We start from the raw sequence: 56487 nt of genomic DNA, 5'->3' as shown, positions 1-56487 counted from the left end.
GATGCAATGCGGTCATGCGTATCGAAACGAAAGCATAAACACAGCCTGACATTCGGGCCTGCTGGCGTGCGCGCGTAACCTCTCATCCCTGAGACGATTCAAGCCCCGGTAGCGACCCACGTACCGGGGCTTTTTATTGACCAATCCATCTGTTTAGGAGAAGGAAATCCCATGTTTCAAGGTTCGATAGTTGCCCTGATCACCCCATTTCGACAGGGCCAGCTGGACGAGGCCGCGCTGGCTCGTCTGGTGGAGTGGCACATAGAGCAGGGGACCCATGGCATAGTGCCGGTCGGTACCACGGGGGAGAGCCCGACCCTGACCCACGACGAGCACTGCCGGGTGGTGGAGCTGGTGGTCAAGCAGGTGGCGGGGCGCATTCCGGTGATTGCCGGGGCTGGCTCCAACAACCCGGTCGAAGCCATCGAATACACCCGTTTCGCCGAGCAGATGGGGGCGGATGCCACCCTGCATGTGGCCGGTTATTACAACCGCCCGAATCAGGAAGGCTTGTTCCACCACTTCAAGGCGGTCCATGACGCCACCACAAAACCCATCATCGTCTACAACATTCCGCCCCGCGCCATCGTCGATGTGCAGCCGGCGACCCTGGCCCGCCTCGCCGAGTTGCCGCGCATCGCCGGCGTGAAGGATGCCACCGGCGATCTGGCCCGCCCCTGGGTTGAACGTCAGCTGATCAAGAAGCCCTTTGCCTGGCTCTCCGGGGAAGATGCCACCGCCGTTGCCTACAACATCGGCGGTGGCCAGGGCTGCATCTCGGTGACGGCCAACGTGGCCCCCAAGCTGGTGGCCGAGGTCCAGAACCTGACCCTGGCAGGCGAGTGGCAGGCCGCCCGCGAGCTGCAGGACAAGCTGATCCCGCTGCATCAGGCCATGTTCGCCGAGCCGAGCCCGGCGGGCGCCAAGTATGCAGTCTCCCTGCTTGGTCTGTGCAGTGAGGAGTGCCGTCTGCCGGTGATGCCGCTGTCTGACGCTACCCGCGAGCGGATCCGCCAAGCCATGCAGGCCTTGAATCTGTTGTAAAAACTGGGCTCTGGATCTCGCTTTTGATTGCCAGGTCAATTAATGGCCAGGCTTTGCCGATATACTCGCTTGGATACAACCAAGGATGATTTGGCATGCAAGAATGGGATCCGGAGCACTTCACCAGTTTTGAACATCTCTGTGAAGTGACGTTGGCGGCGGTCAGAGAAAAGACCGAGGCCGAGCAGATCTATCTGTGGCTGCGGGCGCCAACGCCCCAGCTCTACCACTACAGGCCTGAGCAGGGCTTGCTCTGTCTGAGCGCCGACATGCTCACCTCCCTCGACCTGCCTCTCCTCTTCATTGAACGTTCCCTCGATCTCGGCCAGTTGCTGGTGGAGCCGATCGCGCCGACCCGTGCCATCTGGGAGAGCGTCGAGCCGGAGAGCCCACGCCTGCGTGCAAGCTTCCCGCTCAAGCGCCACAAGGGGTTGGAGGCCGTGGTCTATCTGGAAACCCGGCGCCGCCTCGATCGCTTGCCAAGGCGTCAGCAACAGAGCATCCAGTTGCTGATGCACTACCTCGCCGCCGAGCTGGAGAGCCGGCGGCTCGCCGGTCAGGTCGATCTGGAGCGGGATCAACGGATCAATACCCAGGCCGATCTCGTCCGCAGCCAGGCCCTGCAGGACTCCTTCCTCAGCATGCTGCAGGCATTGCACCAGGTAGGAGTCAAGCTGTCGCGCTGTGACGGTGAGGATCGCCTGCTGCACGATGCGGTGGTGCTGGCGCGTCAGGAGTTGCAGTTCGATCGCATCGCCATCTTCCTGACGGACAGTCAACTCAAGACCATGCACGGTACCTGGGGTACCAACGAGGCGGGTGAGCTCATCGACGAGCGCCATTTCATCAGTCCCATTCCTGATCATCCCACGGTGCAGGAGGCGCTGCGACGCAAGGATTATGTGCTGGTGCTGGAAGATACCCCGCTCTATTACGAGAAGCAGGTGGTGGGGCGCGGCTGGAATGCCATGGTGTCGCTCTGGGACGGGGGCACCCCCATCGGCTGGATCGCCGCCGACAACCTGCTCTGGCGTCGTCCGCTCAAGGCGTATCAGAGCGAGATCTTCAAGCAATATGCCGCCGTGCTCTCCCAGTTGCTGATCCGCCAGCGCACCCAGGCGGCGCTCGAGCGTTTCAACCGTGACCTGGAGCTGCGGGTGCAGGAGCGGACCCGGCAGCTGGCAGACACCAACCGGGCGCTGGAGGAGGCCAACCGGCGTCTCTCCCTGCTGTCGCTGGAGGATCCCCTGACCGGGATCGCCAACCGCCGTCAGTGGGACATCACCATGGAGCGGGAGTGGGAGCGGGCGCGCCGTCATCAGGGGGTATTGGCAGTACTGATGATAGACGTGGACGAGTTCAAGTCCTACAACGATCACTTCGGCCACGGCAAGGGGGATCAGTGTCTGCAACGGGTTGCGGCCCTGCTGCAGGACACCGAGCGGCGGCGTACCAATCTGGTGGCCCGTTATGGCGGTGAGGAGTTCGTAATCCTGCTGTGCGCCCCGCAACCCGGGGAGGCAGAGCGGCTGGCGGAGCAGATCCACCACGGGCTGGAAGCCCTGCAGATCCCCCATCCGGCCTCCCGGGTGGCGGCGGCGCTTACCGTCAGCATCGGCTTCAGTTACCTCATCCCCTCCTCGGGCAAGGGGTGGCAGACCCTGACCGAGCAGGCGGATCAGGCGCTCTATCACGCCAAGTCACAGGGCCGGGCCTGTACCCTGGCCTATCGCTGACGTCGGACTCACCCTCTCTCCTTCCTCACCGCGCCAGGGGGCCAACGCTCTGGTGCATCTCTTTTCCTCGGCATAAATGTGGTGGCAAGCGTTTCTCGCCCTCTGACGCATGGCGATGGGGTCGGGGTCTGGCTAGAATGGGGGCCCATTTTTCACAGACAGATCCTGCACCATGACCCTATCCGGATTTCAAGGCCTGGTTTTCGACCTCGACGGCACCCTGGTGGACTCCATGCCTTTGCACCTGGCCGCCTGGGAACATACCGCCCGCGAGTTTGGCTTTCAGTTCGATGCCGACTGGTTTTATGAACTGGGTGGCATGCCCAGCCGCAAGATAGCCTTGCTGGTGGCCGAGGTGCAGCAGATCGCGCTGGACCCGCTGGTGGTGACGCGCTGCAAGACGGAGCACTATGTGGCCAACTTGCACAAGGCGACCCCCTTCCCGGCCATGCTGGATCTGGTCAGGCGCTATCACGGTCTCATTCCCATGGGGATAGGCACGGGCTCACCCCGCATCAATGCCGAAGCCGTGCTGCGCAATACCGGACTGGATAGCTACTTCCCCGTGGTGGTGACCGCCGACGATGTCGAACTGCACAAACCCCACCCGGATACTTTCCTGCTGGTGGCACAGCGACTCGGGGTCGAGCCTGACGGCTGTCTGGTGTTCGAGGACACGGGCATAGGGGCGCAGGCCGGTGAGGCCGCGGGCATGCAGGTGTGCATGGTCAAGGAAGGGAAGCCGGTCGGATTGACCTACTGAGCAAATGGGCTGGCCGTCGAGGCCGCCAGGGGGAGAAAACCCACTCTCATACGGGACAGGCATGACATGAGAGTGGGGATGCGCGTCGTCACTAATTGACGCAGCGGCAAGCTCAGAGTCAGGAGGAGGCGAGCATCACTGCTCGCTGCTACCGCCCTGGTTGTCGTCATAACGGCTAGGGCCGCCGTGGGGACGCGGAGCCATGGAGACCCGTGGCTTGCGGGCGCGCTGGATGCTGACCTGGGGGCGGCCGGAGTGCATGGCGATAGTGGAGATCTTGGCCTTGTAGACCAGTTGCTGATTGCCATGGGCATCGGTCAACAGCACGCTGTACTGGTCGAAGCCGCTGATGGTCCCCTCCAGCTTGATGCCGCTCACCAGGAAGATGGCGACCTGACTGCGGTTCTTGCGCAACCAGTTGAGGGCAGAATCCTGCCCGTTCCCAAGGGAGAATGCCTGCTCGATGGTGGAGTAGCTTGGGGATTCAGTTGTCATAAATTATTGTCCCGCGGAAAAAAAGTGGCGTTTGATTGTGCTAAATGGTCACAGGCTTGTCAAAGTCATTCTCACCTCGCCGCCAAAGCTGCGATGAACGGGGGCTGATGTGCGGAGTCTTGAGCAAATCTGCAGATAAACAACCCCTTTTTACCTCGATATCGAGCATGAGGGTGTCAACGGTGGCTTGTTTGCGGTCGCGTCTTGGGCCGGTCTATCTCGCCCCCCTTAAGGCTCTGTACATGAACAGGGCTGGTGGTTAGCGGCGGTGGCTGCAATAATTGGCGCCTCTGGCCGTTCGCGGCCTCATGCTGGGGTCCTATCTTGCATCCGGTTTCACACCAACACCCGATTACCTATACCCATGACGCGACCGCGTGCGAAGAGTGTGACTTGCTGGTGCCGGCCACCGCGCTGGCCGTGGGGGAGACGAGCAGTTGTCCCCGTTGCGGTCACACCCTGAGTGCGCACCTGCCGCAGCAGGAACGCAGGCCCATCGCCTACGGCTTTGCGGCGCTCATCATGTTCGTGCTCTCCAACGCCTTCACCTTCATGTCGTTCTCGGCCAAGGGGGTGGGGCAGGAGATGACCTTCCTGCAGTGCATCACCACCCTGGTGGATCAGGGCTATCTGTTTCTGGGGGCCGTGCTGAGCCTGACCCTGATCGGTCTGCCACTGGTCTATATCGGTTCCATCATGCTGGTGCTGTGGCGGCTCGACAAGGATCTGCACAGCAATGCCCTGCGCTCACTCGGCCGATTGCTGTGCAGGATCAAACCCTGGTTGATGGTGGATGTCTTCCTCATCGGGGTGCTCATCTCTCTGGTCAAGCTGATGGGCATGGCCGACATCAAGATGGGGCTGTCGTTCTGGGCCTTCGTGGGCTACACGGTGCTGCTGATCAAGATGATCTCGTCCCTGGACCGGATGTGGCTGTGGCAACGTTTGTTCGGCCAGACCGAGGCGAGAGAGCTGGATCCCGAGGCCAGCGCCCTGGAGTACGGGCTGGTGGGGTGCCACATCTGCGGCGCGCTCAATGACGGCGATGCCCATAGCTGCTCCCGCTGCGGCGATCGTCTGCACCAGCGCAAGCCGGGCGGTCTGAGCCGTACCTGGGCACTGCTCATCACCTCGGTGATCCTCTATATTCCTGCCAACCTCTATCCCATCATGGACACCGTCTTTCTGGGGGACGACAGCCCCTCGACCATCATGGGGGGGGTGGTGTTGCTCTGGGCCATGGGCTCCTACCCCATCGCCGCCGTCATCTTCTTTGCCAGCGTGGTGGTGCCCCTGGTGAAGATCCTGGCGCTGCTGTGGCTCTGCTACATGGTGCAGCGTGGCCGGGTCGGCTCTCCCCTTGGCAAGCTCAAGCTCTATCGCATGACCGAATTTGTGGGACGCTGGTCGATGATCGACGTCTTCGTGGTGGCCATCTTGGCCGGCCTCATCCGTCTCGATAATCTGATGACCATCTACCCGGGCCCTGCGGCCGTTGCTTTTGCCGGGGTCGTTTTGATCACTATGGTGGCCGCCATGAGTTTCGATTCCCGCCTGATCTGGGATTTACAACAAGGAGAGCGCGAACGTGAGTGAGCGTAAGACGAGGTGGAAACCGGGCTCTGACTTTATGAGCTCGGCCGCCGCTATCTGGATGGTGCCGCTGCTGGCGCTGTTCATCGGAGCCTGGATGCTGTTTCAGCACTGGTATTCACAAGGCCCCAGTTTCACCCTGACGGTTGCCACCGCGGAGGGCATAGTGGCGGGCAAGACGGTGATCCGCTCCCGCGAGGTGGAAGTGGGTCGCATCGAGGCGGTGGAGCTCAGCGATGACTACAGCCATGCGGTGCTCAAGGCCCGTCTGACCAATGCCGCCGCCGGCATGCTCAAGAAGGACAGCCAGTTCTGGGTAGTCAAACCCAGGGTCGGGCGGGAAGGGGTGTCGGGTCTGGGCACCCTGCTCTCCGGTGCCTACATCGAACTCGCCCCTGGCAAGAAGGGCAAGGCGCGCGACGAATACGCCATGCTGGACAAGCCGCCGCTCGCCTCGGTGGACGCCAAGGGGCTGCGGCTCTCCCTCAGCAGCCGCGATGCGCGTGCCCTGGGGATCGGCTCCCCCATCAGCTATCAGGGCTTCACCATAGGCCAGATAGAGGAGGCCAAGTTCCTGCCCGAGAAGAGCGAGATGCAGTACCAGCTCTTCATCAATGCCCCTTACGACATCCTGGTGAGCAGCAACTCCCGCTTCTGGCTGACCCCGGGCTTCGAGGTCTCCATGAGCAGCGAGGGGATGAAGGTGAAGATGGATTCGCTCGAGAGCCTGCTGGATGGCGGCATCACCATGGGGCTGCCACCGGGCTGGACACCCGGTGAGCCGGTCAAGCAGATGGACAGCTTCACCCTGTTCCAGGACGAGGCGAGCGTGCTGGCCGGTAGCCTGGATCAGTTCATCGACTACGTCTTCCTGTTCGAGGACAACGTGGGTGGCCTGCACCCCGGGGCGGCGGTGCAGTATCGCGGCATCCGGGTCGGCACCGTCATCTCTGCCCCCTACCTCATCGACGACAAGGGGGTGCAGATCTTCAAGAGCCGGCAGATCCCCGTGCTGGCCCGCATCGAGGTACAGCGCCTCTCCCATCGCTACGCCAATGCGGAGCGGGAGCAGTGGCGGGCCCTGTTCAGCAAGCAGTTCAAGGAGGGATTGAGGGCCAGCCTCAAGACGTCCAGTCTGCTGACCGGCGGCAAGGTGGTGGATCTCAACTTCTATCCGGATGCCCCCGCCTATGAGCCCATCAAGCTGGCAGGCTATCAGGTGTTCCCGACAGTGCAGGCCGGGCTGGATCAGATAGAGCGCAAGGTGAACCTCATCCTCGACAAGTTCGTCGACATGGACATGGCCACCACGCTGACGCAGGTGAATAGCACCCTGGCGACCCTGGACAAGACGCTCAAGCACATCAAGGCCGTGAGTGCCAATCTGGAGCAGTTCACCGGTCAGCGTTCGACCCAACAGTTGCCCGAGTCCCTCAACCAGAGTCTCAAGCAGTTGCAGGAGACATTGCAGACCTATGATGCCGGTTCCCAGACCAACCAGGAGTTGCGTCAGTCGGTGCAGTCTCTCAATCAGCTGATGGGGGAGCTGCAACCCTTGATCCATTCACTGAACGAGCAGCCCAGTTCGCTGATCTTCGACCGCTCCCGTCCCCAGGATCCTGAGCCCAAGCGAGGAAAATGATGAAAAAACGGATGATGACCCTGGCCTTGCTGGGTTTGCTGACGGGGTGCAGTGCCGCCCCGACGGCACTGCACTACTACTCGCTGGATGCGGAGATCCCGCAGTCGAACAGCGTTACGGCACAGCCCCGGCATCAGCTGGTGCTGCGTCCCGTCGCCCTGTCTGGCCAGCTGGATCGGATGAGCCTGGTCTATCAGCTGGAAGGCAAGGAGCTGCACTTTGCCGAGTATCATCGTTGGGCGGGCTCGCTGGATGCGCAGTTGAACCAGCTCACCCTGAATGGCCTCTCCAGCAGGTTGCCGGGTTGGGTGGTGCGCCAGGACGGGGCCCGTAAGGGGCCAGTGCTGACCATCTCGGTCGAGCGCTTCCAGGGACGGCACGATGGTCGCGCCCTGCTCAGCGGCCGCTGGCGCTTGCTGACGGAGGAAGGGGTGGTGCTGCGGGACGTGCCCTTCCAGCAGGAGCGGGTCTTGCCGGCCGATGGCTATGGCGTCCTGGTCGACGAGCTGGGGCAGGGCTGGCAGCTACTGCTCGATCAGATTGCGGCGGATGTGCGCACGCGCAGCTGAACGGAACAATGAAAAACGGGAGGCCAATGCCTCCCGTTTTGTTATCTGACACAGGGATTATTGCTGAACTTCCGAGACCCCCTGCACCTTGACCTCTACCCGGCGATCCGGGGCCAGGCAGACGATCAGCTCGCGCTTGGACTTGCTGGTGCAGCTGTCGCCGGTGACGGGAGAATTCTTGCCCTGACCCTCCACGTTTACCTTGCCGGCAGGCAAGCCCTTGCCGATCAGGTAGTCGGCCACGGTCTGGGCCCGCTGCTCGGAGAGCTTCTGGTTATAGGCGTCGGAGCCGATGCGATCGGTGTAGCCGATGACGGTGGCCGAGCCATCCTTGGGTCTGGCTTCTTCAATCTGGCTATAGAGGGTATCCAGTGCCTGGCCGGCTTCCGGCTTGAGGGTGGCCTTGTTGAAGTCAAACAGCACATCCGAGCTCAGAGTGAACTGCTTGTCGACCATCACTGGCTCGGGGGCCGGTGCCGGGGCGGCAACCGGCATGGCCGGTGGAACCTGGCCGAAGCGATAGACGGCGGCCAGGGAGAGCAGGCCGTTGTCCATGCGCAAACCCGTGTCTTCACGGCTGCCGTACGGGGTGCTGTACTGGTACTCGAGGCGGGCGGCCCAATCCAGATTGAAGGCGTACTCGGCCCCCAACGCACCGACGAATACGGCGCGGCTGTCGCTGTCCAGCTCATCGCTGCTGGTCCAGCCGTAGCCGCCACCGAGGCGACCGTAGAGATCCAGATTGTCCGCTACCGGGAAGCCGAGCTTCAGGGTCAGCTGGGCCAGTTGGGCTTCGACAGAGTCATTGAAGGCAGCGGCATTGCGGGTACCGTTGTACTTGAGCTTGCCAAGGTAGTCGTAACCGAGCTCGATCCCCAGATTCTGATTGATCTGGTAACCGGCGAAGGCTCCGGCTCCGACCTCGTCGTCATCTTTGTCCGTGGTAGTGATGGCGTTGCTTTCGTCGACGCCATAGAAGTTGGACCAACCCAGTTTGGCACCGCCATACCAGGTGTTGTCTTGTCCGGCTGCCTGAGCGTTGGCTGCAAGCAAGCCTGAAACCAGCAAGGTAATCAGTGTTTTGTTCATAGAAGCCTCTGCAATCTTGTGTGTGGGGAGCGCGAATCCATGTCGCCTCACCTCATGGGTTGGGCCTGCATTCAGCCACAACATGTTTAAACGTAGCCCGTTTTTTTTGAACCACAAGCAACTGATATAAAACATATTGTGATAACAATGCCCATCATAGGGGAGTTATCCGGGCGAGAGGCCAGTATGACTCCAATTTGTGACGGGGGTCATATGAGTTGGCTGTTTACTGTCCAGCCAGGCAAGCACAAAAAAGGCCGACATAGTGTCGGCCTCTGCATCCTTACTGGGGGATGAACTCGTACTCCCGTTCGATGAAGGTGGCGGCGCGCTCGCTCAGAGCGGCGTGTACGGCCGTGGTCGGGTGGACCTGATCCCAGAACATCTTGCCTTCACAGTCGAGCTCGCTGGCGCCGCGGCTAGCCAGCGGGCTGGCAACGGCTTGGGCCAGCAAGGGGTTGCCTGCGATGGCGAGGCGTTCCTGCGCATTGAAGGGGGCAAACCGACTGTCGGCGGTGGCGCTGCGGGACGAGAAGGGCTTCCACACATAGCCCCCGCCGTAGCAGGCGTTCTCTGTATCGCTCAGGCCGAAGTTCTGCGGCTCCCGCAGCATTTCGGCGAACTGCTTGTCGATCTCGAACAGTTTCACCATGCCGGTGGGGGCCAGCTCGCGGGCCAGGTTCAGCAACAGCTCATTGTGATAGCGGGAAACATGGCTTGCCGCCTCCACCACCTTCTGGCTGCGGGCCGACGGGTTCTGGCCCAGATCCGGCAGGTTAAACAGCAGGATCTGTTTTGCCCCATGGAGCACCATACGGTTGGCAGAGTCACTGATGACGTCGCGTACCCGTTTGGCGTCCAACTCGGTATTCCAGCCATAGGCCAGATAGTCGTTGGCACCGACCCAGAGGATCACCAGATCGTCCGCCTTGAAGCCGTCCTTCTCAAGGAACTGGGTGATCTCATAGTCCAGGTTGTTGATGACCTGGTACTTGGGGTTCCAGGAGATCTTGTTGTAGGCCACCGCGGTGGCTCCCCCTTCCGCTTCGTTGACTATTTTCAGCCCCGGGAACGGTTGGGTCAGCTGTTCCAGCCAGACGGGGCCGTTGGAGAAGCGGCCCTGGTAGTAGGGCGGGCTGGAGGGGAGATAACCGCGCATCTTGTCGTACATCTTGCCGGTGTCGGAGAGGCTGTCGCCAAACATCACGATGCGGGAGAAGGCGGGACGACTCTCGGCTGCCTGAACGGTCAGCGTCAAGAGTCCCAGTAAACACGGAAGCCATTTGTTCATCTTGTTGTTCTCATGGAGTGGATGCAGGCGCTGCCTGCGGGCTGTTCCTCGAAGGCAAGGGGCTGGGGACCCCTGTTGCCAGGCCGAATGGTATCCACTCGAATACAATCTTGCAGCAAGCCATGGGCATTAAATCGATTGCGGTCACACTGCTCTCCCCTGGATGGGGGAGGCTTCACGTTTGTTTCACGCCTGCCCGGGCAAGATGCCTGCATACCCAATGACAGGAGCGTGAAATGAACAAAGCAAAGGTAATCGGCCTGGTGGCCATGATGTCCGTCTCTTCTTTCGCCATGGCGGCCTACACCGGCCCCCAGGAGCAGAACAAGGTCTCGGTCGCGCAGTTGAAAGATGTGGCAGATGATCAGTGGGTGACCCTGGAAGGCAAGCTGGTCAAGCACCTTGGCGGCGAGAACTACAGTTTCCGCGATGACAGCGGCGAAGTGGAAGTGGAAGTGGACGGGGACGTGTGGCGTGGTGTCGAAGTGGGCCCGAACGATCTGATCCGCATCCGCGGCGAGGTTGACCACAGCTGGAACAAGACAGAGGTAGAGGTCGAGCATCTGGAGAAGGTCGGTGCCGCTCCCCAGAGCAAGGGCGGCTTCATCGCCAAGTAAGTTCGCAGAGCATGCTAACAGGAAGGGCGCTACATAAGCGCCCTTCCTGTTTTTGTGGGTGCCGTCAGCCGGCCCGTACGGCGACGGTGCGCTTGAACCCTTTCTCGGCCTGATTGACCTTGTAGAGGTAACGACGGGCCTCCGCCTTGGGGTGCTGCTCGGTCAGCACCTGATAAACCGCCTCGGGGGAGAGCCGATTGATCATGTCAGGGGCCGCCTTGCGGTTGCTGGAGAAGGTGTTGAGCACCCCGCCCGCCCCACCGTTGTAGGCGGAGATCACCGCATAGCGACGGGATTGGGGATCCTGGATATCCGCCAGGTAGACGGTCTGCAGCAGGTGCAGATAGGCCGTTCCCACGTCTATGTTGTAGGCCGGATTGAACAGATCCTCCCGGGTTGGCTGTCCGCTCTTGCCCTTGACCCGTACATAGACATCCCGTCCGGCTGTGGCCGGGATCACCTGCATCAGGCCATAGGCGTTGGCATGGCTGACCGCATAGGGGTTGAAGCTGCTCTCGGTCTTGATGACCGCATAGATCAGGCTCTCGGCGACGCCGTACTTGCGGGAGGCATCGCGGATGATGCTGGCGTACTTGTAGCCGCGCTTGTCCTCGTGGTTGGCCACCATGGGGATGTCGACGAAGAAGATGGTGCGAATGCCGAGGGTACGTTTCTTCATCGCGCTGCCGAGCAGGTAGTCGGCATAGCGCTCTGCGCGCCAGCTGGAGCGGATGGCCTGCCCCTGGTTGTCCAGCACCTGGCCGTAGAGGAAGGGCTCGCCACCGGGCATGATCTCCCTGTCCGAATAGAGATCCACTTCAGCAGGATCGTCCGGAGTCAGCAGCGTCTCTATGATGGCACGGCGCAGGTGGGCACGGGGATCGAGCCCGGAGACCGTCTCCACCATGATGTGGCCGCTGGAGAAGTCGATGTGGGCCCGGCTCTTGTATTGATCCGTGTATTTGACGTAGTCAAACTTGCCCGCAAACAGTGCCTCGCGCCCCCATATCTCGTTCACGTTATGGGAGAGTGCACTGATCATGTGTTCGAAGCCGCGTATGTCCTTGCCGTTGACCAGATCTTCGTCTTCTGCCCCGGGTTTGGGAGAAGAGGAGCAGGCAGAGAGAAACAGCAGGGCGCACAGCAGCCAAAAAATTCGACCCATAAGATCCTCAAACTGGGCGGTGGGGTCGCCCGTCACGCACGTGCCGTGAACCAGAAGAGTGCCGGCCGTTGATGGGCACTCTAGCTGGATCACGGTGACAACTCATTGGCACCGGGCCGGGAGAAGCATGGCCGCAGATAGCCGGGTTCCGGCGCTCTGTGCTCCCTGCTCATCGGCTCGACTCACTGGCTGGGAGGGGTATAGCCGTCGATGGCCACTTCACCGGCTTCAAACAGGTAGTTCACCATCTCTTTTTCCAGCAACTGGCGGTGCTCGAGATTCATCATGTTCAGCTTCTTCTCGTTGATCAGCATCACCTGCTTTTTCTGCCATTCGGTCCAGGCTTCCTTGCTGATGTTGTCGAAGATCCGCTTGCCGAGTTCACCGGGGTAGAGTTGGAAATCGAGACCCGGCGCCTCTTTTTTCAGACGCTGGCAAAATACGGTACGGCTCATGTTGACCTCTGTGGTTGTAAGTCCGGGTAGGCGAGCAGGCGGGCCGTGGCGGCCGCCAATCCCACCTCGGCAGGATGGCGTAAGTTATACCAGAGTCGGGAATCTGCTTCCATGAGCAAGGGCGGCGGCGGGGCAGCCATTTCGATCAGCAAGGGGCGAATATCGAGGTGGAAGTGACTGAAAGTGTGGCGAAATCCAGCTAGCTCCCGGTAGTCGGTCTCATCGAGTCCCAGCCCCTGCAAGCGGCCCGTCACCTCCGTGAGCGACTCCACCTGCGGGAAGCAGTATAGCCCGCCCCAGATCCCCTGGGGCGGGCGCTTCTCCAGCAACAGCTGGTCGCCGTGACGGATGATCAGCATGATGCCGTTGCGGGCCGGAATGCTTTTCTTCGGTTTGCTGTTGGGGTAGGTGGTGGGGTTGCCCTGCGACAGCCCCTGGCAATCGACCTGTACCGGGCAGCGCGTGCAGGCGGGCTTGCTGCGGGTACAGACGGTGGCGCCCATGTCCATCATGGCCTGGTTGTACTGGGCCACGCCGAGCCTTGGGGTGAGGCGGGTCGCCAGCTCCCAGAGATCGTTCTCCACCTGCTTCTGGCCGGGCCAGCCCGGCAGCGCCAGCCAGCGGGTGAGCACCCGCTTCACGTTGCCGTCCAGGATGGCATGGGGCTGACCGAGAGAGAGGGAGAGCACGGCACCGGCGGTGGAGCGCCCTATCCCGGGCAGGGCCATCACCTCGTCCAGTCGCTCCGGAAACAGGCCGCCGTGCAGATCACGGATCTGCTGCGCCGCCTTGTGCAGGTTGCGGGCACGGGCGTAGTAACCGAGCCCGGTCCAGTGGTGCAGCACCTCGTCGATGGGGGCGTCGGCCAGCGCCAGCACATCGGGGAAGCGGGCCATGAAGCGCTGATAGTAGGGGATGACGGTGGCGACCTGGGTCTGCTGCAGCATGATCTCGGAGATCCAGACCCGGTAGGGGGTCTTGTCCTCCTGCCAGGGCAGGGTCTTGCGGCCGTGGATCTGGTACCAGTCCAGGATCCGGGTGGCGAAAGTGCTGTTATCTGAGTTGCTCACGGGGTTCTCATGTTTTGATTAAAAAGGGGAGCTCTCGGGCTCCCTCTTGAGATGGCAGTCGGGCCAGCAGGTCCGGCTTGTTACTGTGGCCCGGTCAGCCGCGCCAGTCCTGCAACGCCTTGAGGCTGACATGCTGACCGCCGACCTGCAGGATGATGTAGTCCTGGGCGATGGCAACCAGCAGCACGCCGGGGGCGACCTCGCTGCCCTCGCGCAGCTCCCGCCCGTTGATCACCACGGCCCGTTTGGCCGGGTCGGAGGAGAAGTTGTGGGCACCATAGGTCAGGGGAGGAACCTGTTGTTTCAGCGCGGGATCCAGAGAGCTGAGGGGCATGGCTCCGGACTGGGGCTGGGCTTGCACTGCCCCCTCTTCCACCAGCGGGGTGTTGTTGAGGGCCATCATGATGCGCTCGGCCAGGCTCTGGGGGGCATTGCCGGCGGTCGCCGCTGCGGGGGCGGCGGCAACGGGTCTGGGTTGTACCACGGGCTCCGGCAGGGGCGGGGGCAGCGGGCGGGTGACCATGGATCTGGGTTCGACTCGCACGAAGGGCGGCGTCACCACCTCCTTCACCTCGATCTGCTGTTCGAGTGGCTTGAGGTGGTAGAGGTGCCAGCCGTAGTTGGCGGCGGCCCCCATGAGCAGGGCCAGGGGAGCCAGGAGCCACCAGATCCAGCGTCGGTCTGGCTCTTCTTCCTGGCTCACGGGCAGGCCCATGAGCGGCATGTGGGGAGTGAACTGGGATTGGTCGGCGCGGCGCAGGGCCTTGAGCAGGGTAGACATCAGGAGGCATCCTCCATCAGGGGATCCATGGTGTCATCCGCCACGGCATCCAGATCGACAGGCGTGCTGGCACGCAGGGATTCATCTTCCAGCCTCGGCATGGGTTCACCGGCCACGGCATTCAAGCGCAACAGGGTATTGCTGCCGGCGATGCCGTCCGGGGTCAACCCCTGCTCACGCTGGAACTGTTGCAGCTTGCTCTTGAGGGCTGCATCAAAGCGGCTCACCTTGCGGTCTGGCTGCTGCATGGCGCGGTTCAGTGCATTGTCCAGCCACTGGGCCTGGGCCGCACTGGCGTTACTGCCTATCAGGGGCACGCCGCCCTTGGGCATACGCCATAGCAGGGTATAACTGCCCCCCCAGGCGTCGGACAGCCACTGCCTGTCCACCTGCCAGCTCTGATTGCCGATGAGCAAGGACGCCTTGTCCGGCCCCAGGCTTACCAGGGTGGCGTAATAGAGTCCTCCTGTTTCATCGGTCAGGCTGATGAGGGCGGGATATTGCAGCGCCTGCAGCTCGGCCAGCGAGGCTTCCCCTTCCTGGCAACGCAGGCCGGCACGGGGGGCGTCATTGCAGGTCGCCTCCTCCAGCTCGGTCTGATAGCCCCATACCCTGAAGAGATTCTGCATGGCGACGTCCGGCTCCAGCGCCTGATTGATGGCGCGGGTCAGCTGTTCCAACTGTTCCGGTGTCTCATCCACCTTGACCGGCACTTCTACCTTGACCAGGGGGCGGGCAGGGAAGACGCCGAAGAACTGCCAGCCCCACCAGCCAGCGGCGACCAGCAGGGCGCCTGCCAGGGTCACGGTGAGGCCGGACTGCCAGCTTCCCTCGTCACGAATGCCGCTCACTTCATAGGCCGCCAGGCTGATGTCGCCGTGGGCTATCTTGTGGCTGCCGCGGGCGAAGGCGGCGATCAGGGCGCGGTCGCAGATGAGGTTGATGAGGCGCGGGATGCCACCGGAGAGGCGGTGCAAGGTCTGGATTGCCTTGGGGGTGAAGATGGGCTGGACACAGCCAGCCACCTGCAGCCGGAAGCGCACATAGGCGTCTACATCCTGACAGGAGAGCGGCAGCAGATGGTAGCGGGCCGTGATGCGCTGGGCCAGCTGGCGCAGCAGGGGCTGACGCAGCATCTGCTGCAGCTCGGGCTGGCCGATGAGCACTACCTGCAGCAGCTTCTTCTCGTCGGTCTCCAGGTTGGTGAGCAGTCGCAACTGCTCCAGCACGCCGGGCAGCAGATGCTGGGCTTCATCCACCAGCACCACGCTGCGCTTGCCCGCAGCCAGATTGGCCAGCAGGTGATCGCGAATGAGATCGAACAACTGCTTGAGGCTGGCTTCCTGGGCGTAGGGCAACTGGAACTCGTCACAGATGGCCGCCAGCAGATCCCGTTCGGTCAGGGAAGGATTGAGGATGTAGGCGATCTCGGTCTCGGCGGGCAACTGCTGGAGTAGGCAACGGGAGACAGTGGTCTTGCCCGTGCCCACTTCCCCCGTCAGCAGCACGAAGCCGCCGCCGTCCTGCAACCCGTAGTTGAGGTGGGCGAGGGCCTCCCCGTGGCGTTCGCTCATGTAGAGATATTTGGGGTTGGGCGAGATGGAGAACGGGGGCTCCGACAGACCGAAGAACTGTGTGTACATAAGGATCCATTCCATTGTTATGGCGGCAGGTTAAAGCCTCCCCAGAGGGATGTCAAAGACCCGGATACCATAAGAGGGGCATCCCGGTCACCGGCTCAAACGGCAATGAGGCGCGGGGTCGAATGATCAGAGGGTAGTCGCACTTCCCGAGCCGGGATCCGTCGTGTCTGTCGGCCAAAAGCGGTATCATCGAGGCAGGTTTATCGAGGGAGAGTGCGCGTGCAGATTTATCTGGTTGGGGGAGCGGTCCGTGATCGCCTGTTGGGATTGCCGCAGGGGGACAGAGACCACCTGGTGGTCGGTGCTACCGTGCAACAGATGCTGAGCCTCGGGTTCACCCAGGTTGGTCGCGACTTTCCGGTGTTTCTCCACCCCAGCACCCAGCAGGAGTATGCCCTGGCCCGCACCGAGCGCAAACAGGGCCTGGGTTATACAGGCTTCGTCTGTCATGCCTCTCCCGAGGTGACGCTGGAGCAGGATCTGCTGCGCCGGGATCTCACCATCAACGCCATCGCCGAAGATGAGGGCGGGCAACTGCACGATCCCTATGGCGGTCTCAGGGATCTGGAGGCGCGGCTGTTGCGCCACGTCTCTCCGGCGTTTGCCGAAGATCCCCTGCGCATCCTGCGGGTGGCGCGCTTCGCCGCCCGTTTCCATGAGCAGGGCTTCGTGGTGGCCCCCGAGACGCTGGCGCTGATGCGGGAGATGACCGACGCCGGCGAGCTTGCCCACCTGACCCCGGAGCGGGTCTGGAAGGAGTTGGAGAAGGTACTGCTGGGGCAGACTCCCCGGGTCTTCTTCGAGGTATTGCGCGAATGTGGTGCCCTCAACGCGCTCTTCCCCGAGCTGGACGCCCTGTTCGGGGTGCCGGCACCCGCCAAGTGGCACCCGGAGATCGATACTGGCATCCACACCATGATGGTGCTGGATCAGGCCTGTCAGCGCTCTTCGGATCTGCCGGTTCGCTTCGCCGCCCTCTGCCACGATTTTGGCAAGGGTGTGACACCCCCTGCGTTTTGGCCCAGCCATCACGGTCATGGTCAGAAAGGGCTGCCGCTCATCCGGGATTTCTGCGAGCGGTTCAGAGTGCCGAACGACTGCCGTGATCTGGCGCTGCTGGTGAGCGACCTGCACACCCATATCCACATCGCCTTCGATCTCAAGCCACCGACCCTGCTGAAGGTATTCGACAAGGCGGACGCCTGGCGCAGGCCGGATCGCTTCGCCCAGTTGCTGGATGCCTGCCGCGCCGACTTCCACGGCCGTACCGGTTTCGAAGAGAAGGTCTATAGCCAGCCGGATTATGTGGCCCAGGCCCTGGCTGCGGCCCAGGCGGTACCGGTCAAGGAGATAGTGGCGGCGGGTTTCAAGGGGGAGGGGATCCGCGAGCAACTCGCCAAGCGGCGGCTCGATGCCATCAGCCGGGTGCGAGACGAGTGGACCTTTATCGAGGAGTGATGTCGGCCCTGAATGCCAACCATGAAAAAGCCCGAGTCACTGACTCGGGCTTTTTGCTGTGAGGTGCTTAAGAGAAGCAGGCCTGCAGCACGTAGAAGATGGCGATGGCCAGGATGGCACCGGCGGGCAGTGTGATGACCCAGGAGACCACTATGTTGCGCAGCACGCCCAGGTTCAGGGCGGCTATGCCACGGGCCAGGCCCACCCCCATCACGGCACCGACCAGGGTCTGGGTGGTAGAGATGGGCAGGCCGGTACCCGAGGCGATCACCACGGTGGCGGCGGTTGCCAGCTGGGCGGCGAAGCCACGGCTCGGGGTCAGGTGGGTGATGCCGGTGCCGACGGTGGCCATCACCTTCTCACCCATGGTGGCCAGACCGATGACGATACCTATGCCGCCAAGGGGCAGTATCCACCAGGCGATGTGAGAATTGCCGGTGATCTGGCCGGCACTCTCGACGGTGGATACCACGGCGGAGAGCGGGCCTATGGCGTTTGCCACGTCGTTTGAGCCGTGGGCGAAAGCCATGGCACAGGCGGTGATCACCATCAGGATGCCGAACACCTTCTCCACGTTGGCGAAGTGCATCTTGTTGTCATCCTGCGGGTTGTACTGCTGACCGCGAATGTAGAACCAGCCACCGATGGAGAGGGTCACCGAGATGGCGATGGAGAGCAAGATACCCTCGCCGTCACTCAGGTGCAGACCGACGTGGGTCAGCCCCTTCTTGATGGTCACCAGGCAGATGACCAGCGCGGTCAGGAACATGTAGAACGGGACATAGCGCTTGGCGTTGGCCAGCGGGTTGTCCGTGTTGAAGATAAGCTTCTGCACGCTGATGAACATGAAGTAGGCGATGATGCCGGAGATGGCCGGTGTGACCACCCAGGAGCCGACGATGCCGCCAAACTTGCTCCATTGCACCGCTTCCGGGCCGACGCTCACCACGGCGAAGCCGACGATGGCCCCGATGATGGAGTGCGTGGTCGAGACCGGCCAGCCGAAGTAGGAGGCCAGGATCAGCCAGAGGCCCGCGGCCAGCAGAGAGGCTATCATGCCGAGCACCAGCACATCCGGGGTATCGGTGAAGGCATTGGTATCTATGATGCCGTTACGGATGGTCGCCGTGACTTCGCCGCCGGCCAGATAGGCGCCGGCGAACTCGAAGATCATGGCGATGATGATCGCCTGACGGATGGTCAGAGACTTGGTGCCGACCGATGTGCCCATGGCGTTGGCGACGTCGTTCGCCCCTATGCCCCAGGCCATCAAAAAGCCGAACAAGGCCGCCACGAGCACCAGGGTGGTGCCGTAATTTGCGATAATGTCCATTAGTAGTGTTTACCCAGTCAGTCGATTACGAACGAGCCAGCATCAGTTCCAGACGGGCGCCAACGCGCTCGGCCTGATCAGCCAGGTCACCTACCCATTCGAGGATCTTGTAGAGGAACATAACGTCGATCGGATTGTATTTGTGCTCAACGGCTTGCAGCTGTTGGCGCAGCCCGATCTGCATGGTGTCAGTATCGTCCTCGATGAGATCCAGCTGATGGATCATCTCGGCAACCATTTCAACTTCACGTCCTTTAAAGCCGGTTTCGAGCAGCTCATCGAGTTCTCCGATGGCTTTTTCGGCTTGGGCGGTCGCATCGATACAACGTTTGAGATAGGCCATGAAATCGGCACGCATCTCGGTGGGGAATTCCATTTTGCGGCCAAGCATGCGGCCGGAAATATCCTTGGCACGATTGGCGATCTTGTCCTGCTGAGTCAGTAGTTCCAGCAGATCGGTACGAGCGACCGGCAGAAACAGGCCGCGAGGCAGTTTAAGGCGAATTTCGCGTTTGAGAATATCCGCTTCTTTTTCCAGCTGGGCTATCTGTTGCCGGATTTTTTCGGCATCTTCCCAACGGTCTTCGGCAACGGCATCAAAGAAGGGAACCAGCTGCTGGGAGCACTGGTGAACCTTGACGATATGCTTCTGCAGCGGCTTGATGGGGGACTTGGCAAAAAGACCCAAAATAGTATTTACTGGCATGGCCAAACCTGTGTCGGTGAAAAAACACTCGATACGATTTTATGAGGGGCGCAGGATAACCGAACTGTGCCATCAATAAAACCGTGAATTAATCCTTATCTATCGCTGGCATTATATCCTCGCGACCCGGATCATGCCCCCCAAAGTTGCCTGCCTGCCCGGAATGACTATGCAAACTGAGATCGAGATAAAGTTTTTCGTCACCAGCAACATTCAAGACTTTATCTCCAACTTTCTGAATTCACTTGAAATTATCTCTTCTGAACAGGTCCGCCTCGGCAATGTCTATTTCGATACGCCCGCTCTGGATTTACGCCGGCTCGACATGGGATTGCGCATCCGTCGCAGCGACCATTTTTCCGAGCAGACCATCAAATGCCGTGGCCAGGTGGTCGGGGGGCTGCACGCCAGACCCGAATACAACGCCCCGGTGAGCGGCGATCTGCCGACCCTGTCCGCGTTCCCTGACCACATCTGGCCAAGTCTGGCCGTGCGCGACGAGATCCAGTCCCGCCTGGTGGCCCAGTTCAGCACCGACTTCCTGCGTCGTCACTGGCTGATCGCCTTCGACGGTGCACAGATTGAACTGGCCTGGGATCGGGGGGAGATTGTCGGTGTCCTGGGCCGCGCCGAGATCGATGAGCTGGAGCTGGAGCTCAAGTCAGGTGAGGCGAGCGCCCTGTTCGGGTTGGCCGCGCACCTGGCGGATCTGGGAGGGGTCAGGCTGGGATCCCAATCCAAGGCGCAGCGGGGCTATCGGCTGGCGGGGCTCGGCAAGCCGCTGGCGGTGCAACCCCTGCCTGATATCGGCGAGCTCGATGGCAAGGCCTGCATCACGCTCGGCCTGCAGCTCTGGCAGCATCACGAGCAGCTCTGGCTGGAGTGCGGGAAGAAGGAGCGGCAGCAGGCGCTGCAAGGGATGCTGCAGGGTTGCGACCTGGTGGCCGAGGCCGCCGAGAACCTGGCGCAGGCCCCTGCCTGGTTGCCCGCTCTTCGGGTGCAGCAGCGTTTGCTGGCGGAGGCGGGGGAAGAGCAGCTGTCGGCCCTGCTGCACGGCGCCGATCTCGTGGGCCTGCAACTGGCCATTGCGGCCTGGCTGCACCTGGATTCTTGAGGGTTCAGGTTTGCACTGAATGCAAAAAAGGTGAGTCATGGCTCACCTTTTTTGCTTGTGGAAGATGGTCTGAGGGGAGCTCAGTTCACCACGGCCACGTTGATGGTGCCGTTGCCCTGGGTCATGCGGACTCGGGCGCCGGGCACGAAGGTGGGGTTGGCTTTTTGCACCACCACGATGGATTCGCCGTTCTCTTTCTTGATCTCGAGCTCGACACCATCCACCTGATTGAGCTTGTCACCGGCGGCCTTGCCAGCAGCTGCGCCCGCGATGGCACCGCCGGCGGCGGCGATGTCGCTGCCGCGACCACCCCCTATGGTGCTGCCGAGCAGGCCACCGACCACGGCACCGCCTATGGTGCCGATCAGGGAGTTTTCATCGGCCTGGATCTTCACCGGGCGAGTCGAGAGGATGGTGCCGTAGCTGACGGTCTGAACCTGCTTGGCGCGATCCTTGGTATAGACATCGCCGGAGTAGACATCGCTGTTGGCACAGCCCGTGATGGCGGTAGTGGCGGCCAGCAGGGTGATGAGAGCGATACGTTTCAACATGATGGGCCTCCTGGGCGGTCATCGGATTAATCGGCTTGATGCATTCCACTCTACGCCAACCGGGTTGCGCATTAAACCCGCAAAGTGTAACCAATTATGTGGCGTGAACGGTGGCCCGGCCCCAACGCGGGTCAGGCCAGGGTCTTCTCCAGCAGCAGGCGATCCTCCCCCGGGCCGAAATAGCCGGGCTCTTCCGCCAACAGTGCATAACCTAGGCGGAAATAGAGGCGCTGGGCCGGATTGGCCGGATCCACGGTCAGCCTGACTCGCGCCACCTGCACTTCTGCCAGTGCTTGCTCTACCCGCAGCATCATGCGCTCGGCCAGGCCAAAGCCGCGGGCTTCGGGCCGTACCGCCAGAGAGAGCAGCCAGCCCTGCGACCGATCCTGACCCAGGCCTCCCAGGGCATAACCCAGCAGCTTGTCCTCCAACTCCGCCACGACCAGCAAGGTGGGCCACAGATCCATGGCCTGACGGAAGAAGAAGGCGGGGTAGACATCCTCCCCGAAGACGTCGGCGTCGATCTGCCAGATGGCGTGCATGTCGGCGTGGGTGGCAAGGCGTAATAGGGGGGACGGCTGCATCCGGGCTCCTGTGGTACTTGCTGCCGGGGGGGGCAGTCAAAAAGAGCGCACAGGGTAGTGGGCTCGCCAGGCTGATGCAAGCGGGTCTGGTTCGGAGGCCAGACAGGGGAGGCAGAGCCGGGGGAATCGATCTCAGCTCAGGTGGTGCTCAAGGGGTAAAGAAACAGGGCCCGCAGGCCCTGTTTCACCGGACAACTTCGATTGCTGCGATCAGATGAGGCGGGTCGCCTGCTCCAGCCAGGCGAGATCCTCACCCTCCAGCAGCGGGCTCAGACGGCGGTAAACCTCGGCGTGGTAGTCGTTGATCCAGCGGAATTCGGCCTGGCTCAGCAGGCTGCGATCGATGAGGCGGGTATCGAACGGCACATAGGTCAGCCGTTCGAAGCCCAGCATCGGCAGTTCGCCGATCTGCTCCAGTTCGGTGACCACCACCAGGTTCTCGCAGCGGATGCCAAAGGCATCTTCCCGGTAGTAACCCGGTTCGTTGGAGAGCACCATACCCGGCTGCAGGGCCACCAGGCTGCCCTTGGGGGCGATGCGCTGCGGGCCTTCGTGCACGCTGAGGAAGTGGCCGACCCCGTGACCGGTGCCATGGTCGTAGTTGTAACCTGCTTGCCACAGGGGCATGCGGGCCAGCACGTCGAGCTGGATGCCGGCGGTGCCGCGGGGGAAGCGTGCCTGATCCAGTGCGATATGGCCCTGCAGCACCCGGGTGAACATCGCCTTGTGCTCGTCGGTCACCTCACCCACCTTGACGGTACGGGTGATGTCGGTGGTGCCATCCAGATACTGGGCGCCGGAATCCACCAGATAGATGCTGTCCTGACCGAAGGGGCGAGGCACACCGTTGGTGTGGCGGTAGTGGCACATGGCGGCGTTGGGGCCCAGCGCCGAGATGGTGTCAAAGCTCGGCTCGACGTAGTGATCCTGCTCGCGACGGAAGGCTTCCAGGCGATCGGCCAGGGTGCCCTCATCCATATCCTGATAGTCGCCGGAGGCGATCAGCCGATCCAGCCAGGCGAGGAAGCGGGTGACGGCGACGCCGTCGCGCAGATGGGCGCGCTGCATGCCGGCCAGCTCAACGGCGTTCTTGCAGGCCTTGGGCAGCATGGTGGGATCCTGCCCCGCCACCAGGATGGCGCCTGCCTCCTCCATGGTGAGCTGGGTCCAGGCGTTGGCGGTGTTGGGGTCGGCCAGCACTTTTTGCTGATCCTCGCCGATGCGCTGCAGCACGTCACCCAGCTTGTCGATGGGATAGACGGAGACATCCTGCCCCACGTGGCGGCTGAAGGCGATGCAGTCGATCTTGTCGGTGTCGACGAAGAAATCCATGCTGGTGTTGGCGTAAAGCACCGCGAAGCCCAGCACCACCGGCAGTCGCTCCACGTCGCGGCCACGCAGGTTGAGCAGCCAGTTGATGGGCTCGGCCTGGGTCAGCAGCACCGCATCCAGGCCGCGCTTGCGCAGATCCGCCGCCAGCAGCTCGCGCTTGGCCTGGCTGGACTGGCCCGCCAGCTCCTCGCTGTAGAGGATGACAGGGATCTTGGTCGGGGCGGGGCGATCGCTCCAGTGCAGATCGATGGGGTTCTCATCGACCCGTACCAGTGCTATGCCGCGCTCGGCCAGGATCGGCCTGGCGCTCTGATACCAGGCCAGGCTGTGCAGGCGGGCGTCGAAGCCGACCCGGGCGCCGGACGGCAGTTGCTCGGCCAGCCACTGGACGTGGGGATCTTCGTTCAGGTGAAGAAACTCAAACAGCTCGGCCGGTGCCTGCATGCGGGCCTGCACCGTATAACGACCGTCGACGAACAGGGCCGCCCGCTGCGCCATGATGATGGCGAGGCCGGCGGAGCCGTTGAAACCCGTGATCCAGTCCAGCCGTTCGGCATAGGCGGGAATGTACTCCCCCAGGTGCTCGTCGTCGTGGGGAACGATGAAGGCGTCCAGTTCCAACGTGGCCAGAGTGGTCCTGACCTGGGCGACGCGGGTTTCAATAATCTCGAAATGATTCATGTCGTTATTGCCAGATTGTGATGATGTGAGTGTTCACTGATTGTGGCCGCTTGCCAGGATCTGTCGGATCGACTGGCCTGCCGCCTCGATATGTTGCTTGAGCAGGACCACCGCCTCGTGCTTGCGGCGGGCGCGGCACAGCTCCAGCAGGTGGGCGTGTTCGCGTTCGGCCTTGTCTACGCCGCCCTGGGCGAACAGCAGTTCGAAGCGCACGTAGCGATCACAGCTCAGATTGATCTGGGCGATGAGGTCCAGTGCCTGGGGACGATTGGCGGCCTGATAGAGGGTGGCGTGAAAACGGTGGTTCAACTCGGCCCAGTGCTCGATCTGGGTGCCGGACTCCAGCGCCAGATCAAACTGGGCCAGGATGGCTTGCGCCTTGGCGAAGGTCTCCTCCGTCATCAGGTCTACGGCGTGGAACAGGGTATCGGCTTCCAGCAGCGCCCGCAAATAAAAGAGCTCCTCTATGGCCGAGGCGTCCAGCATGGTGACCACGGCGCCGCGATGGGCCTCGAACTTCACCAGCCCCTGGGCTTCCAGCTGCATCAGCGCCTCTCGCACCGGGATGCGGCTCACCGCCAGCTCCTTGGCGATGGCGTCCTGGCGCAGGGGGGCGCCGGCGGGAAACTCCCCACGCAATATCCGGCCGCGGAGGTTCTCCATCACCATCTGGGTTCGGGTCTTGTAGGGTGGGGTCATGCTTGAGTCACGGGCAGGTTGCAAAATTGTATATTGTATAAAGTTTGGCTGAATCTAACGCGCAACCGCGTGCAAGGCAAGGCTTGGCGGGAGCCATATGCTGTGCATCGACCAAAAAAATACCGGCCAGCTGGGCTGACCGGTATGGGATTGTCACCTTGACGGGACGCAGCTTACAGCTGCGGGCCCGCAGCAACCAGACGTTTGCCTTCGTCGTTGTCGGTGAAGCGCTCGAAGTTCTTGATGAAGCGCTGAGCCAGATCCTGTGCCTTGGCATCCCACTCGGCCTGGTCGGCATAAGTGTCGCGCGGGTCGAGGATAGCCGGGTTCACGCCCGGCAGTTCGGTCGGCACTTCCAGGTTGAAGATCGGCAGCACTTTGGTCGGCGCCTGCTCGATGGAACCATCCAGGATGGCATCGATGATGGCGCGGGTGTCCTTGATGGAGATGCGCTTGCCGGTGCCGTTCCAACCGGTGTTGACCAGATAGGCTTCCGCCCCTGCGGCTTCCATCCGTTTCACCAGCTCCTGACCGTACTTGGTCGGGTGCAAGCTGAGGAAGGCGGCGCCAAAGCAGGAGGAGAAGGTCGGAGTCGGCTCCGTGATGCCACGCTCGGTACCGGCCAGCTTGGCGGTGAAGCCCGACAGGAAGTGGTACTTGGTTTGCTCCTTGGTCAGCTTGGCGACCGGGGGCAGGACCCCGAAAGCATCGGCGGTCAGGAAGATCACCTTATTGGCATGACCCGCCTTGGAGACCGGCTTGACGATGTTCTCGATGTGATAGATGGGGTAGGAGACCCGGGTGTTCTCGGTCTTGGAGCCATCATCGAAGTCGATGGTGCCATCGGCGGCAACGGTCACATTCTCCAGCAGCGCATCGCGGCGGATGGCGTGGTAGATATCCGGCTCGGCTTCCTTGGAGAGCTTGATGGTCTTGGCGTAGCAGCCCCCTTCGAAGTTGAACACGCCGTGGTCGTCCCAGCCGTGCTCGTCGTCACCGATGAGCTGACGCTTGGGATCGGTGGAGAGGGTGGTCTTGCCGGTACCGGAGAGGCCGAAGAAGATGGCCACGTCCCCATCCTTGCCCACGTTGGCGGAGCAGTGCATGGAGGCGATGCCGCGCAGGGGCAGGAAGTAGTTCATCATGGAGAACATGCCCTTCTTCATCTCGCCACCGTACCAGGTGCCACCGATGAGCTGCATCTTCTCCGTCATGTTGAAGGCGACGAAGTTCTCGGAGTTGAGACCCTGCTCCTTCCAGTTCGGGTTGGTGCACTTGGCACCGTTCATCACCACGAAGTCGGGCTTGAAGGTTTTCAGCTCTTCGTCGCTCGGGCGAATGAACATGTTCTTCACGAAGTGTGCCTGCCAGGCCACCTCTGTGATGATGCGCACCGCCAGGCGGGTATCCGGGTTGGCACCGCAGAAACCATCGACCACAAACAGGCGCTTGCCGGAGAGCTGTTTGGTTACCAGGGATTTCAGATGTGACCACACTTCGGGGGTGATGGCCTTGTTATCGTTCTTGCCCTGGTCAGACCACCATACGGTATCCTGGGTGGTGGCGTCTTTGACGATATATTTATCTTTTGGGGAACGGCCGGTGAAGATGCCGGTATTGACGTTGACGGCGCCGAGTTCGGTGACGACGCCACGTTCGAATCCTTCCAGGTCCGGGCGGGTCTCTTCTGCGAAAAGCTGCTCATAGGAAGGGTTGCGAACGATTTCCTGGCTGTTTTTGATACCGTATTGGTCCAGTTTCAGTTGTTGTGCCAGGGCGGGTTCTACCACGATAGTCATTATGTTCTCCTGGGTTCAGAGGTGTGTAGGGTTCTATCTGGCGTCCATACTACTACCTAGGTGGTAGTTTTTAGCGATCGCCATCAAACTTTATAAAATAGGGTATTTTTTTGTTATTTAAGTTAAAGGCGGGTTTTGCCCGCCTTTATTTAGTGTAACTTGTTTGCATCATTACCGGGAGCCCCGCTGAACAGGGTTTCGATGTCTATCCCATCAAATTGGTAGTGGGTGCCGCAGTAATCGCAGTGCATGTCGATCTTGCCGAGCTCCTGCACCATGGCCACCGCTTCTTCCTTTTCTATCTGCAACAACGCCCCTTCGCAGCGAGCGCGGGAGCAGGTGCAGCGGAACTCGATCGCCTGGGGATCGAACACTCGCACCTTGTCCTGATGGTAGAGGCGGTAGAGGATCTCTTCGGCCTCCAGGCCGAACAGCTCTTCATCCTTGATGGTGCTGGTGAGCTGGATCAGGTGATCGAAATCGGCGCCGTGATCCTCGCTCCGGGCCGGCAACTCCTGCAACAGGATGCCGGCGGCGCGGGGAGTGCCCTCGTGGTGGCCGGTACGGATCCAGAGCCGGGTAGCGAGTTGCTCGGACTGGGCGAAGTACTGCTCGAGGCAGGCCGCCAGGGTATCGGCCTCGAGGGCGATGATGCCCTGATAGCGTTCGCCCTCTTCAGGGGTGATGGTGATCACCAGCTGGCCATTGCCAATCAGGCTCTGCAGCTTGTCGTCCGTTGGCAGGTCGCCTTCATGGCGGGCGACACCGCGCAACTGCTGGTTGTGATCGCCGTTGATCACCGCCAGACGCACGGGTCCGTCCCCTTGCAGTTGCACCGTGATGGAGCCTTCAAACTTGAGGGTGGCGGTCAGCAGGCTGGTGGCGACCAGCAGTTCACCCAGCAGTTTCTGCACCTGTACCGGGTAGTTCTGGGCATCGACGATGTGGCGATAGGTACTATCCAGCTGGACCAGCTCCCCCCGCACTTCGTACTCTTCGAACAGATAGCGATACAGGAGATCTTGGTTACTCATCATGCTTTCCTAGGATTTTCTGGGAGAAAAGATAAATACATTGTTAAACAGTTGGTTAGGAACTAATTCCTGTGCCTGTCGTCATAAAAGAGCCACGGAGGCGAGTCAGTATTGCTTGACCTTGATCAACTGGCGCCGCTCCTGCTTGTCGGGGCGGCGCTCGGGACTCGGGGCAAACTGGCTGTTGAAGCGTCTCGCCTCGCTGTTCTGGGCCCGTTTTTTCAGGCTCTCTTCGGTCTCTTCATAGAGCAACTGGGCCAGGGGCGCGGCCTTGCGCTGCTCGCTGACCTGCAGCACTCGCACTTCCCGTTCATCCTGGCCCTGCCAGAAGCGGACGAGAGCGCCGACCTCGACGGTTTTGCCCGGTTTGCTACGCTGGCCGTTATAATGCACCTTGCCACCGTCGATCTGATCCCTCGCCAAACTGCGGGTCTTGTAGAAGCGTGCCGCCCACAGCCACTTGTCGAGGCGGACCAGGGGGCTGATTTGTGCTGGATTCGACATGGATCGGCTCCGGGATGGCTGAAAGGGGAACCTGATTATACCAGAGGCAGGCCCCGGGATAGAAACAGGGGGAACCGGGGTGTGACGGCATCTGAATTTTCACAGCATCATCCCATCCGGTCGGTTGTCTCTGGGTCCATTGCCGTACACAATAGCTAACCGATTTGGATGCCAGAATATTTTGATAAACATGACGCTACCGTTCAGGGATGACTTGTTGGGCTCCCTTTTGGCTCGCTGCAAGACAGTGCCACTCTCCCGTTTCAGCCAGCCTCTGTTCTGGCTGCTGTTGCTGTTACTGGCCCAGCAGTGCGCCGTGCTCACCTGGCGTCTGTTCGAGCTGGCCCAGCCTTCCCGCGCAGTGCCCTGGCAGCCAGCTATCACCTCGGGCCAGGGCGCGGGACCGTCCCGCCTCGATCTCGGCAACGTCAGCCGTCTCTCCCTGTTTGGCAAGGCGCAGCAACTGCAAGCCGACAAGGCTGCCCAAGCGGCCCTGATCGATGCCCCCAAGACCCAGCTCAACGCCCAGCTCAACGGGGTGCTGGCCAGTTCCGATCCGGCAAAATCCATCGCCATCATCGCCCACAACGGGCTGCAGAACTCCTATGGTATAGGGGATTACATCGACGGCACTCAGGCCAGGATCCGTCAGGTGTTTGCCGACAGGGTCATCATTGCCCGCGATGGTCGTGACGAGACCTTGATGCTGGATGGGGAAGAGTATGGCAAGCCGTTGCCCAAGGCGACTCGACAGGGGGCCGCGCTCTCTTCCGTTCGCAGCGAGTTGATGAGCAATCCTGGCAAAATCACCGATTATCTCAATATTTCTCCGGTCCGGGTGGATGGTCGCATGGTCGGCTATCGTCTCAACCCGGGCAGCAATCCCGAAATGTTCAATCAACTCGGGCTGGTCGCCAACGATCTGGCGGTCAGCATCAATGGCCTGGATCTGCGTGACAACGCACAGGCCATGCAGGCGATGCAGCAAGTGGCGGGCGCCACGGAAATGACCGTCACCGTCGAGCGGCAAGGACAGCTCTACGACGTTTATGTCGGCTTGTCAGAATAATGAATTGGAGTAGCACCAAGAATGACAAATAAAGGGAAGGGCTGGCGTCTGGCCACGGTGGCAGCTGCCTTGATGATGACGGGCTCTGCCTGGGCCACCGAGTATGCCGCCAGTTTCAAGAATGCCGACATTGAAGAGTTCATCAACACGGTCGGCAAGAACCTGAACAAGACCATCATCATCGAGCCCTCGGTGCGCGGCAAGATCAACGTCCGCAGCTACGACCTGCTCAATGAGGATCAGTACTACCAATTCTTCCTGAGCGTGCTCGACGTCTACGGCTTCGCCGTGGTGCCCATGAACAACGGCGTACTCAAGGTGGTGCGCTCCAAGGATGCCAAGACTTCGGCCATCCCCGTGGTGGACGACACTAACCCCGGTGTGGGGGACGAGATGGTGACCCGGGTGGTACCGGTGCGCAACGTCTCGGTACGGGAGCTTGCGCCCCTGCTGCGCCAGCTCAACGACAACGCTGGCGGTGGCAACGTGGTGCATTACGAGCCGTCCAACGTGCTGCTCATCACCGGCCGGGCGGCCGTGGTCAACCGTCTGGTGGAAGTGGTACGCCGGGTCGACAAGGCGGGCGACCAGGATATGGACGTCATCAAGCTGAAATATGCCTCGGCGGGCGAGATGGTGCGGCTGGTGACCAACCTCAACAAGGATGGCAACAACCAGGGTGCCAATGCCTCCCTGCTGCTCTCCCCCAAGGTGGTCGCCGACGAGCGCACCAACTCCGTGGTGATCAGCGGTGAGCCCAAGGCGCGTGCCCGCATCATCCAGATGGTGCGCCAGCTCGACCGGGATCTGCAGAGCCAGGGCAACACCCGGGTCTTCTACCTGAAATATGGCAAGGCCAAGGATCTGGTGGATGTGCTCAAGGGCGTCAGCTCCAGCATCGAGGCGGACAAGAAGGGGGGGGCGGCCACCGGTGGTGGTGCCAGCATCGGCGGCGGTCAGCTCGCCATCTCCGCCGACGAGACCACCAATGCCCTGGTGATCACCGCTCAGCCTGATGTCATGGCCGAGCTGGAGCAGGTCATAGCCAAGCTCGACATCCGCCGCGCCCAGGTGCTGGTGGAGGCGATCATCGTCGAGATCCAGGACGGTGACGGCCTCAACCTTGGGGTGCAGTGGGCCAACGCCAATGGCGGCGGCACCCAGTTCACCAATACCGGTCTGCCCATCGGACCTGCCATCATCGCGGGCAAGGATTACGACGACAACGGCAACACCGACGGGCTCGAAAACCTGCTCGGTGATTTCAGCGGCATGGCGGCCGGCTTCTACAAGGGGGATTGGGCCATGCTGGTGACGGCGCTCTCCACCAACACCAAGAACGACATCCTCTCGACCCCGAGCATCGTCACCATGGACAACAAGGAAGCCTCCTTCAACGTCGGCCAGGAAGTGCCGGTACAGAGCGGCTCCCAGAGTTCCACCACCAGCGATCAGGTATTCAACACCATAGAGCGCAAGACGGTGGGTACCAAGCTGGTGGTGACGCCCCAGATCAACGAAGGGGACTCGGTGCTGCTCAACATCGAGCAGGAGGTCTCCAGTGTGGCTCAGACCCAGGCGACCGGCACCGCCAACCTCGGTCCCACCTTCGATACCCGTACCGTCAAGAATGCGGTGCTGGTGAAGAGTGGCGAAACCGTGGTGCTGGGCGGCCTGATGGACGAGCAGACCAAGGAGCAGATCTCCAAGGTACCGCTGCTGGGGGACATCCCAGTGCTGGGCTACCTGTTCCGCTCCACCTCCAACACCACCTCCAAACGCAATCTGATGGTGTTTATCCGGCCGACCATCTTGCGCGACGCCAACGTCTATTCCGGGGTCTCCAGCAACAAGTACACCCTGTTCCGTGCCGAACAGTTGAACCTGGCGGCCGAGGAGGGTTACGCCACTTCGCCAGCCCGTCAGGTGCTGCCCGCCTATGGTCAGGATGTGATGATGTCCCCCGAGGTGCAGCAGCAGATCGAGCGGATGAAGGCCCAGCAGCAGTCCACTGCCACCGGGGCCAAAACCCAGGTGCAGGGACAGCCCTTCGTGCAGAGCAAGCCCTGATGGCCGCCTACCAGCTCGATGGCAGCGAGCTGCCTGCCCCCTTGCCGGAACTGCCGTTTGCCTTTGCCCGCAACTTCGGGGTGATCCTGACTGAGCGCCAGGGTGCCCCGGTGCTGCTATGTCGCCAGGGGGTGACGCCGCAGACCCTGCTGGAGGTGCGTCGGGTGGTGGGGTGCACCTTCGTGGTGGAGCAGCTTGGCCATGATGAGTTCGAGACGCTGCTGACGGCCCATTACCAGCGCGACTCCTCCGAGGCGCGCCAGCTGATGGAGGATCTCGGCAACGAGATGGACTTCTTCGCCCTGGCCGAAGAGTTGCCCCAGAGTGAAGATCTGCTGGACGCCGATGACGATGCCCCCATCATCCGTCTCATCAACGCCATGCTGAGCGAGGCGATCAAGGAGGAGGCGTCCGACATCCATATCGAGACCTTCGAACGGGCCCTGGTCATTCGCTTCCGCATTGATGGGGTGCTGCGGGAGATACTGCGCCCCCATCGCAAGCTCGCCTCGCTGCTGGTGTCGCGCATCAAGGTCATGTCCCGCATGGACATTGCCGAGAAGCGGGTACCCCAGGATGGCCGCATCTCATTGCGCATCGGCGGCCGCGCCGTGGACGTGCGGGTCTCCACCATGCCGTCCAGCTACGGCGAGCGGGTGGTGCTGCGTCTACTCGACAAGAACAACGTGCGGCTCGAGCTCAAGCAGCTCGGCATGACGCTGGCCAACCGCAACATCATCAGCGAGCTCATTCGCAAGCCCCACGGCATCATCCTGGTGACGGGCCCGACCGGCTCGGGCAAGTCCACCACCCTCTATGCGGCGCTCTCCGAGATCAACTCGCGGGATCGCAACATCCTGACCGTCGAAGACCCCATCGAATATGACCTGGAAGGGGTGGGCCAGACCCAGGTCAACACCAAGGTGGACATGACCTTCGCCCGGGGGCTGCGCGCCATCCTGCGTCAGGATCCGGATGTGGTGATGGTGGGGGAAATTCGCGACCTCGAAACCGCCCAGATCGCGGTGCAGGCGTCGCTGACCGGTCACCTGGTGATGTCGACCCTGCATACCAACACCGCCATCGGTGCCATCACCCGGATGCGGGACATGGGGATCGAGTCCTTCCTGCTCTCCTCCTCCTTGCTGGCGGTGCTGGCCCAACGACTGGTGCGCACCCTCTGCCCGGATTGCCGCGCCCCGCACCCCATCACCGAGCAGGAGCGGATCGCCATGGGCATCGAACTGGCGCCGGATCAGCAGATGTGGCGCTCGGTGGGCTGTGAGCAGTGCAACCACACCGGCTACCGTGGCCGGACCGGCATCCACGAGCTGGTGGTGATCGACGAGGCGGTGCGCGAGGCGATCCACAGTGCCAGCGGCGAACTCGCCATCGAGCGCCTGATCCGGGGCCATACCCCCAGCATCCGTCGTGACGGCATCGACAAGGTGCTCCAGGGGCAGACCAGCCTCGAAGAGGTGCTGCGCGTGACCCGGGAAGACTAAGATGGCTGCGTTCGAATACAAGGCGCTCGACGGCAAGGGGCGCAACAAGAGCGGCGTGCTGGAGGGGGATTCTGCCCGTCAGGTGCGTCAGCTGCTGCGCGAGCAGGGGTTGACCCCCCTCGAGGTGAACGAGACCACCGAAAAGGCGAAGCGCGAGGCCAATCGCTTCGTGCTGTTTCGCCGTGGCGCTTCCACCTCGGAACTGGCCCTTATCACCCGCCAGCTGGCGACCCTGGTGGGCGCTGGGTTGACTATCGAAGAGGCTCTCAAGGCGGTGGCCGAACAGTGCGAGAAGGCCCACCTGCGCAGCCTGGTGGCCACGGTCCGCAGCAAGGTGGTGGAGGGCTATTCCCTCGCCGATTCACTCGGCGCCTTCCCCCACGTGTTCGATCAGCTGTTTCGCTCCATGGTGGCGGCCGGTGAGAAGTCCGGTCACCTGGAGAAGGTGCTCAACCGCCTCGCCGATTACACCGAGCAGCGCCAGCACATGCGTACCAAGCTGCTGCAGGCGATGATCTATCCCATCGTCCTCACCTTGGTGGCCGTGGGCGTCATCTCCATACTGCTCACCGCCGTGGTGCCCAAGGTGGTGGCCCAGTTCGAGCACATGGGCCAGCAACTGCCGGCCACTACCCGTTTCCTCATCGGCACCAGTGAACTGATGCAGCACTATGGCCTCTGGTTCCTGCTGTTGTTGTTCATTGGCGGCTTTGTCTGGCGCTGGTGGCTGACGGACGCCGGGCGTCGACGTCACTGGCATCAGGTGGTGCTGCGCCTGCCGGTCATCGGCCGGGTCAGCCGGGGACTCAACACTGCCCGCTTCGCCCGTACCCTCAGCATCCTCAACGCCAGCGCCGTGCCGCTGCTGGAGGGGATGAAGATCTCGGGGGAGGTACTCTCCAACGACTTTGCCCGCCACCGCATCGGCGAGGCGACCGAGCGGGTGCGCGAGGGGACCAGCCTGCGCAAGGCGCTGGATGAGACCAAGATTTTTCCGCCCATGATGCTGCACATGATCGCCTCCGGCGAGCAGAGCGGCGAGCTCGACAGCATGCTGGAACGGGCGGCCGACAACCAGGACAGGGAGTTTGAAACCCAGGTGAACATCGCCCTCGGGGTGTTCGAGCCCATGCTGGTGGTTTCCATGGCAGGGGTGGTGCTCTTTATCGTGATGTCGATCCTGCAGCCGATCCTGGAGCTCAACAACATGGTCAATCTATGATGCAGGCCTCCAGGCGCCTTGCTCCGGTCGATCCTGCGGTCCACTCACTCAAACTCAATCACATGGTGAATTTGTGAGGTCAGGCGTTCGAATAGGCTTCGTTATTTGATCCCACAAATCCAATCGAACTCGTGGGTTCTATTGGCCGACAGGCATAATCGAACGGTCGTGGTTCAACAATATGATCATTTTCTGATGACACACGTCATCTCATTCGTTAGGGAGTCATAGCAATGCACAAGCGTCGTCAAGCCGGTTTTACTCTGCTGGAAGTCATGGTGGTTATCGTGATCCTGGGGATCCTGGCCAGCCTGGTGGTGCCCAATCTGATGGGCAACAAGGAGAAGGCAGATCAGCAGAAAGCGGTCTCCGACATAGTGGCGCTGGAAAATGCCCTCGACATGTACAAGCTGGACAACAACCGCTATCCGACCACGGAGCAGGGGCTGGATGCCCTGGTCAACAAGCCGACCGCGTCCCCCGAGCCACGTAGCTACCGGGAAGGGGGCTACATCAAGCGCCTGCCGCAGGATCCCTGGGGCAACCCGTACCAGCTGCTGAGCCCAGGCCAGTTCGGCAAGCTCGACATCTTCAGCATGGGGCTGGACGGGGAAGCCGGGACCGATGACGACATCGGCAACTGGAACCTGAAGGATTTCCAATAAGTGATGGGTTGCGCCGCCATGCTGATGGGGCTGGTCTTGTGAAACCTTATCGTCAGGCGGGTTTCACCCTGCTGGAGGTGTTGCTGGTCGCCATGTTGATGGGGCTGGTGGCCACCGCCGTCACCCTCAGCATGGGGGGCGCCCGGGGGGATCGGGAGCTGGATAAGCAGGCGCGCCGCTTCATGGCAACCCTGCAGCAGGCGCAGGAGTATTCGGTGATGGATGGCCGGCTGCTGGGCCTGCGAGTCGAGGAGAGCGGCTGGCAGTTTATGTCCCGCAACCCCAAGGATCGCAAGTGGCAGGCGTTGACCGGCGACAAGATCCTGGGGCAGGTGCAGCTGCCGGAGGAGATGACCCTGACCGTTGAACTGGAGGGCTTCAGCTGGCGTACCGACTCGGACGAGAAGAACGAACAGGGCCGCGACGAGAAGGAGCGCACGCCCCAGATCTTCGTCTTCCCGGGGGGCGAACTCACCCCCTTCATGCTGACCCTGAGTCAGCAGGTGGATGACGAGAAGTACCTGCGCACCGTCAAGGGGGATGAGTTTGGTCGCCTCTCCCTGCTAGAAGACGAAGAGGAAGAAGAGTGAGAGCCCCCTCTATCAAGGCGCGCGGCATGACGCTGCTGGAGGTCATGGTGGCGCTGGCGGTGTTTGCCATCGCCGGCCTGGCCGTGATGAAGACCGCCAGCGAACACCTCTCCGGCCTCAACTACCTGGAAGAGAAGACGCTGGCGACCTGGGTGGTGGAAAACCAGCTGGTGCAGCAGAAGCTCGAGGCCAAGTGGCCGGGTGACAGCTGGGTGGAAGGGAACGAGGAGCTGGCCGGCGAGACCTGGTACTGGCGCTATCGCGGCGTCGCCACCAGCGACAACAACTTCAAGGCTCTGGACATGGAAGTGCGTACCGCGCCCAAGGCCGAGAGCCCGGTGGCCATGATCCGGACCTATATCAGCCGATGAACAAGCACCGTGTTGTCCCCATGATCCGGAGCCGGTGCCAGCGGACGAGTGCCTGCCCGATGCCGAGGCGCCGTCAGAGCGGCTTTACCCTGCTGGAGATGCTGGTGGCCATCGCCATCTTCGCCAGCCTCAGCATGGGGGCCTATCAGGTGCTGCAGGGGGTGCTTACCAGCGACGAGGTGGCCAAGCGCAAGGAGGTCCGTCTCTCCGAACTGCAGCTCGCCTTCAGCCTGCTGGAGCGAGACGTCACCCAGATGGTGCCGCGCAGCGGCCGCATCGATGGTGAGAACAACAAGGTGCTGCTGGCGGCCTCCCGCTTCGGCCAGCAGAGCGATGACTGGGGCATGGCTTTCATCCGCGGTGGCTGGCTAAATCCGGACGGCATGCTGCCGCGCTCCGGCTTGCAGCGGGTGGGTTGGCGACTCAAGGAGCAGACTCTGGAACGGCTCAGCTACCTCTATCCGGATCCCGCGATCGGCACCGAGCCGCGCATTCAGCCGGTGTTGACCGGGGTGACGGCCCTGCGACTCTATTTCTACGACAAGGGGATGTGGAAGGAGGAGTGGACCCAGCGCGACCTGTTGCCTCATGGGCTGGCGGTGGAGCTGGATCTGGAGGATTACGGCACCATACGTCGTCAGTTCCTCATCGGGGCCGGCGGCCAGAGGGCTGAAAATGGTAATTGATCGTCATTTTTCCCCGACCGTCATGGAAGATAACGGTACCCTTCGCCGTCGTCAGTTCCTCATCGGGGCCGGCGGCCAGAGGGCTGAAAATGGTAATTGATCGTCGTTGTTCCCCGACCGTCATGGAGGATTACGGCACCCTTCGCCGTCGTCAGTTCCTCATCGGGGCCAGCGGCCAGAGGGCTGAAAATGGTAATTGAGCGTCATTTTTCCCCGACCGTCATGGAAGATAACGGTACCCTTCGCCGTCGTCAGTTCCTCATCGGGGCCGGCGGCCAGCGAGCGGACAATGGCAGTTAAGCGCAGCCGGGGCCCATCCCGTACCACACCGGGCCGGCAAGGGGGCATGGCCCTGCTGGTGGTACTGCTCATCCTGTCGGTGATGGTGATCATCGCCAGCAACATGAGCGGCCGGTTGCAACTGGAGTTGCGCCGGACCAGCAACCTCACCGCCGGCAAGCAGGCCTGGTGGTATGCCATGTCGGCGGAGGCGCTGGTGATCAAGGTGCTCAACCAGGATTTCAAGGATGACCCCGATGTGGTCAATCTGGGTCAGAACTGGGCGCGCCAGGATGCTGTCTTTCCGGTGGATGACGGTACTCTGTCCGGACGGGTGCGGGATCTGCAATCCTGTTTCAACCTCAACAGCCTGAGCCTGGCCCTGAAAGAGGGGGAGAGTGGCGATGACCTCGAGGCGCAGCCCTATCAGTTCAAGGCGTTCCGGGCGCTGCTCGAGGCGCTGGAGGTGGATGAGTACGAGACGGTGCAGCTCACCGACGCCATCCGCGACTGGACCGACAAGGATACCCAGCTGGTGTCGAGCAACGGGGCCGAGGATGCCTATTACGAGGGGCTCAATCCCCCCTATCTGGTGGCGAATCAGTGGCTGCTGGGAACGGACGAATTGCGGGCCGTGCGCGGGGTGAGCAGCGAGCTCTACGCCCGGCTCGCCCCCTATGTGTGCACCCTGCCCAGCGACAAGCTGGTGGTGAACATCAACACCATCAAGCCGGAGCAGGCGGCCCTGCTGGTGGGGCTCTACCAGGGCAAGATCGGGCTGGACGACGCCAAGCAGGTGCTGACTAACCGCCCCAAGAAGGGGTGGAAGGAGAAGAAGGAGATGACGGACGAGCTGCCGGTGCAGCCGGGCGCCATCACGGGGCTGGATGCTGCACTGGACATCAAGAGCAACTTCTTCGAAGCCCGTCTGCTGGCCGAGGTGGGTGATGTGCGGGCCCGGCTGGAGACTGTTTTCCAGCGTGGCAAGGACAACAAGCTGGTGATGCTGCGTCGTCTGAACGATGGCGCAGAATAACAGGGAGATGGCTGGCCTCTGGCCTGTCTGTCCCGCCCCTTATCTGGACTGCAGCCGATGGCTGCGGCTCGCCCATCGACAAGGATGCTGGCGGGCATGGCAGGAGAATCATTTGTGAGCGAGAGTCTGGTCATCCGTCTGGGGACCAATGCGCAGCAGCCGGTGCATTGGCTGGTGTGGTCGACGCAGGAGCAGGAGATCATCGCCTCCGGAATCCTGGCCTCGGCCCATGCCCTGGGTGAGCTGCAGGAGCGTGCCGGCGGCCGCCCCGTGGTGACCCTGGTGCCTGGCAGCGATCTCATCTTCCGGCGGGTCAGCCTGCCGGGCAAGTACAGTCGTCAGGCCGCGGCGGCGCTGCCCTATCTGCTCGAGGAGCAGATCGCTTCCGATGTGGATGAACTGCATCTGGTGGTGCTGGCTCATCAGGGGAACGACGTGGATCTGATGGCGGTGGACAAGGCGAAGATGCAGGAGTGGCTGGCGTGGCTGCAGCAGGCGGGTCTCAAGACCCTGCAACTGCTGCCGGATGTGCTGGCCCTGCCACCCGCCACCGAGGGATGGTCTGCCCTGCAGCTTGGCGCAGAGTGGTTGATCCGTCAGGGCCCCGTTCAGGGGATAGTCGCCGACGAGCCGCTGCTGGCCATGTTGCTGGCAGCCCAGCCCGAGCCGGTGACCCTGTATAGCCACACCCCCATTCCGGCCATGGCGACCGGCAACTGGCGGGGGGCTGATCCCGAGCTGCCCATGCTGCTGCTGGCGAAAGGGGCGCTCGCTTGCCAGGCCAACCTGTTGCAGGGGCCCTATCGACCGCAGACCGAATACGGCCGTTATTGGCTGCAGTGGCGCAAGGTGGCGGTGGTGGCGGGGATCCTGCTGCTGGTGGCGCTGACCCAGCGCGGGGTGCATCTTCATCAGCTGGCGGAGCAGGACAAGGCCCTCAAGGCGGAGATCCGGCAGGTCTATACCCGGATCTTCCCGGGGGAGACCCGGATCGTCAACGTCCGCAGCCAGATGGCCCAGCACCTCAAGTCCCTGGGGCAGACCCCGCAGGATGGGATCCTGCTGCTGCTGACCGAGTTGGCGCCGGTGTTTGCCGAGGTACCCGGCCTCAAGCCCGAGGTGCTGCGTTTCGATGCGGGCAGGGGTGAGCTCAGGTTGCAGGTCACGGCCCCGGGTTTCACCGAGATCGAGCGCTTCCGTGAGCTGGCGGGCAAGCGCTTTGAGGTGCAGCAGGGTGAGGTGCGAAGCACCGAGGGCAAGGTGGAAGGCGCGCTGGTGCTGAAGGGGAAATCATCATGATGGACAAACTGCAAATCTGGTGGCATGGCATCAGCCCCCGCGAACAGCGGCTGGTGGCGGTGGGCGGCGGCATACTGCTGCTCGGGCTTTGCTACTGGGTCATCTGGCAACCTGTCGCCAATCGTATCGACGAGCGAGAGAGGCAGGTGGCCAATCAGCAGCAGACGCTTGCCTGGTTGAAAGAGAAAGGGCAGGAGGTGTTGGCGATGCAGGGTGGCCAAGGCCGGCAAATCGACACCAGCGGCACCCTGGACGGGGTGGTGAACCGCACCGCCTTCAACCAGAAGATCAAGATTGCCCGGCTGCAACCCCAGGGGCAGGAGTTGCAAGTGTGGATAGACACGGTACCGTTCGATGATCTGCTGCTCTGGCTCGCGACCCTCTCCGATCAATACGGGGTCCAGGTGCAGATCATCGAGGTGGCCCGTGAGGGGTTGGCACCTGGCCTGGTCAAGGTCAGACGTTTGCAGTTGAGCCGCCCCCAATGACACCAAGCGTTCAATTCGCCGTCCGGTTTCCGGCATCGCATTCCGTTATGGCATCGGGCCTCGCCTGGGCCGGATCCTTGCAGTCGAGTCGTGTTCTATGAAGCAAAAAGTACTGATTGCCGTCCTGTTTCTGACGGTCTATCTGATGTTCCTGCTGGCCAGGTTGCCCGCCACTCTGGTGGTGCGCCATCTGCCGTTGCCCCCCAACCTGGTGCAGCTGGAAGGGGTGAGCGGTACTCTCTGGAGCGGCCAGATTGCCCGGCTGCAATATGCCAGCGAGTCCCTGACCCAACTGCGCTGGGAGCTCGATGGCTGGTCGCTGTTGCGCCTGGCTCCCGAGGTGTCGCTGCGTTTCGGCGAGCGCGCCGGCCTCAATGGCCAGGGGGTGATCGGCTGGAATGGCGCGGCCTTCGGCCGTGACATCATCCTCAACGCACCTGCCCCCTGGGTGTTGGCGCGGGTGCCCATGGGCCTGCCCTTCCCCCTGACGGCGGCGGGTCAGCTGCAACTCAAGGTCGATCAGTTCGCTCAGGGCAATCCCTGGTGTGAGGAGCTCTACGGCAATCTCAACTGGTATGACGCGCAGGCCGACACCCCGGCGGGCAAGCTGCCACTGGGGGATCCCGAGGTCAAGCTGACCTGCCTCGACTCCCGCCTGGTGGCCGAGATCAAGCAGGGTTCAGAGGCGGTGCAAGTGCTCGGCAAGCTGGAGTTGCAGGCCAATCGCCAGTACCTGTTCCAGGGCACCCTCAAGCCGGGCCCGGCACTGCCGGAACAGATGAAGCAGGGGTTGCCCTTCCTCGGTCAACCCGATGGTCAGGGGCGCTTCCCGCTGCGCTATCAGGGCCGCATCTGACGACATGGCTCCATAACGACAACACCCCGCTCCGGCGGGGTGTTGTCGTTATGGGGCGGGCTCCTCTGGTGGGAGGGGGCTCAAGGGCGTGGTGATGAGGTGATTCAGGAAGAGGCTGAACAGCTCGGCGCGCGAGCCGAGGCGCAGCTTGCCGTAGAGGTGCTTGCGGTGATTCTTCACGGTGCCGCTGCCGATGCCGAGTTCGGCGGCGATTGCCTCCGTGTCCAGCCCCTGCAGCAACAGGCCCGCCACCTGCCGCTCCCGGCGAGTTAGCCTGTCTCCGCCCACGCTGGCGATGGCCTGCTCCACCGTCGCCTTGAGGTCGCTGCCATCGGGCCGGGCCGGGTTCTGGGCCAGCAGCGGTACCGCCTCTCGCCACTGCTGGCGACACAGGGAATGCACCAGCGGAAACAGCGCCTCCAGCCGGGCCCGTTCGTCCGGGCGCAGGGCCTGGCGCTTGTCGAGACGACCCAGAAACAGCATTAGCGTGAACCCGTCACGCACCGGCAGGATCAGCCCCACCTCTTCCTGCCAGCCGGTGGCCTGATAGAAGTGGTGGCGATATTCGGGATCCAGCCGCCCCTTAGACACCTGCGCCAGGGTCCAGACCCCGGCGGGGAGGCCGTCCTGAAGCGCCTGCATAAAGGGATCCTGGCTGAAGTGGCTGGTGAGGTAGCGATCAAACAGCAGGGCCCGCTGGTGGCTCAAGTTGTCATGGAGGTAGACCGGGCGCAGCCCCACTCCGAGCAGCAGGGCGCAGTCGAACGCCACCTGCTGCTGGATGAGGCGCACCAGGGCCGCCGCAAAGGCCGGGCTGTGCAGGGCATCGACGACGGCGGTCAGGCTCTGGGTCAGCGAGTCTGTGGCGAGGGGCTGGCTCATGGCGACGGGCTCCGGATGGTGGGGACAGGCTCCCCGATATGGGCGGGATGCTAGCACGAGAGTGGCAAAACTGTCCCCTAGGGGACATATCCGCCCCGAACCATAGAGGCGAGTATGGCGACTTTCCCCTGCTGTTGGAGACCCCATGTTCGCCCCCCATTTGCTCACTAACCTGACCGAGCGCGGCCTGGTGGCCCAGATGTCCGACCCGGCGTCCCTGGCCGCCCACCTCGCCCAGGCGCGCACCCTCTACTGTGGCTTCGATCCTACTGCCAGCAGCCTGCATATCGGTCATCTGGTGCCGCTCTTGATGCTGCGCCGCTTCCAGCTGGCGGGTCACACCCCAGTGGCCCTGGTGGGGGGCGCCACCGGTCTCATCGGCGATCCCAGCTTCAAGGCGACCGAGCGCAGCCTCAACAGCGCGGACAGGGTGCAGGGCTGGGTGGTCAGCCTGTCCGCCCAGATCCGGGCGCTGCTGCCCGCGAGCGAGGGGCTGGCGGCCCCTGTGCTGGTCAACAACGCCGACTGGATGGGGCAGATGTCCGCCCTCGATTTTCTGCGGGACATCGGCAAGCACTTCTCGGTCAACGCCATGCTGGCGCGGGAATCGGTGCGCCAGCGGCTGGCCCGCCCGGATCAGGGGATCTCCTTTACCGAGTTCTCCTACGCCCTGCTGCAATCCCAGGACTTCGCCGTGCTCAACCAGCGTCTCGGCTGCACCCTGCAGATCGGCGGCAACGATCAGTGGGGCAACATCACCAGCGGCATGGATCTCACCCGCCGGCTGCATCAGACCCAGGTTCACGGCATGACGCTGCCCCTCATCACCAAGGCAGATGGCACCAAGTTCGGCAAGACGGAAGGGGGCGCCATCTGGCTGGATCCGGCGCTCACGTCGCCCTACGCCTTCCATCAGTTCTGGCTCGGCACCGCGGACGAGGATGTCTACCGCTTCCTGCGCTACTACAGCTTTATGCCGCTGGCGGCCATCAGGGAGCTGGAAGTCGAAGATGCGGGTCGGCAGGGGCGCAAGCAGGCCCAGCAGGTGCTGGCGGACGAGCTGACCGAACTGGTGCACGGCAAGGGGGCGCTGGCGGCGGCGCGGCGCATCGGCGAGCTGCTGTTCAGCGGCGACGTGGCCCGCCTCGGCGAAAGCGATCTCGCCCAGCTGGCGCAGGATGGCATGCCGAGTTGCCATATCGAGGGGGAAACGGATCTGGTGACCCTGCTGGTGGAGAGCGGCCTGGCGAGTTCGAAGCGGGTTGCCCGGGAGTTGCTGGCGGCGGGCGCCATCAGCCTCAACGGCGCCATAAGACAGGATGAACGGCTAAGTGCAGTGGATCGGCTGTTTGGCCGCTACCTGCTGCTGCGCCGGGGCAAGAAGCAGTACCGGCTGGTGGAGTGGGGGGGCTAGCGCGCCCGACACCAATGAGAAAGGACTGCCCGGGCAGTCCTTTTGTTTATCCGCTTGCTCATGGGGTCTGTGGCTTCCCCATTGATGCGCAAAATGCCGATTCACACGGCCAGCGGCAATAACTCGGCGTAGTCGCGGATCGCCGGAAAGGCGGTAATCTGCTGCTCCGGCTGGTGACTGTCCGGGTTCTGGATGGCGAGCTGGTAACCGATGCCGTAGTCGGCGGCGGCGCGCAGGATCCGCTCGCTGTCATCGACGAACAGGGTACGGGCTGGATCGAATGCCAGCCGTTCTGCCAGCGCCTGCCAGCAGTACTGGCTCTCCTTCGACCAGCCGAGCTCATGGGTGCTCACCATGAGATCCAGGTGGCTGGCGAGACCGAGGCGCGCATCCTTGACCGACAGGCTGGCGGGGTGGGCATTGGTGAAGAGCACCAGCTGCTTGCCCGCCGCCCTCAGGGCGGCCAGGAAGGGGATGACGTGGGGCCGCCACTGGATCTTGTCCAGTATCTCCTGCTTGAGGGCGCGGATGTCGAGTCCGAGCGTCCGGCTCCAGTAATCGACGCAGTACCAGTCGAGGGTGCCGCTGACGGCCTGATAGTGGGCATCGATCTGCGCCTTGGCGTCAGCCAGCGGCAGGCCGAGGCGCGCGGCGTAGCGTTCGGGCACCAGCTGCTGCCAGAGGTGGCTGTCAAAATGAAGGTCGATCAGGGTGCCATCCATGTCGAGCAGAACTGTGTCTATCTGGTGCCAGGGCAGTGGGGTGGGCATGGGGCCTCTTTGTGTCGGATTGGGTGGGGAAAACGGGGGGCATTATAACGGATTTTTCAGGCACCTTTCCGGCCCTTGCCCCGTGGTGTTCCCTCGGGGAGTCGTTTACTCTTGAAGCACTCTTTTTTAATGAGCAGTCAGCCCAGATGAGTGACCCCCACAAGTGCAAACCCGAACACGTCCGCGTCGAGGCCATGGCCCATGACAAGCGCAAGCCGGAGATCATCAAGGCCGAGCTGGTGGCTGAGAGTCGGCTGTTCAAGGTGGAATCCTTGCATCTGAAATTCAGCAACGGGGAAGAGCGAGTCTACGAGCGGATGCGCGGTGGCAACCGGGGGGCCGTCATGGTGGTGCCCCTGTTCGATGCCCACACCCTGCTGCTGGTGCGCGAATACGCGGCGGGCACTCACTCCTACGAGCTGGGGTTCCCCAAGGGGCTGATCGATCCGGGCGAAGATGCCTTCGAGGCGGGCAACCGGGAGCTGATGGAGGAGGCGGGCTTCGGGGCCCGTGACCTGATCCCTCTCAAGCAGGTCTCCCTGGCTCCCGGCTATTTTTCCAGCCGGATGGACATACTGCTGGCACGGGATCTCTACCCCGAGCAGCGGGTGGGCGACGAGCCCGAGCCCCTCGAGGTGATCCCCTGGCCCCTCAATCGCATCGACGAATTGCTGGCGCGACCCGACTTCACCGAGTCGCGCAGCATCAGTGCCCTGCTGCTGGCCAGCAAATGGCTGGCGGAGCAGGAAAGCTAGAGCCCAAGCGTGGGTAAAGGTAATAAAAACAGAGGATAACAAGATGCAGGAGTTGTTGGCCTGGATACCTGGGGTCAAGGAGATAGCCCGCGAAGCGGGACGGATCCTTCACGAAATCTATCACGGCGGTCAGTTCGAGCGTCAGCTGAAGGAGGATGCGACCCCGGTCACCAGTGCCGATCTTGCTGCCGATGCCTACCTCAAGCAGGCGCTGTCGGCGCTCACCCCCCATGTGCCCGTGCTGACTGAAGAGGCGGCCGATGTGCCCTTCAGCCAGCGTGCCAACTGGCGGCAATACTGGCTGGTGGACCCCCTCGACGGCACCGGCGAGTTCATCGCCGGCAGCGGTGATTTCGCCACCCTGATCGCCCTGGTGCGGGACAATGTCCCCGTGCTCGGGGTCATCTATGCCCCCGAGGCCGATGTGCTCTACTGGGCGGTACGCGGCCACGGCGCCTTCAAGGAGGTAAATGGCGAGGTGCATCCCATCAGTGCCATGCACCACGAGCACGACCAGCCGGACTCCCTGGTGGTGGCCATCAGCCGCCGCCAGAAGCTGGAGAACCTCACCCGCCGCCTCAACCCGGCCATCAACTACGAGCTGATCCCGCTTGGCTCCAGCTCCCTCAAGTCCTGCCTGGTGGCGGAAGGGGCGGCAGACTGCTATGTGCGGCTCGGCCCCACCGGCGAGTGGGACACCGCCGCCGCCCAGTGCATCGTCGAGGCGGCAGGGGGGCGCATCCTCAGCCTGGCGTTGCAGCCGCTCAGCTACAACGAAACGGAGTCGCTGGAGAACCCTGACTTCATCGTGATGGGGGACCCGGATCTCGCCTGGGGCAAGATCCTGACTCACTGATCCGGTTGAAATGTAGCCAGTTCATCCAATCAGGCGGCCTCGTGGCCGCCTGATTGCTTGGTGTGATCCGCTGGCTTGGCGCGGCATATTCAGGTGTATTCGCTACTTAAATGGATTGCTGTAGTGGATCATCACAATCAAACTCAAAGTGCTGGTATCTATTTTCAGGTAATTCTGAAAACTGCGCATTGGTCGAAATAAAAAATCGACCAGTGGTTATATTTTGGTTTTATATTTTGCGTAATTTGCTGTTTAAAGGTTTAACCGAACAGGGCGGACTGGAAATTCCGCCCAATCTCACTGGCTGAACCTGGCTTTGCCAGTGAGATCTGCCAATGCCGTTTTTTGAGAATTAAATGCTAAAGGAGCACAATATTTTTAGATTTTAATACTATATATAAGTGGTTTATCAATGAGTTCATCTGTAGAGGTCACCCGGGAGCTATCTGGTTCCCCATCCATCACCCGCACTGGCTGGCGTCGTCACGATACCCACTGGGTCATCAGCCTGTTTGGTACCGCGGTCGGCGCCGGCATACTCTTCCTCCCCATCAACCTGGGTCTGGGGGGTATCTGGCCCCTCGTCATCGTCGCCGTGCTGGCCGGTCCCATGACCTTCCTGGCCCATCGCGGGCTGGCGCGCTTCGTGCTTTCCTCTTCCCGCCCCCACGCCGACTTCACCGAGGTGGCCGAGGAGCACTTCGGCAAGATGGCCGGTCGCCTCATCTCGGCGCTCTACTTCCTCTCCATCTTCCCGATCCTGCTCATCTACGGGGTCGGGCTCACCAACACGGTGGAGAGCTTCATGATCAACCAGCTCGGCATGGATGCCCCGAACCGGGTGATGCTCTCCGGCCTGCTGGTGTTCGCCATGATCGCCGTGATGATGGCGGGGGAGAAGGCGATGCTGCGGGCCTTCGCCTTCATGGTCTACCCGTTGGCGGCCATTCTGGCGGCACTCTCCTGCTATCTGATCCCCCAGTGGCACTGGCCGGAAGTGACCGCGTTCGAGGGGGCCAGCTTCCTCAACACCGTCTGGCTGGCGCTGCCGGTCACAGTGTTCGCCTTCAGCCACGCTGCCGCCATCTCCGGCTTTGCCAACGTGCAGCGCCGGGAATATAGCGAGCAGGCTGAAGCAAAGAGCGGCCTGATCCTGCGTAACACCACCGTCATGCTGGTGGGCTTCGTGCTCTTCTTCGTCTTCTCCTGCGTGTTGAGCCTCTCTCCGGCCCAGCTGGCCGAGGCCAAGGCCCAGAACGTCTCCGTGCTCTCCTACCTCGCCAACATCACAGACAACCCTGTGATAGTGACCTTGGGGCCGCTCATCGCCTTCATCGCCATCAGCTCCTCCTTCCTCGGCCACTTCCTCGGCGCCCGGGAGAGCCTGAAAAGCCTGATCGCCAAGCCCACAGGGCTGTCGCTGGCCAAAGCGGACCGGCTCGGCATCGCCCTGATGTTCTTCGCCATCTGGGGGGCGGCTGTCATCAACCCCGGCATCCTCGGCCTGATGGAGACCCTCTCCGGCCCCGTCATCGCCATGATCCTCTTCATCATGCCGGTGGTGGCCATCTACAAGGTGGAAGCGCTGGCCCGCTTCCGTCACGGCTGGACCAACGGCTTTATCCTGCTGACCGGTTCGCTCTCGGTGTCGGCCCTGCTCTTCAGCCTGCTGAAGTAACAGCGGCGCGTTGGCTAAAAATAGAGAAGAGGCGACCCCGGGGTCGCCTCTTCTCATTCATGGGGCACAGTGTCTCAGCCCAGCTTGGCGCCGTTCTCCACCGCCTGCTCCGGGATGGCCATCACCACGGCGCCATCGGCCCGGTAGAAGCCGGTCAGCAGAAACTCCGACTGGATGGGGCCTATCTGCTTGGCCGGGAAATTCACCACGGCAACTATCTGGCGCCCCACCAGATCCTCCGGCTGATAGAGATCCGTTATCTGGGCGCTGCTCTTGCGCACCCCGAGCTCGGGGCCGAAATCCGCCCACACCTTGTAGGCGGGCTTGCGCGCCTCGGGGAAGGGCTCGACCCGCACCAGGGTGCCCACTCTCAGCTCCACCATCTCGAACTGCTGCCAGCTTATGGTCTGCATCTTGGCTCCTCCTTTCACACACCTTGCATTGATCCCAGCATGCCTCGAAATGGCAGCCCCTGTCTTCGGCAAGGGGCCGGACTATTATGGCTGCGGGCCGTTTTGCTGGCGCCAGCGGGAGGGGGTGAGGCCCGTCTCGGCCAGGAAACGCTCGGCGAAGGCTCCCTGATCCTGATAGCCGCAGCGGCTGGCCACCTCGCCTATGGGCAGGGCGGTCTGGGCGAGCAGGGTGCGTGCCAGCGCCATGCGCCGACTGCGAATGTAGTGGGAGGCGCTCATGCCGAACTGCTGGCGAAAGGCGTGCTTGAACTGGCTCTGACCGAGGCAGGCGATGGCGGCCAGCCGCTCGTTGCCAAGGGGCTCGGCGAGGTGGGCCTCGATGTGGCGCTGCACTCTTGTCATGCGGGGGGCCAGGGTGGGGCCCATGCCCTGACCCTGGGCCAGGAGGCCCAGCCAGATCTGCTCCATGCCGGCTACATGACGACCCTGGCGCACCATCTGATGCAGGAAGGCGAGGTAGTGGCGCTGGGGCTCATCCAGGGGGATGAAGGGGTGCTCGCCAAGGGCCTCGGGCAGCCAGTGGCTCTCCTGCACCAGGAAGGAGAGCGCCGGATCGGCAGCGTAATCGTGGCGAAGGCCGGGGGCGATGATGCAGGCAAAGCCAGGCGCTAGGCGGCGACCCTGGCCCTGCACCTCGATCTCGAGGGGGCCGTCCAGGGGGATCACCAGCTGGGCGAAGTCGTGGCTGTGGCTGCTGATGTCGCTCTGGTAGCGGCGCAGGCTGAACGGGCAGGGAGCGGATAAGGATGACGCGGCACCGGGCCGCGTCATCGAAGAGGGGGGATTATGTGCCATGGGCCACCGGATTACTCGGCGTCGAAATCTTCGATCTCTTTGCCGAGCGCCTCCATGATGGCGCGGGCCTCGGCGGGGACGCTGTCCGGATGGTCCTTGCGCAGATCGTCGTCGCAGGGCAGCGGCTGACCGGTGAATGCGTGCAGGAAGGCCTCACAGAGCAGCTCGCTGTTGGTCGCATGACGCAGGTTGTTCACCTGGCGACGGGTGCGCTCATCGGTCAACACCTTCAGCACCTTGAGCGGGATCGAGACGGTTATCTTCTTGACCTGTTCGCTCTTCTTGCCGTGCTCCGCATAGGGGCTGACGTAGTCGCCGTTCCACTCTGTACCCATGTTCCACCTGTTCTCGTTTGGCCGTGAGCGCGGATTTTAACCCTTAAGGATCTCAATGGCAATCCAACAGCAAAGCCATTTAGACGTCTAGAAGTGTTGACGGCTTTTTTAAGGTGGCGTAGTGTGATGCACCATGGGCCGGCACTCCGGCCAGCGCAAATGAGAGCGGGGCAGGACGACCCACGAGGCGGACCGGCTCCGGCAACACATCAAGGAGAGTGACATGACCCACAAGGCCACCCTGGCGGTACGCACCGGGATTGAGACAGACACACAGCACGGTGCCGTGGTGCCCCCCATCTATCTCTCCAGCAACTACACCTTTGCCGACTTTGGCGAGCCCCGTCAATACGATTATGCCCGCTCAGGCAACCCGACCCGCACCAATCTGGCGGACGCTTTGGCTGCGCTGGAAGGGGGCGCTGGCGCCGTGGTGACCGGCACCGGCATGGGAGCCGTGCACCTGGTGACCACGGCCCTGCTCAAAGCGGGGGATCTGCTGATCGCCCCCCACGACTGTTACGGCGGTACCTGGCGCCTGTTCGAGTATCTGGCGGCCAAGGGCCACTACAGGGTGCAGTTCGTCGATCAGGGAGACGAGTCGGCGCTCGCCGAGGCCCTGGCGCAGCAGCCGGCCCTGGTGTGGGTAGAGACCCCCTCCAACCCGCTGCTGCGGGTGGTGGACGTGGCCGCCATCGCCGCCGCCTCCCATGAGGTGGGTGCCAAGGTGGTGGTGGACAACACCTTCCTATCGCCGCTGCTGCAACAGCCGCTCTCGCTGGGTGCCGATGTGGTGGTGCATTCGACCACCAAGTACATCAACGGCCACTCCGACGTGGTGGGCGGGGTGGCGATCGCCAAGGAGGCCGAGCTGGCCGAGTCACTGGTGTGGTGGGCCAACTGTCTGGGGCTCACCTCGGGGGCCTTCGACTCCTACCTCACCCTGCGTGGGTTGCGCACCCTGGCGCCGCGCCTGCGCGCCCATCAGGAGAACACGGACAGGATCCTGGCCTTCTTGCAGCAACAGCCGCTGGTCAAAAAAATCTATCACCCCAGCTTGCCGAGCCATCCGGGCCACGAGATTGCGCGCCGTCAACAGTCCGGCTTCGGCGCCATGCTAAGTTTTGAACTCGATTGCAACGAGACGGGGCTGCGCGCCTTCCTCGCGGCGCTGCGTCTCTTCTCGGTGGCGGAATCCCTCGGTGGGGTGGAGAGTCTGGTGGCCCATCCGGCCAGCATGACCCACAGGGCCATGACACCGGCGGCGCAGCAGGCGGCGGGCATCAGCGCCCAGTTGCTGCGCCTCTCGGTGGGCATAGAACACGGTGAAGACCTGGTGGCCGATCTGGCTCAAGGCTTTGAACAGGCGCAGTTGGCACAACAGGCAGAACAGGTGAAGTAATGGAACAGCAACAGCAAGGAGAGAGTGCGGTGGCGGCAGAGAGAGCCTTGAAGCGGCGTCATGTGCACAAGTTTGGCGGCAGCAGCCTGGCGGATCCTGTCTGCTATCGCCGGGTCGCCAGTATTCTCGAACAACAGGCCGAGCAGCAGGGCGGGGGCAGGGAACTGGTGGTGGTCTCCGCCGCTGGCAAGACCACCAACCGGCTGATCCAGCTGGTGGAGCTGGCCGAGGCGGGTGATGAGGCCGCGGGCGAAGCCATCACGGCCCTGCACGCCTATCAGCAGAGCCTGATCGACGGTCTGCTGGAGGGAGAGTTGCAGCTCGACTTGAGCCAGCAGCTGACCGACGACATGCAACTGATCGCCAAGACCTTGGAGGGGCAGTTCGATCGCTTCGCGCGCAATGGCCTGCTTGCCTTTGGCGAGGTGTGGTCGGCGCGCCTGCTGGCCGCCCTGCTCACCAGCCGCGGCGACAAGGCCATCTGGCTCGACGCCCGCAGCTTCCTGCGCGCCGAGGATGGCGCCCTGGTCAAGGTCAACACCGCCATCTCCAGCGAGTTGCTCAAGGCCCGTCTGGTCGAACACCCCGGCCGCATCGTGGTGACCGGCTTCATCGCCGCCGACATGGAGGGGCGCTCATTGCTGCTCGGTCGCAACGGCTCCGACTACAGCGCCAGCTTGCTTGCCGCCCTGGCGGACGGGGAGTCCACCACCATCTGGAGCGACGTAGCCGGGGTCTACAGCGCCGACCCGCGTCGGGTCAAAGAAGCCCGTCTGCTGGAGCGCCTGAGTCTGGCGGAAGCCAACGAGCTGGCCCGTCTCGGCTCCTCCGTGCTCCATTCCCGCACCCTGCAACCGGTGGCCGACAGCCGCCAGCGCCTCACCCTGCGCTGCAGCTACAACCCGGACGAAGGCTGCACCCATATCCTGCGCCGCGCCCCCCGCTCCGGCGGCGCCCGCATCGTCTCCTCGGTGGATCAGATTGCCCTCATCGAGCTCAAGGTGCTGCCCCAGACCGGCTATGAGCAGACGGTGGCGGCTATCGAGGCCCATCTGGCCCGCCATCGCCTCCACCCGCTCACCCTGCAGCGCCAGCCGGATCGTCGGATCCTGCGTCTGGCCTATACCCTGGAGGTGGCACAAGGGGCCTTCGAGGTGCTGCGGGACTTCCAGCTGCAGGGAAGCTTCACAGGCCTGATCCAGAAGGAAGGGTTCAGTCTGGTGGCCCTGGTGGGCGCAGGGGTGACCGACAACGCCGAGCAGTGTCACCGCTTCTATCAACTGCTGGCGGATCAGCCGCTGGAGTTCGTCCAGGTGGCCAGAGACGGCCTGAGCCTGGTGGCCGTGCTGCGCCAGGTGGTGCTGGAGCCCCTGCTTATCGCCCTGCACAGCGCCCTGTTCAGCCGTCCGACCCGGGTCGGTCTGGTGGTGTTCGGCAAGGGCAACATAGGGGGTCAGTGGCTCAGCCTCTACGCCCGGGAGAAGGCGCGGCTCGAGCACGAGCTCAATCTGGCGCTCACCCTCTACGGGGTGTTCGACTCCAAGGGAGGCCTGCTGGATGAGGAGGGGCTGGATCCCCTCAAGGTGCGTGACAACTTCAATCCCAAGCCGCTGATCTGGCCGGAGCTGCTCTCCCAGCTGGAGCAGCACGGTTTTGACTCCCTGATCGCGCTCGACATGACCGCCAGCGAGACGGTGAGCCGCTACTACCCGGACTTCGCCCAGCTCGGCTGCCACATCATTGCGGCCAACAAGTTTGCCGGTGCCGCCGACAGCGAGTTCTACCAGCGCATCAAGCAGAGCTGCCGCGATCATCAGGTGCAGTGGCGCTACAACGCCACCGTGGGTGCCGGGTTGCCCATCCAGTCCAGCATCCAGATGCTGCGCCAGAGCGGGGATCGCATCCAGGGAGTCTCCGGCATCTTCTCCGGCACCCTCTCCTGGCTGTTCCAGCAGTATGACGGCAGCCGCCCCTTCTCCGAGCTGGTGGACGAGGCCTGGCAGCACGGTCTGACCGAGCCGGATCCCCGGGAGGACCTCTCCGGTCAGGACGTGCGCCGCAAGCTGCTCATCCTGGCGCGGGAGGCGGGCTTCGAGCTCGACTCCGCCGACATCGAGCTGGAGAACCTGGTGCCGGTCTCCCTGCGCAAGGTGAGCACGGATCAGTTCATGGACAGGCTCAAGGAGCTGGATGATCCCATCCAGACCGCGTTCGAGGGGGCACGCCGGGTCGGCAAGGTGCTGCGCTACGTCGCCCGCTTCGAGCACGACGGCAAGGCCCGCGTCGGGCTGGAGACCCTGGAGCCCCACCATCCGTTCGCCAACCTCCTGCCCTGCGACAACGTGTTTGCCATCGAGAGCGACAGCTATCGCACCAATCCGCTGGTCATTCAGGGGCCTGGGGCGGGGCGCGAGGTGACGGCCGCCGCCATTCAGTACGACTTGTGGCAGATCTGCGCCAGCCTCTAAGAGCCTGGTGGATGACACAAAGAAGAGGCGCCCCTGGGCGCCTCTTCTCGTTGGGGGCTGCAATGCGCTACCAGAACAGCTTGCCCAGCAGGGGGGCGAGCAGCACAGTTGCCATGCCGGCTATCATCATCACCATGCTGGAGACCACCCCCTCCTCGTTGCCCATCTGGTACGCCCTGGCGGTACCCGCGCCGTGGGCGGAGGCGCCGAAACCCGCCCCCTTGCCGAGGCGGCTGCGGATGGCGAGTACCGTCAGCACACTCTCCCCCACCGCCATGCCGATCACCCCGGTCAGCACCACGAACAGGGCGGTGAGATCGGCATTGCCACCGACCGAGCGGGTCGCCTCCACCGCGAAGGGGGTGGTGATGGATCGCATGGCCATGCTGCGCTGCAGCAGCTCGGAGAGGTTCAGCCAGCGGGCCAGCAACACTGTGCTGCCCACCGCCATCACCACCGAGGCGATCACCCCCACCGACAGGGATAGCCAGTGGCGGCGCATCAGCTCGCGGTTCTCGTAGACGGGCACCGCGAAGGCGACGGTGGCCGGGCCCAGCAGCCAGAGCAGCCAGTGGGATTCGGCCATGTAATCCTGATAGGGGATGTGGAACAGCACCACCACGGCCACCAGCAGGGCGGGGGCCAGCAGCAGCGGCATCAGGGGCAGGATGCGCTTCTTGCCATAGAGCCACTTGCTGGCGTAGTAGAACAGCAGGGTGAGGGCGAAGCAGAGCAGGCCGAGCAGGGTGTCAGACATGGCGGCGACTCCGGCGGGCCAGCTTCAGCTCCAGGCGATAGACCCTGTCCACCACCAGGGCCGTGGTGCCGAGCACCAGCACAGTGCTTGTCACCAGCACCAGCATGATGCGCCACCCCTCCTGCAGAAGCAGATCCTGATAGTTGACCACGGCCACCACGGCGGGGACGAAGAACAGCAGCATCTCTGCCAGCAGCCAGCGGGCCCCGGCGCTGAACCACTGGGCCTTGACCACCCCGAGCAGGATGCAGACCAGCAGCAACAGCATGCCGGTGAGGTTGGCGGGCAGGGGTAGGTGGAAGGTGCGTACCGCGGTGTCGGCCAGCAGCCAGATGGCCGCCAGCAGGGCGATTTGGAAGGGGGTTTGCAACCAGCGAAGGCAGAAGGCTTTCATGATGGGCGTCTTTCTGTGAACCTGGTCACAGTATAAGCGGGGGCCAAACCTGCAAAAAATGAATTTAAATTATGAAAAATATGCCAAATTGGCATTATTTGGCGATCACCCCAGACGAGCGTCCCATGGATATCCGAGCCCTGCGTTACTTTGTCGAACTGGTGCGGGAGAAGAGTTTCACCCGCGCCTCCGAGAAGCTGTTCGTCACCCAGCCCACCATCAGCAAGATGATCCGCAGCATGGAGGAGGAGCTGGGCCAGCCCCTGCTCAATCGGGAGGGACACAGCTTCACCCTGACCGACAGCGGCCAGGTGCTGTTTGCCCGTGGCCAGCTGATCCTGGCCCAGATGCAGCAGCTGGAGGCGGAGCTCGCGGATCTGCAGAGCCTGCAGCATGGGCGCCTGGCGCTCGGCATACCCCCCATGGTGGGCCACGTCTATGCGGATCTCATCCGCGCCTACCGCAGCCGCTACCCCAGGGTGGAGCTCTCGATTGTCGAGTACGGCGGGCGCCGCATCGAGCAGGCGGTGCTGGAGGGGGAGCTGGATCTCGCCATCACCATGCTGCCGACCAGGGAAGAGGGGGTACTGAGTGCGCTGGAGCTGGACTGCTATCCCATACAGGTGGTGCTGCCGGACCTGCCCCGCTGGCGCGGGGAGAGCGAGATCCGGTTGGCGGATCTGCAGGAGGAGCCCTTCCTGCTCTACACCCAGGCCTTCACCCTGAGCGAGCGGCTGGAGCAGGCCTGTCAGCAGGCGGGCTTCGTGCCCCAGGTGGCGGCGCGCAGCAGTCAGTGGGATTTTCTCACCGCCATGGTGCGCAGCGGCATGGGGGTTGCCTTCCTGCCCGAGCCCATCTGTCGGCGGCTGACGCCGGACGGCCTGGTGTTGCGTCCCCTGTTGCCGGAGCTGAGTTGGCGACTCGGGGTGATCTGGCCCGCGAAACGCTACCTCTCCCGCACTGCCGAGGCCTGGCTCGCCCTGTGTCGAGAGCAGGGGGCGCGGGGCTAGGCGCTACTTGCCGACCTTGCCTGTCTTGTCGTGGGGGGGAATACCGAACGCATCCCGGGCCGGATCATAGAGATAGGATCGGTAGTCGCTCCCCTCGGCGGGCAGCAGGGGGTTGCTCAGCCTGAACAGCTGGCGCGAAGCCAGCTGGGTGAACGCCAGGGAGGGTTGGAAGTGCTGGCGCCATAGCCGTTTGAGAGAACCGTCCTGCCAGGCCAGCCGCAGGCCGAGCTGGATGCGCTCGCGCTCCTTGTGGTAGGTGACATGGCTGTAGAAGGCGTGGATCAAGGGATAGAAGAGGATCACATGGCGATCGACGGTGAGGGTCGGCAGCCTGGGGTGGTGGGCCTCCCACTCCGCCAGTATCTCGTTGGCACCGCGACAGAAGAGATCGACCCGGCCACGGGCCACCATGCGAAACAGCGACTCGTAGTTGTCCACCTCCTGCACCTGGAAGCCGTTGTGGCGCAAGATATCGGCATCCTGCCACCCCTTGCCACTTCCCTGACTGAACGCCTGCAGTTGTGCCAGGGTGCGGACCCCGGCCAGCGCCTCAGCACGGTCGGCGCCGACGAAACAGACCCGGTAACCGAGAATGCCGAGATCGATGGGGAAGGGGATCCGGCTGACCTCGTGGTGAGGCGTCTTCTGGGGCCAGTTGTCGATGATGAAGAGGGCATTTCTGCCCGGCTTTTGCACCTCGAGCCGCATCCGCGCCTTGTTCATCTTGAGGGAGTCGTGCAGCTCGTAGTCGCCATATTGCTGGCGGGTCTTCTCCAGCGCCAGTCGCATCGCCTCCCGGTAGTAGTCCATGCGGGCATCCTGTTCGTTTTCCGGGCTGAGCAGGGTAAATCGGGTGGCCGCCATCGGGGAGGAGGAGAGGGAGAGCGTGAGGAGCAGGAGCAGGAGTCGATGCATCTTGGCCGGGTTCTACAACGGGATTGTGCCCATTATAGTTCGGGGCCCCTTGCCGACACAGCGCTATTGGCCCCCGGCTCCTCTGACCTCTGGGCCTGGTCTCAGACGGTTTTTACCTGCGAACCCGACTGGGGACACAGTGCGATTGTGGGGCCCGGACGCCTCTGACTTCTGGGCCTGGCCTCAGACGGCATTTATCTGCGACCTCAACAGGCAGCAGAGTGTGATGATGGGACCCGGGCTCTTCTGGCCTAACCTCAGACCGATTCCATCAGGGCGCCCAGCTGGCGGCACAGCTGGCGCAGGGTCTGGTTGTCGAGGCAGCCGAAGCCGAGCAACCAGCCCTCCCGGGTGGGCGGGGCGAGGTGATACTGACGCAGGGGGCGCAGCCCCAACCCCCGGGCGTTGGCCGCCTCAGTCCAGCGGGCCTCTCCCCCGACGGGCAGCAGCACGGCGCACTGCAGCCCGGCGCCGCTGTGGACGGGGGTGAGCCTTGGGCAGTGCTCGGCCAGCTCGGCCAGCAGCAGATCCCGCCGGCTCTGGTAAACGAGGCGGCTCTGGCGCAGGTGAGTGGCGAAGTGGCCGGCGCGGATGAAGTCCGCGGTGACCGCCTGCTGCAACTGGTTGCTGTGGCCGTCGACGGCGGCGCGAGCCCGGCTGAATGCCTCCATCAGGGGGCGCGGCAAGACCAGGTAGGCGAGGCGCAAGGAACCAAACAGCACCTTGCTGAAGGTGCCCACATAGAGGACGCGCCCCTGGCCATCCAGCCCCTGCAGGGCGGGGAGCGGCCGCTGATCGTACTGGTACTCCCCGTCGTAGTCGTCCTCCAGGATCCAGGCGCCGCGCCGCTCGGCCTCCGCCAGCAGTGCCATGCGGCGCGGCAGGCTCATGGGCACGCCCAGGGGGTACTGGTGGGCCGGGGTGCAGTAGATGAGCCTGGGGCTGGGGTGTTCGCCGGCGGGATTGAGCCCCTCCTCGTCCACCGGCACCGGGTGGATGCGGGCGCCGGCGCTCTCCATGGCGGTGCGGGCCCCGGGATAACCGGGATCCTCCACCCAGACAGTGTCACCGGCATCGATGAGCAGCTGGGTCGCCAGCAATATGCCCTGCTGGGAGCTGGTGAGGATCAGGATCTGCTCCGGCTCGCACACCACGCCCCGCGACTGTACCAGGTAGCTGCTGATGGCGGCGCGCAGCGTGGCCAGCCCTTGCGGATCCCCGTAATTCATCCAGTCGCTGGCCCCCTGACGCCACTGCTGCTGCATCAGGCGACCCCAGAGTGCCTGGGGAAAGAGGCGGGGATCCGGCTGGCTGGAGGCAAAGGAGTTGCCCACCTCGGGCACCTCGTGGCAGGCCCCCCCTTGCGCCATCTCCTGACCACGGCGTGAGAGCCCCGCCGCCGACTGGGGCGGGCGCGGAGCGGGGCGCACCGCCGCCAGGGCGACGAAGCTGCCGGCCCCCACCTTGCGCACCAGATACCCTTCCGCCTCCAGCCGGCCATAGGCCAGCTCCACAGTGCTGCGGGAGATGCCGAGATCCCGGGCCAGCATGCGGCTGGCCGGCAGCCTGCCGTGCAGCGGCAGATGACCCGCCAGTATTGCCTCCCGCAGGGTGCGCACCAACTGTTCGTGCAGGGGAAGATCGTTTTGCTGCTGGTCGGCAAAGAGGGTTGGCAGGACTGTCATGATTGGCCTCCGCG

54 protein-coding genes are annotated in these 56487 nt (G+C 62.9%); 28 read left to right on the top strand and 26 right to left on the bottom strand.

Annotation, left to right across the window (positions count from 1 at the left end; translation table 11 throughout):
• Window positions 1-171: 171 nt before the first annotated feature.
• The 3 genes from dapA (at window position 172) to PG898_RS11065 (ending at window position 3543) form a co-directional block, all read left to right on the top strand.
• Window positions 172-1044: a 4-hydroxy-tetrahydrodipicolinate synthase gene (gene dapA, locus PG898_RS11075; RefSeq protein WP_005327540.1), complete on the top strand. Its 873-nt coding sequence runs from the start codon at window positions 172-174 to the stop codon at window positions 1042-1044.
• A 95-nt stretch (window positions 1045-1139) separates the two neighbouring features.
• The gene (locus PG898_RS11070; RefSeq protein ID WP_270824143.1) at window positions 1140-2780 is read left to right on the top strand and encodes a sensor domain-containing diguanylate cyclase; all 1641 of its coding nucleotides are present in this window, start codon (window positions 1140-1142) and stop codon (window positions 2778-2780) included.
• A 172-nt stretch (window positions 2781-2952) separates the two neighbouring features.
• Window positions 2953-3543: an HAD family hydrolase gene (locus PG898_RS11065; protein WP_270824142.1), complete on the top strand. Its 591-nt coding sequence runs from the start codon at window positions 2953-2955 to the stop codon at window positions 3541-3543.
• Between the two features lie 135 nt (window positions 3544-3678).
• Here PG898_RS11065 and hfq read toward each other — a convergent pair whose 3' ends face one another.
• Window positions 3679-4038 (bottom strand): RNA chaperone Hfq, encoded by a 360-nt coding sequence (hfq, locus tag PG898_RS11060; protein ID WP_005327536.1) that lies wholly within the window; start codon window positions 4036-4038, stop codon window positions 3679-3681.
• Window positions 4039-4362: 324 nt separating this feature from the next.
• Here hfq and PG898_RS11055 point away from each other — a divergent pair, with 324 nt between their 5' ends.
• From PG898_RS11055 to PG898_RS11045, 3 genes are read left to right on the top strand one after another with little or no spacing between them, the layout of a single operon-like run.
• Window positions 4363-5634 (top strand): paraquat-inducible protein A, encoded by a 1272-nt coding sequence (locus PG898_RS11055; protein WP_270824141.1) that lies wholly within the window; start codon window positions 4363-4365, stop codon window positions 5632-5634.
• Complete coding sequence (pqiB, locus tag PG898_RS11050) at window positions 5627-7273, top strand: intermembrane transport protein PqiB (RefSeq protein ID WP_270824140.1); 1647 nt, start codon at window positions 5627-5629, stop codon at window positions 7271-7273. The genes PG898_RS11055 and pqiB overlap by 8 nt, the downstream gene beginning before the upstream one ends.
• Window positions 7273-7842 carry a PqiC family protein gene (locus PG898_RS11045; protein ID WP_270824139.1) on the top strand — a complete coding sequence of 190 codons (570 nt, stop codon included), beginning with the start codon at window positions 7273-7275 and terminating at the stop codon, window positions 7840-7842. Before pqiB ends, PG898_RS11045 begins: the two co-directional genes overlap by 1 nt.
• A gap of 57 nt (window positions 7843-7899) precedes the next feature.
• Here the strand turns inward: PG898_RS11045 and ompA are convergent, their stop codons facing one another.
• A complete protein-coding gene (gene ompA / locus PG898_RS11040; protein ID WP_005327530.1) occupies window positions 7900-8931 on the bottom strand; it encodes a porin OmpA in 1032 nt (343 codons plus the stop codon).
• 283 nt (window positions 8932-9214) lie between these two features.
• Window positions 9215-10222, bottom strand: coding sequence for an SGNH/GDSL hydrolase family protein (locus PG898_RS11035; protein ID WP_270824138.1), 1008 nt, complete (start codon window positions 10220-10222; stop codon window positions 9215-9217).
• Window positions 10223-10458: 236 nt separating this feature from the next.
• Here PG898_RS11035 and PG898_RS11030 point away from each other — a divergent pair, with 236 nt between their 5' ends.
• Window positions 10459-10839, top strand: a complete 381-nt coding sequence (locus PG898_RS11030; protein WP_226170401.1) for a YgiW/YdeI family stress tolerance OB fold protein — start codon at window positions 10459-10461, stop codon at window positions 10837-10839.
• Window positions 10840-10903: 64 nt separating this feature from the next.
• Here PG898_RS11030 and mltC read toward each other — a convergent pair whose 3' ends face one another.
• The 5 genes from mltC to PG898_RS11005 all read right to left on the bottom strand — a co-directional run bounded on the left by mltC (window position 10904) and on the right by PG898_RS11005 (window position 15953).
• Complete coding sequence (gene mltC, locus PG898_RS11025; protein ID WP_005327524.1) at window positions 10904-12004, bottom strand: membrane-bound lytic murein transglycosylase MltC; 1101 nt, start codon at window positions 12002-12004, stop codon at window positions 10904-10906.
• A gap of 182 nt (window positions 12005-12186) precedes the next feature.
• Window positions 12187-12459 carry an oxidative damage protection protein gene (locus tag PG898_RS11020; RefSeq protein WP_041204967.1) on the bottom strand — a complete coding sequence of 91 codons (273 nt, stop codon included), beginning with the start codon at window positions 12457-12459 and terminating at the stop codon, window positions 12187-12189.
• A complete protein-coding gene (gene mutY, locus PG898_RS11015; protein WP_270824137.1) occupies window positions 12456-13529 on the bottom strand; it encodes an A/G-specific adenine glycosylase in 1074 nt (357 codons plus the stop codon). Before mutY ends, PG898_RS11020 begins: the two co-directional genes overlap by 4 nt.
• Before the next feature lie 94 nt (window positions 13530-13623).
• Window positions 13624-14310, bottom strand: coding sequence for a GspB family T2SS assembly factor variant ExeB (gene exeB / locus PG898_RS11010; protein WP_270824136.1), 687 nt, complete (start codon window positions 14308-14310; stop codon window positions 13624-13626).
• The gene (locus PG898_RS11005) at window positions 14310-15953 is read right to left on the bottom strand and encodes an ExeA family protein (RefSeq protein ID WP_043128542.1); all 1644 of its coding nucleotides are present in this window, start codon (window positions 15951-15953) and stop codon (window positions 14310-14312) included. Before PG898_RS11005 ends, exeB begins: the two co-directional genes overlap by 1 nt.
• A 219-nt stretch (window positions 15954-16172) precedes the next feature.
• Between PG898_RS11005 and PG898_RS11000 the strand changes: the two genes are divergently transcribed.
• Complete coding sequence (locus PG898_RS11000; RefSeq protein ID WP_182786551.1) at window positions 16173-17411, top strand: multifunctional CCA addition/repair protein; 1239 nt, start codon at window positions 16173-16175, stop codon at window positions 17409-17411.
• A 67-nt stretch (window positions 17412-17478) separates the two neighbouring features.
• On the opposite strand, the gene PG898_RS10995 is transcribed toward PG898_RS11000, so the two are convergent.
• Entirely contained in the window at window positions 17479-18744 is a 1266-nt protein-coding gene (locus PG898_RS10995) for an inorganic phosphate transporter (RefSeq protein WP_005327500.1), read from the bottom strand.
• A gap of 25 nt (window positions 18745-18769) precedes the next feature.
• Window positions 18770-19450, bottom strand: a complete 681-nt coding sequence (locus tag PG898_RS10990) for a TIGR00153 family protein (protein ID WP_025328355.1) — start codon at window positions 19448-19450, stop codon at window positions 18770-18772.
• Window positions 19451-19619: 169 nt separating this feature from the next.
• Here PG898_RS10990 and PG898_RS10985 point away from each other — a divergent pair, with 169 nt between their 5' ends.
• Window positions 19620-20564 (top strand): CYTH domain-containing protein, encoded by a 945-nt coding sequence (locus PG898_RS10985; protein ID WP_270824135.1) that lies wholly within the window; start codon window positions 19620-19622, stop codon window positions 20562-20564.
• 80 nt (window positions 20565-20644) lie between these two features.
• On the opposite strand, the gene PG898_RS10980 is transcribed toward PG898_RS10985, so the two are convergent.
• From PG898_RS10980 to hslR, 7 genes are all read right to left on the bottom strand, one after another.
• Window positions 20645-21115: a glycine zipper 2TM domain-containing protein gene (locus PG898_RS10980; RefSeq protein WP_005327494.1), complete on the bottom strand. Its 471-nt coding sequence runs from the start codon at window positions 21113-21115 to the stop codon at window positions 20645-20647.
• Between the two features lie 131 nt (window positions 21116-21246).
• Window positions 21247-21699, bottom strand: a complete 453-nt coding sequence (locus PG898_RS10975) for a GNAT family N-acetyltransferase (protein ID WP_270824134.1) — start codon at window positions 21697-21699, stop codon at window positions 21247-21249.
• A gap of 210 nt (window positions 21700-21909) precedes the next feature.
• Window positions 21910-23712: an aminopeptidase P family protein gene (locus PG898_RS10970; protein ID WP_270824133.1), complete on the bottom strand. Its 1803-nt coding sequence runs from the start codon at window positions 23710-23712 to the stop codon at window positions 21910-21912.
• 33 nt (window positions 23713-23745) lie between these two features.
• A complete protein-coding gene (locus PG898_RS10965) occupies window positions 23746-24411 on the bottom strand; it encodes a GntR family transcriptional regulator (protein ID WP_270824132.1) in 666 nt (221 codons plus the stop codon).
• Between the two features lie 173 nt (window positions 24412-24584).
• A complete protein-coding gene (pckA, locus tag PG898_RS10960) occupies window positions 24585-26210 on the bottom strand; it encodes a phosphoenolpyruvate carboxykinase (ATP) (RefSeq protein ID WP_270824131.1) in 1626 nt (541 codons plus the stop codon).
• A 149-nt stretch (window positions 26211-26359) separates the two neighbouring features.
• On the bottom strand, window positions 26360-27244 hold the full coding sequence (gene hslO / locus PG898_RS10955) for an Hsp33 family molecular chaperone HslO (protein ID WP_041204975.1): 885 nt from the start codon (window positions 27242-27244) through the stop codon (window positions 26360-26362).
• A 105-nt stretch (window positions 27245-27349) separates the two neighbouring features.
• Entirely contained in the window at window positions 27350-27748 is a 399-nt protein-coding gene (hslR, locus tag PG898_RS10950; protein ID WP_043128526.1) for a ribosome-associated heat shock protein Hsp15, read from the bottom strand.
• A gap of 217 nt (window positions 27749-27965) precedes the next feature.
• On the opposite strand from hslR, the gene exeC reads away from it, so the two are divergent.
• The 12 genes from exeC (at window position 27966) to exeN (ending at window position 39884) form a co-directional block, all read left to right on the top strand.
• On the top strand, window positions 27966-28817 hold the full coding sequence (gene exeC, locus PG898_RS10945; protein WP_275124727.1) for a GspC family type II secretion system variant ExeC: 852 nt from the start codon (window positions 27966-27968) through the stop codon (window positions 28815-28817).
• 21 nt (window positions 28818-28838) lie between these two features.
• The gene (exeD, locus tag PG898_RS10940) at window positions 28839-30887 is read left to right on the top strand and encodes a GspD family T2SS secretin variant ExeD (protein ID WP_041204980.1); all 2049 of its coding nucleotides are present in this window, start codon (window positions 28839-28841) and stop codon (window positions 30885-30887) included.
• The gene (exeE, locus tag PG898_RS10935) at window positions 30887-32392 is read left to right on the top strand and encodes a GspE family T2SS ATPase variant ExeE (RefSeq protein ID WP_005327470.1); all 1506 of its coding nucleotides are present in this window, start codon (window positions 30887-30889) and stop codon (window positions 32390-32392) included. The genes exeD and exeE overlap by 1 nt, the downstream gene beginning before the upstream one ends.
• A 1-nt stretch (window position 32393) precedes the next feature.
• Window positions 32394-33614, top strand: coding sequence for a GspF family T2SS innner membrane protein variant ExeF (gene exeF / locus PG898_RS10930; RefSeq protein ID WP_005327468.1), 1221 nt, complete (start codon window positions 32394-32396; stop codon window positions 33612-33614).
• 233 nt (window positions 33615-33847) lie between these two features.
• On the top strand, window positions 33848-34279 hold the full coding sequence (gene exeG / locus PG898_RS10925) for a GspG family T2SS major pseudopilin variant ExeG (RefSeq protein ID WP_005327466.1): 432 nt from the start codon (window positions 33848-33850) through the stop codon (window positions 34277-34279).
• Between the two features lie 38 nt (window positions 34280-34317).
• Window positions 34318-34869, top strand: coding sequence for a GspH family T2SS minor pseudopilin variant ExeH (exeH, locus tag PG898_RS10920; protein ID WP_005327465.1), 552 nt, complete (start codon window positions 34318-34320; stop codon window positions 34867-34869).
• A gap of 11 nt (window positions 34870-34880) precedes the next feature.
• A complete protein-coding gene (gene exeI, locus PG898_RS10915) occupies window positions 34881-35240 on the top strand; it encodes a GspI family T2SS minor pseudopilin variant ExeI (RefSeq protein ID WP_041206802.1) in 360 nt (119 codons plus the stop codon).
• Between the two features lie 59 nt (window positions 35241-35299).
• Entirely contained in the window at window positions 35300-35926 is a 627-nt protein-coding gene (gene exeJ, locus PG898_RS10910; protein WP_081805622.1) for a GspJ family T2SS minor pseudopilin variant ExeJ, read from the top strand.
• 289 nt (window positions 35927-36215) lie between these two features.
• Complete coding sequence (exeK, locus tag PG898_RS10895; RefSeq protein WP_270824129.1) at window positions 36216-37241, top strand: GspK family T2SS minor pseudopilin variant ExeK; 1026 nt, start codon at window positions 36216-36218, stop codon at window positions 37239-37241.
• A gap of 114 nt (window positions 37242-37355) precedes the next feature.
• Window positions 37356-38540: a GspL family type II secretion system protein ExeL gene (exeL, locus tag PG898_RS10890; protein ID WP_270824128.1), complete on the top strand. Its 1185-nt coding sequence runs from the start codon at window positions 37356-37358 to the stop codon at window positions 38538-38540.
• Window positions 38537-39028: a GspM family type II secretion system protein ExeM gene (gene exeM, locus PG898_RS10885; RefSeq protein ID WP_005327455.1), complete on the top strand. Its 492-nt coding sequence runs from the start codon at window positions 38537-38539 to the stop codon at window positions 39026-39028. Before exeL ends, exeM begins: the two co-directional genes overlap by 4 nt.
• A gap of 97 nt (window positions 39029-39125) precedes the next feature.
• Window positions 39126-39884 (top strand): GspN family type II secretion system protein ExeN, encoded by a 759-nt coding sequence (exeN, locus tag PG898_RS10880; RefSeq protein ID WP_042648208.1) that lies wholly within the window; start codon window positions 39126-39128, stop codon window positions 39882-39884.
• A 48-nt stretch (window positions 39885-39932) separates the two neighbouring features.
• Here the strand turns inward: exeN and PG898_RS10875 are convergent, their stop codons facing one another.
• Window positions 39933-40766 carry a helix-turn-helix transcriptional regulator gene (locus PG898_RS10875; protein ID WP_171268576.1) on the bottom strand — a complete coding sequence of 278 codons (834 nt, stop codon included), beginning with the start codon at window positions 40764-40766 and terminating at the stop codon, window positions 39933-39935.
• Window positions 40767-40911: 145 nt separating this feature from the next.
• On the opposite strand from PG898_RS10875, the gene tyrS reads away from it, so the two are divergent.
• On the top strand, window positions 40912-42180 hold the full coding sequence (gene tyrS / locus PG898_RS10870; protein WP_270824127.1) for a tyrosine--tRNA ligase: 1269 nt from the start codon (window positions 40912-40914) through the stop codon (window positions 42178-42180).
• Between the two features lie 101 nt (window positions 42181-42281).
• On the opposite strand, the gene yrfG is transcribed toward tyrS, so the two are convergent.
• A complete protein-coding gene (yrfG, locus tag PG898_RS10865) occupies window positions 42282-42950 on the bottom strand; it encodes a GMP/IMP nucleotidase (RefSeq protein WP_270824126.1) in 669 nt (222 codons plus the stop codon).
• A 146-nt stretch (window positions 42951-43096) separates the two neighbouring features.
• Between yrfG and nudE the strand changes: the two genes are divergently transcribed.
• From nudE to PG898_RS10850, 3 genes are all read left to right on the top strand, one after another.
• Window positions 43097-43705 (top strand): ADP compounds hydrolase NudE, encoded by a 609-nt coding sequence (gene nudE / locus PG898_RS10860; RefSeq protein ID WP_005327154.1) that lies wholly within the window; start codon window positions 43097-43099, stop codon window positions 43703-43705.
• Window positions 43706-43748: 43 nt separating this feature from the next.
• Window positions 43749-44561, top strand: a complete 813-nt coding sequence (cysQ, locus tag PG898_RS10855) for a 3'(2'),5'-bisphosphate nucleotidase CysQ (protein ID WP_106885762.1) — start codon at window positions 43749-43751, stop codon at window positions 44559-44561.
• 412 nt (window positions 44562-44973) lie between these two features.
• Window positions 44974-46239, top strand: coding sequence for an aromatic amino acid transport family protein (locus PG898_RS10850; protein WP_270824125.1), 1266 nt, complete (start codon window positions 44974-44976; stop codon window positions 46237-46239).
• A 74-nt stretch (window positions 46240-46313) separates the two neighbouring features.
• Here the strand turns inward: PG898_RS10850 and PG898_RS10845 are convergent, their stop codons facing one another.
• The 3 genes from PG898_RS10845 to metJ all read right to left on the bottom strand — a co-directional run bounded on the left by PG898_RS10845 (window position 46314) and on the right by metJ (window position 47842).
• On the bottom strand, window positions 46314-46652 hold the full coding sequence (locus PG898_RS10845) for a tRNA-binding protein (RefSeq protein ID WP_005327160.1): 339 nt from the start codon (window positions 46650-46652) through the stop codon (window positions 46314-46316).
• An 84-nt stretch (window positions 46653-46736) separates the two neighbouring features.
• A complete protein-coding gene (locus PG898_RS10840) occupies window positions 46737-47483 on the bottom strand; it encodes an AraC family transcriptional regulator (RefSeq protein ID WP_270824150.1) in 747 nt (248 codons plus the stop codon).
• 35 nt (window positions 47484-47518) lie between these two features.
• Complete coding sequence (gene metJ / locus PG898_RS10835; RefSeq protein WP_005327165.1) at window positions 47519-47842, bottom strand: met regulon transcriptional regulator MetJ; 324 nt, start codon at window positions 47840-47842, stop codon at window positions 47519-47521.
• A 223-nt stretch (window positions 47843-48065) separates the two neighbouring features.
• Between metJ and metB the strand changes: the two genes are divergently transcribed.
• A complete protein-coding gene (metB, locus tag PG898_RS10830) occupies window positions 48066-49244 on the top strand; it encodes a cystathionine gamma-synthase (RefSeq protein WP_171273202.1) in 1179 nt (392 codons plus the stop codon).
• Window positions 49244-51712, top strand: a complete 2469-nt coding sequence (locus tag PG898_RS10825; RefSeq protein WP_263684609.1) for a bifunctional aspartate kinase/homoserine dehydrogenase II — start codon at window positions 49244-49246, stop codon at window positions 51710-51712. The genes metB and PG898_RS10825 overlap by 1 nt, the downstream gene beginning before the upstream one ends.
• 67 nt (window positions 51713-51779) lie before the next feature.
• On the opposite strand, the gene PG898_RS10820 is transcribed toward PG898_RS10825, so the two are convergent.
• Both PG898_RS10820 and PG898_RS10815 read right to left on the bottom strand, forming a co-directional pair.
• Window positions 51780-52469, bottom strand: coding sequence for an LrgB family protein (locus tag PG898_RS10820; RefSeq protein WP_270824124.1), 690 nt, complete (start codon window positions 52467-52469; stop codon window positions 51780-51782).
• Window positions 52462-52863, bottom strand: a complete 402-nt coding sequence (locus tag PG898_RS10815) for a CidA/LrgA family protein (RefSeq protein ID WP_163154671.1) — start codon at window positions 52861-52863, stop codon at window positions 52462-52464. The genes PG898_RS10820 and PG898_RS10815 overlap by 8 nt, the downstream gene beginning before the upstream one ends.
• 125 nt (window positions 52864-52988) lie before the next feature.
• Here PG898_RS10815 and PG898_RS10810 point away from each other — a divergent pair, with 125 nt between their 5' ends.
• Window positions 52989-53873: a LysR family transcriptional regulator gene (locus PG898_RS10810; protein ID WP_270824123.1), complete on the top strand. Its 885-nt coding sequence runs from the start codon at window positions 52989-52991 to the stop codon at window positions 53871-53873.
• Window positions 53874-53876: 3 nt separating this feature from the next.
• On the opposite strand, the gene PG898_RS10805 is transcribed toward PG898_RS10810, so the two are convergent.
• Both PG898_RS10805 and pdxR read right to left on the bottom strand, forming a co-directional pair.
• Complete coding sequence (locus PG898_RS10805; protein WP_270824122.1) at window positions 53877-54788, bottom strand: hypothetical protein; 912 nt, start codon at window positions 54786-54788, stop codon at window positions 53877-53879.
• A gap of 257 nt (window positions 54789-55045) precedes the next feature.
• The gene (gene pdxR, locus PG898_RS10800; RefSeq protein WP_270824121.1) at window positions 55046-56473 is read right to left on the bottom strand and encodes a MocR-like pyridoxine biosynthesis transcription factor PdxR; all 1428 of its coding nucleotides are present in this window, start codon (window positions 56471-56473) and stop codon (window positions 55046-55048) included.
• Window positions 56474-56487: the final 14 nt, after the last annotated feature.

Origin of the sequence: Aeromonas sp. QDB31 (assembly GCF_027707605.1) — a bacterium.
In the GTDB taxonomy this organism is placed as follows: domain Bacteria; phylum Pseudomonadota; class Gammaproteobacteria; order Enterobacterales; family Aeromonadaceae; genus Aeromonas; species Aeromonas media.
Note: the sequence above shows the minus strand (reverse complement) of the source record. Positions and strands in the feature narration are given on the sequence as shown.

Coding starts and splice junctions, on each gene's coding strand:
- dapA (WP_005327540.1), top strand. CDS start 172: ATGTTTCAAGGTTCGATAGTTGCCCTGATCACCCCATTTCGACAGGGC.
- PG898_RS11070 (WP_270824143.1), top strand. CDS start 1,140: ATGCAAGAATGGGATCCGGAGCACTTCACCAGTTTTGAACATCTCTGT.
- PG898_RS11065 (WP_270824142.1), top strand. CDS start 2,953: ATGACCCTATCCGGATTTCAAGGCCTGGTTTTCGACCTCGACGGCACC.
- hfq (WP_005327536.1), bottom strand. CDS start 4,038: ATGACAACTGAATCCCCAAGCTACTCCACCATCGAGCAGGCATTCTCC.
- PG898_RS11045 (WP_270824139.1), top strand. CDS start 7,273: ATGAAAAAACGGATGATGACCCTGGCCTTGCTGGGTTTGCTGACGGGG.
- ompA (WP_005327530.1), bottom strand. CDS start 8,931: ATGAACAAAACACTGATTACCTTGCTGGTTTCAGGCTTGCTTGCAGCC.
- PG898_RS11035 (WP_270824138.1), bottom strand. CDS start 10,222: ATGAACAAATGGCTTCCGTGTTTACTGGGACTCTTGACGCTGACCGTT.
- PG898_RS11030 (WP_226170401.1), top strand. CDS start 10,459: ATGAACAAAGCAAAGGTAATCGGCCTGGTGGCCATGATGTCCGTCTCT.
- mltC (WP_005327524.1), bottom strand. CDS start 12,004: ATGGGTCGAATTTTTTGGCTGCTGTGCGCCCTGCTGTTTCTCTCTGCC.
- PG898_RS11020 (WP_041204967.1), bottom strand. CDS start 12,459: ATGAGCCGTACCGTATTTTGCCAGCGTCTGAAAAAAGAGGCGCCGGGT.
- exeB (WP_270824136.1), bottom strand. CDS start 14,310: ATGTCTACCCTGCTCAAGGCCCTGCGCCGCGCCGACCAATCCCAGTTC.
- PG898_RS11005 (WP_043128542.1), bottom strand. CDS start 15,953: ATGTACACACAGTTCTTCGGTCTGTCGGAGCCCCCGTTCTCCATCTCG.
- PG898_RS10995 (WP_005327500.1), bottom strand. CDS start 18,744: ATGGACATTATCGCAAATTACGGCACCACCCTGGTGCTCGTGGCGGCC.
- PG898_RS10990 (WP_025328355.1), bottom strand. CDS start 19,450: ATGCCAGTAAATACTATTTTGGGTCTTTTTGCCAAGTCCCCCATCAAG.
- PG898_RS10985 (WP_270824135.1), top strand. CDS start 19,620: ATGCAAACTGAGATCGAGATAAAGTTTTTCGTCACCAGCAACATTCAA.
- PG898_RS10980 (WP_005327494.1), bottom strand. CDS start 21,115: ATGTTGAAACGTATCGCTCTCATCACCCTGCTGGCCGCCACTACCGCC.
- PG898_RS10975 (WP_270824134.1), bottom strand. CDS start 21,699: ATGCAGCCGTCCCCCCTATTACGCCTTGCCACCCACGCCGACATGCAC.
- PG898_RS10970 (WP_270824133.1), bottom strand. CDS start 23,712: ATGAATCATTTCGAGATTATTGAAACCCGCGTCGCCCAGGTCAGGACC.
- PG898_RS10965 (WP_270824132.1), bottom strand. CDS start 24,411: ATGACCCCACCCTACAAGACCCGAACCCAGATGGTGATGGAGAACCTC.
- pckA (WP_270824131.1), bottom strand. CDS start 26,210: ATGACTATCGTGGTAGAACCCGCCCTGGCACAACAACTGAAACTGGAC.
- hslO (WP_041204975.1), bottom strand. CDS start 27,244: ATGAGTAACCAAGATCTCCTGTATCGCTATCTGTTCGAAGAGTACGAA.
- hslR (WP_043128526.1), bottom strand. CDS start 27,748: ATGTCGAATCCAGCACAAATCAGCCCCCTGGTCCGCCTCGACAAGTGG.
- exeD (WP_041204980.1), top strand. CDS start 28,839: ATGACAAATAAAGGGAAGGGCTGGCGTCTGGCCACGGTGGCAGCTGCC.
- exeE (WP_005327470.1), top strand. CDS start 30,887: ATGGCCGCCTACCAGCTCGATGGCAGCGAGCTGCCTGCCCCCTTGCCG.
- exeF (WP_005327468.1), top strand. CDS start 32,394: ATGGCTGCGTTCGAATACAAGGCGCTCGACGGCAAGGGGCGCAACAAG.
- exeG (WP_005327466.1), top strand. CDS start 33,848: ATGCACAAGCGTCGTCAAGCCGGTTTTACTCTGCTGGAAGTCATGGTG.
- exeJ (WP_081805622.1), top strand. CDS start 35,300: ATGCCGAGGCGCCGTCAGAGCGGCTTTACCCTGCTGGAGATGCTGGTG.
- exeK (WP_270824129.1), top strand. CDS start 36,216: ATGGCAGTTAAGCGCAGCCGGGGCCCATCCCGTACCACACCGGGCCGG.
- exeM (WP_005327455.1), top strand. CDS start 38,537: ATGATGGACAAACTGCAAATCTGGTGGCATGGCATCAGCCCCCGCGAA.
- exeN (WP_042648208.1), top strand. CDS start 39,126: ATGAAGCAAAAAGTACTGATTGCCGTCCTGTTTCTGACGGTCTATCTG.
- PG898_RS10875 (WP_171268576.1), bottom strand. CDS start 40,766: ATGAGCCAGCCCCTCGCCACAGACTCGCTGACCCAGAGCCTGACCGCC.
- tyrS (WP_270824127.1), top strand. CDS start 40,912: ATGTTCGCCCCCCATTTGCTCACTAACCTGACCGAGCGCGGCCTGGTG.
- yrfG (WP_270824126.1), bottom strand. CDS start 42,950: ATGCCCACCCCACTGCCCTGGCACCAGATAGACACAGTTCTGCTCGAC.
- nudE (WP_005327154.1), top strand. CDS start 43,097: ATGAGTGACCCCCACAAGTGCAAACCCGAACACGTCCGCGTCGAGGCC.
- cysQ (WP_106885762.1), top strand. CDS start 43,749: ATGCAGGAGTTGTTGGCCTGGATACCTGGGGTCAAGGAGATAGCCCGC.
- PG898_RS10850 (WP_270824125.1), top strand. CDS start 44,974: ATGAGTTCATCTGTAGAGGTCACCCGGGAGCTATCTGGTTCCCCATCC.
- PG898_RS10845 (WP_005327160.1), bottom strand. CDS start 46,652: ATGCAGACCATAAGCTGGCAGCAGTTCGAGATGGTGGAGCTGAGAGTG.
- PG898_RS10840 (WP_270824150.1), bottom strand. CDS start 47,483: ATGACGCGGCCCGGTGCCGCGTCATCCTTATCCGCTCCCTGCCCGTTC.
- metJ (WP_005327165.1), bottom strand. CDS start 47,842: ATGGGTACAGAGTGGAACGGCGACTACGTCAGCCCCTATGCGGAGCAC.
- metB (WP_171273202.1), top strand. CDS start 48,066: ATGACCCACAAGGCCACCCTGGCGGTACGCACCGGGATTGAGACAGAC.
- PG898_RS10825 (WP_263684609.1), top strand. CDS start 49,244: ATGGAACAGCAACAGCAAGGAGAGAGTGCGGTGGCGGCAGAGAGAGCC.
- PG898_RS10820 (WP_270824124.1), bottom strand. CDS start 52,469: ATGTCTGACACCCTGCTCGGCCTGCTCTGCTTCGCCCTCACCCTGCTG.
- PG898_RS10815 (WP_163154671.1), bottom strand. CDS start 52,863: ATGAAAGCCTTCTGCCTTCGCTGGTTGCAAACCCCCTTCCAAATCGCC.
- PG898_RS10810 (WP_270824123.1), top strand. CDS start 52,989: ATGGATATCCGAGCCCTGCGTTACTTTGTCGAACTGGTGCGGGAGAAG.
- PG898_RS10805 (WP_270824122.1), bottom strand. CDS start 54,788: ATGCATCGACTCCTGCTCCTGCTCCTCACGCTCTCCCTCTCCTCCTCC.
- pdxR (WP_270824121.1), bottom strand. CDS start 56,473: ATGACAGTCCTGCCAACCCTCTTTGCCGACCAGCAGCAAAACGATCTT.